Annotated in this window: 51 protein-coding genes (1 of these 51 running past the window's edge); 29 read left to right on the top strand and 22 right to left on the bottom strand. The window is 43.4% G+C overall.

Annotated elements, in window-relative coordinates; translation table 11 throughout:
• The 4 genes from IEX80_RS22635 to IEX80_RS22620 all read left to right on the top strand — a co-directional run.
• Positions 1 to 315: the 3' portion of a YciI family protein gene (locus IEX80_RS22635; RefSeq protein WP_090531052.1), read on the top strand. It extends 30 nt beyond the left edge of the window; 315 of the gene's 345 nt are visible here — the last part of the coding sequence; its start codon lies beyond the left edge, outside the window; it ends in the stop codon at positions 313 to 315.
• 46 nt (positions 316 to 361) lie between these two features.
• On the top strand, positions 362 to 1,603 hold the full coding sequence (locus tag IEX80_RS22630; protein ID WP_188834238.1) for an RNA polymerase sigma factor: 1,242 nt from the start codon (positions 362 to 364) through the stop codon (positions 1,601 to 1,603).
• A 210-nt stretch (positions 1,604 to 1,813) separates the two neighbouring features.
• The gene (locus IEX80_RS22625; RefSeq protein WP_090531057.1) at positions 1,814 to 2,005 is read left to right on the top strand and encodes a hypothetical protein; all 192 of its coding nucleotides are present in this window, start codon (positions 1,814 to 1,816) and stop codon (positions 2,003 to 2,005) included.
• Positions 2,006 to 2,113: 108 nt separating this feature from the next.
• Entirely contained in the window at positions 2,114 to 3,823 is a 1,710-nt protein-coding gene (locus IEX80_RS22620; RefSeq protein ID WP_188834237.1) for a sodium:solute symporter family protein, read from the top strand.
• Positions 3,824 to 3,923: 100 nt separating this feature from the next.
• On the opposite strand, the gene IEX80_RS22615 is transcribed toward IEX80_RS22620, so the two are convergent.
• Positions 3,924 to 4,778 (bottom strand): DUF2911 domain-containing protein, encoded by an 855-nt coding sequence (locus tag IEX80_RS22615; protein ID WP_188834236.1) that lies wholly within the window; start codon positions 4,776 to 4,778, stop codon positions 3,924 to 3,926.
• 165 nt (positions 4,779 to 4,943) lie between these two features.
• On the opposite strand from IEX80_RS22615, the gene IEX80_RS22610 reads away from it, so the two are divergent.
• From IEX80_RS22610 to IEX80_RS22570, 9 genes are all read left to right on the top strand, one after another.
• Positions 4,944 to 6,131 carry a class I SAM-dependent rRNA methyltransferase gene (locus IEX80_RS22610; protein ID WP_176625590.1) on the top strand — a complete coding sequence of 396 codons (1,188 nt, stop codon included), beginning with the start codon at positions 4,944 to 4,946 and terminating at the stop codon, positions 6,129 to 6,131.
• Between the two features lie 73 nt (positions 6,132 to 6,204).
• Positions 6,205 to 6,354 carry a hypothetical protein gene (locus tag IEX80_RS22605; RefSeq protein ID WP_176625592.1) on the top strand — a complete coding sequence of 50 codons (150 nt, stop codon included), beginning with the start codon at positions 6,205 to 6,207 and terminating at the stop codon, positions 6,352 to 6,354.
• Between the two features lie 215 nt (positions 6,355 to 6,569).
• Positions 6,570 to 9,743 (top strand): SusC/RagA family TonB-linked outer membrane protein, encoded by a 3,174-nt coding sequence (locus IEX80_RS22600; RefSeq protein ID WP_188834235.1) that lies wholly within the window; start codon positions 6,570 to 6,572, stop codon positions 9,741 to 9,743.
• 14 nt (positions 9,744 to 9,757) lie between these two features.
• Positions 9,758 to 11,668, top strand: coding sequence for a RagB/SusD family nutrient uptake outer membrane protein (locus tag IEX80_RS22595; RefSeq protein ID WP_188834234.1), 1,911 nt, complete (start codon positions 9,758 to 9,760; stop codon positions 11,666 to 11,668).
• Between the two features lie 13 nt (positions 11,669 to 11,681).
• Positions 11,682 to 12,431 (top strand): DUF3823 domain-containing protein, encoded by a 750-nt coding sequence (locus tag IEX80_RS22590; RefSeq protein WP_188834233.1) that lies wholly within the window; start codon positions 11,682 to 11,684, stop codon positions 12,429 to 12,431.
• A gap of 73 nt (positions 12,432 to 12,504) precedes the next feature.
• Entirely contained in the window at positions 12,505 to 14,691 is a 2,187-nt protein-coding gene (locus tag IEX80_RS22585) for a type 1 glutamine amidotransferase family protein (protein WP_176625600.1), read from the top strand.
• A 336-nt stretch (positions 14,692 to 15,027) separates the two neighbouring features.
• Positions 15,028 to 17,304, top strand: coding sequence for a GH92 family glycosyl hydrolase (locus IEX80_RS22580; RefSeq protein ID WP_090531085.1), 2,277 nt, complete (start codon positions 15,028 to 15,030; stop codon positions 17,302 to 17,304).
• Between the two features lie 291 nt (positions 17,305 to 17,595).
• Positions 17,596 to 18,231: a hypothetical protein gene (locus IEX80_RS22575; protein ID WP_090531088.1), complete on the top strand. Its 636-nt coding sequence runs from the start codon at positions 17,596 to 17,598 to the stop codon at positions 18,229 to 18,231.
• An 84-nt stretch (positions 18,232 to 18,315) separates the two neighbouring features.
• On the top strand, positions 18,316 to 18,873 hold the full coding sequence (locus tag IEX80_RS22570) for a hypothetical protein (protein WP_188834232.1): 558 nt from the start codon (positions 18,316 to 18,318) through the stop codon (positions 18,871 to 18,873).
• A 41-nt stretch (positions 18,874 to 18,914) separates the two neighbouring features.
• Here IEX80_RS22570 and IEX80_RS22565 read toward each other — a convergent pair whose 3' ends face one another.
• From IEX80_RS22565 to IEX80_RS22555, 3 genes are all read right to left on the bottom strand, one after another.
• Positions 18,915 to 19,823: a prohibitin family protein gene (locus tag IEX80_RS22565; RefSeq protein ID WP_188834231.1), complete on the bottom strand. Its 909-nt coding sequence runs from the start codon at positions 19,821 to 19,823 to the stop codon at positions 18,915 to 18,917.
• Positions 19,824 to 20,068: 245 nt separating this feature from the next.
• On the bottom strand, positions 20,069 to 20,284 hold the full coding sequence (locus IEX80_RS22560) for a DUF6358 family protein (RefSeq protein ID WP_090531097.1): 216 nt from the start codon (positions 20,282 to 20,284) through the stop codon (positions 20,069 to 20,071).
• Between the two features lie 2 nt (positions 20,285 to 20,286).
• Positions 20,287 to 20,601 (bottom strand): rhodanese-like domain-containing protein, encoded by a 315-nt coding sequence (locus IEX80_RS22555; protein ID WP_090531100.1) that lies wholly within the window; start codon positions 20,599 to 20,601, stop codon positions 20,287 to 20,289.
• Between the two features lie 116 nt (positions 20,602 to 20,717).
• Between IEX80_RS22555 and IEX80_RS22550 the strand changes: the two genes are divergently transcribed.
• Positions 20,718 to 21,836: a DUF4407 domain-containing protein gene (locus IEX80_RS22550; protein ID WP_090531102.1), complete on the top strand. Its 1,119-nt coding sequence runs from the start codon at positions 20,718 to 20,720 to the stop codon at positions 21,834 to 21,836.
• A 145-nt stretch (positions 21,837 to 21,981) separates the two neighbouring features.
• Positions 21,982 to 22,644 (top strand): DNA-3-methyladenine glycosylase family protein, encoded by a 663-nt coding sequence (locus IEX80_RS22545; protein WP_188834230.1) that lies wholly within the window; start codon positions 21,982 to 21,984, stop codon positions 22,642 to 22,644.
• 270 nt (positions 22,645 to 22,914) lie between these two features.
• On the opposite strand, the gene cphA is transcribed toward IEX80_RS22545, so the two are convergent.
• Positions 22,915 to 25,542 carry a cyanophycin synthetase gene (cphA, locus tag IEX80_RS22540; RefSeq protein ID WP_188834229.1) on the bottom strand — a complete coding sequence of 876 codons (2,628 nt, stop codon included), beginning with the start codon at positions 25,540 to 25,542 and terminating at the stop codon, positions 22,915 to 22,917.
• A gap of 172 nt (positions 25,543 to 25,714) precedes the next feature.
• On the opposite strand from cphA, the gene IEX80_RS22535 reads away from it, so the two are divergent.
• The 5 genes from IEX80_RS22535 (at position 25,715) to IEX80_RS22515 (ending at position 31,892) form a co-directional block, all read left to right on the top strand.
• On the top strand, positions 25,715 to 26,635 hold the full coding sequence (locus tag IEX80_RS22535; protein ID WP_090531111.1) for a cyanophycinase: 921 nt from the start codon (positions 25,715 to 25,717) through the stop codon (positions 26,633 to 26,635).
• A gap of 72 nt (positions 26,636 to 26,707) precedes the next feature.
• Positions 26,708 to 27,550 (top strand): isoaspartyl peptidase/L-asparaginase, encoded by an 843-nt coding sequence (locus IEX80_RS22530; protein WP_091172868.1) that lies wholly within the window; start codon positions 26,708 to 26,710, stop codon positions 27,548 to 27,550.
• A 180-nt stretch (positions 27,551 to 27,730) separates the two neighbouring features.
• Entirely contained in the window at positions 27,731 to 28,360 is a 630-nt protein-coding gene (locus tag IEX80_RS22525) for a tetratricopeptide repeat protein (protein ID WP_090531117.1), read from the top strand.
• 189 nt (positions 28,361 to 28,549) lie between these two features.
• A complete protein-coding gene (locus tag IEX80_RS22520; protein ID WP_188834228.1) occupies positions 28,550 to 30,691 on the top strand; it encodes a carboxy terminal-processing peptidase in 2,142 nt (713 codons plus the stop codon).
• A 271-nt stretch (positions 30,692 to 30,962) separates the two neighbouring features.
• Entirely contained in the window at positions 30,963 to 31,892 is a 930-nt protein-coding gene (locus tag IEX80_RS22515; RefSeq protein ID WP_090531120.1) for an NAD(P)-dependent oxidoreductase, read from the top strand.
• Positions 31,893 to 32,076: 184 nt separating this feature from the next.
• On the opposite strand, the gene IEX80_RS22510 is transcribed toward IEX80_RS22515, so the two are convergent.
• The 5 genes from IEX80_RS22510 to IEX80_RS22490 form a co-directional block, all read right to left on the bottom strand.
• Positions 32,077 to 32,355 (bottom strand): Atu4866 domain-containing protein, encoded by a 279-nt coding sequence (locus tag IEX80_RS22510; RefSeq protein ID WP_090531122.1) that lies wholly within the window; start codon positions 32,353 to 32,355, stop codon positions 32,077 to 32,079.
• Positions 32,316 to 33,161: an oxidoreductase gene (locus IEX80_RS22505; protein ID WP_188834227.1), complete on the bottom strand. Its 846-nt coding sequence runs from the start codon at positions 33,159 to 33,161 to the stop codon at positions 32,316 to 32,318. Before IEX80_RS22505 ends, IEX80_RS22510 begins: the two co-directional genes overlap by 40 nt.
• Positions 33,162 to 33,293: 132 nt before the next feature.
• Positions 33,294 to 34,025, bottom strand: a complete 732-nt coding sequence (locus tag IEX80_RS22500; protein WP_090531128.1) for an SDR family oxidoreductase — start codon at positions 34,023 to 34,025, stop codon at positions 33,294 to 33,296.
• 40 nt (positions 34,026 to 34,065) lie between these two features.
• Entirely contained in the window at positions 34,066 to 34,899 is an 834-nt protein-coding gene (locus IEX80_RS22495; RefSeq protein WP_188834226.1) for an oxidoreductase, read from the bottom strand.
• A gap of 93 nt (positions 34,900 to 34,992) precedes the next feature.
• Positions 34,993 to 35,895 carry a helix-turn-helix domain-containing protein gene (locus tag IEX80_RS22490; protein WP_090531134.1) on the bottom strand — a complete coding sequence of 301 codons (903 nt, stop codon included), beginning with the start codon at positions 35,893 to 35,895 and terminating at the stop codon, positions 34,993 to 34,995.
• A gap of 701 nt (positions 35,896 to 36,596) precedes the next feature.
• On the opposite strand from IEX80_RS22490, the gene IEX80_RS22485 reads away from it, so the two are divergent.
• Both IEX80_RS22485 and IEX80_RS22480 read left to right on the top strand, forming a co-directional pair.
• Positions 36,597 to 37,574, top strand: a complete 978-nt coding sequence (locus IEX80_RS22485; RefSeq protein WP_188834225.1) for an AAA family ATPase — start codon at positions 36,597 to 36,599, stop codon at positions 37,572 to 37,574.
• Positions 37,574 to 40,117, top strand: a complete 2,544-nt coding sequence (locus IEX80_RS22480) for a S8 family peptidase (RefSeq protein WP_229701726.1) — start codon at positions 37,574 to 37,576, stop codon at positions 40,115 to 40,117. The genes IEX80_RS22485 and IEX80_RS22480 overlap by 1 nt, the downstream gene beginning before the upstream one ends.
• Positions 40,118 to 40,596: 479 nt before the next feature.
• On the opposite strand, the gene IEX80_RS22475 is transcribed toward IEX80_RS22480, so the two are convergent.
• From IEX80_RS22475 to IEX80_RS22425, 11 genes are all read right to left on the bottom strand, one after another.
• On the bottom strand, positions 40,597 to 42,072 hold the full coding sequence (locus IEX80_RS22475; RefSeq protein ID WP_188834224.1) for a hypothetical protein: 1,476 nt from the start codon (positions 42,070 to 42,072) through the stop codon (positions 40,597 to 40,599).
• Positions 42,073 to 42,087: 15 nt separating this feature from the next.
• Positions 42,088 to 43,113: a nucleoid-associated protein gene (locus tag IEX80_RS22470; protein WP_188834223.1), complete on the bottom strand. Its 1,026-nt coding sequence runs from the start codon at positions 43,111 to 43,113 to the stop codon at positions 42,088 to 42,090.
• Between the two features lie 563 nt (positions 43,114 to 43,676).
• Entirely contained in the window at positions 43,677 to 45,047 is a 1,371-nt protein-coding gene (locus IEX80_RS22465) for a DUF4236 domain-containing protein (protein ID WP_188834222.1), read from the bottom strand.
• 34 nt (positions 45,048 to 45,081) lie between these two features.
• Positions 45,082 to 46,080, bottom strand: coding sequence for a DUF4407 domain-containing protein (locus IEX80_RS22460; RefSeq protein ID WP_188834221.1), 999 nt, complete (start codon positions 46,078 to 46,080; stop codon positions 45,082 to 45,084).
• 1 nt (position 46,081) lies between these two features.
• On the bottom strand, positions 46,082 to 46,666 hold the full coding sequence (locus IEX80_RS22455; protein WP_188834220.1) for a hypothetical protein: 585 nt from the start codon (positions 46,664 to 46,666) through the stop codon (positions 46,082 to 46,084).
• Positions 46,667 to 46,671: 5 nt separating this feature from the next.
• Entirely contained in the window at positions 46,672 to 47,052 is a 381-nt protein-coding gene (locus IEX80_RS22450; RefSeq protein ID WP_229701725.1) for an HNH endonuclease, read from the bottom strand.
• 440 nt (positions 47,053 to 47,492) lie between these two features.
• Positions 47,493 to 47,732 (bottom strand): protein L, encoded by a 240-nt coding sequence (locus IEX80_RS22445; RefSeq protein WP_188834219.1) that lies wholly within the window; start codon positions 47,730 to 47,732, stop codon positions 47,493 to 47,495.
• Positions 47,733 to 47,755: 23 nt separating this feature from the next.
• The gene (locus IEX80_RS22440; protein ID WP_188834218.1) at positions 47,756 to 47,896 is read right to left on the bottom strand and encodes a hypothetical protein; all 141 of its coding nucleotides are present in this window, start codon (positions 47,894 to 47,896) and stop codon (positions 47,756 to 47,758) included.
• Between the two features lie 77 nt (positions 47,897 to 47,973).
• Complete coding sequence (locus IEX80_RS22435) at positions 47,974 to 48,639, bottom strand: response regulator transcription factor (protein ID WP_188834217.1); 666 nt, start codon at positions 48,637 to 48,639, stop codon at positions 47,974 to 47,976.
• Positions 48,640 to 48,649: 10 nt separating this feature from the next.
• Complete coding sequence (locus IEX80_RS22430) at positions 48,650 to 50,314, bottom strand: tetratricopeptide repeat-containing sensor histidine kinase (RefSeq protein ID WP_188834216.1); 1,665 nt, start codon at positions 50,312 to 50,314, stop codon at positions 48,650 to 48,652.
• A gap of 95 nt (positions 50,315 to 50,409) precedes the next feature.
• Positions 50,410 to 50,565: a hypothetical protein gene (locus IEX80_RS22425; protein ID WP_188834215.1), complete on the bottom strand. Its 156-nt coding sequence runs from the start codon at positions 50,563 to 50,565 to the stop codon at positions 50,410 to 50,412.
• 327 nt (positions 50,566 to 50,892) lie between these two features.
• Between IEX80_RS22425 and IEX80_RS22420 the strand changes: the two genes are divergently transcribed.
• On the top strand, positions 50,893 to 51,795 hold the full coding sequence (locus IEX80_RS22420) for a hypothetical protein (RefSeq protein ID WP_188834214.1): 903 nt from the start codon (positions 50,893 to 50,895) through the stop codon (positions 51,793 to 51,795).
• A gap of 359 nt (positions 51,796 to 52,154) precedes the next feature.
• Here IEX80_RS22420 and IEX80_RS22415 read toward each other — a convergent pair whose 3' ends face one another.
• A complete protein-coding gene (locus tag IEX80_RS22415) occupies positions 52,155 to 53,267 on the bottom strand; it encodes a S1/P1 nuclease (RefSeq protein WP_188834213.1) in 1,113 nt (370 codons plus the stop codon).
• A gap of 403 nt (positions 53,268 to 53,670) precedes the next feature.
• On the opposite strand from IEX80_RS22415, the gene IEX80_RS22410 reads away from it, so the two are divergent.
• The 6 genes from IEX80_RS22410 (at position 53,671) to IEX80_RS28035 (ending at position 57,522) form a co-directional block, all read left to right on the top strand.
• Positions 53,671 to 53,859, top strand: coding sequence for a hypothetical protein (locus IEX80_RS22410; protein WP_188834212.1), 189 nt, complete (start codon positions 53,671 to 53,673; stop codon positions 53,857 to 53,859).
• Between the two features lie 33 nt (positions 53,860 to 53,892).
• Positions 53,893 to 54,078, top strand: coding sequence for a hypothetical protein (locus IEX80_RS22405; protein WP_188834211.1), 186 nt, complete (start codon positions 53,893 to 53,895; stop codon positions 54,076 to 54,078).
• On the top strand, positions 54,066 to 54,989 hold the full coding sequence (locus IEX80_RS22400; protein WP_188834210.1) for an IS3 family transposase: 924 nt from the start codon (positions 54,066 to 54,068) through the stop codon (positions 54,987 to 54,989). The genes IEX80_RS22405 and IEX80_RS22400 overlap by 13 nt, the downstream gene beginning before the upstream one ends.
• 478 nt (positions 54,990 to 55,467) lie before the next feature.
• Positions 55,468 to 56,025 (top strand): BfmA/BtgA family mobilization protein, encoded by a 558-nt coding sequence (locus IEX80_RS22395; RefSeq protein ID WP_188834209.1) that lies wholly within the window; start codon positions 55,468 to 55,470, stop codon positions 56,023 to 56,025.
• 42 nt (positions 56,026 to 56,067) lie between these two features.
• Entirely contained in the window at positions 56,068 to 57,042 is a 975-nt protein-coding gene (locus IEX80_RS22390; RefSeq protein ID WP_188834208.1) for a DUF5712 family protein, read from the top strand.
• A gap of 339 nt (positions 57,043 to 57,381) precedes the next feature.
• Positions 57,382 to 57,522 (top strand): JAB domain-containing protein, encoded by a 141-nt coding sequence (locus tag IEX80_RS28035; protein WP_188834207.1) that lies wholly within the window; start codon positions 57,382 to 57,384, stop codon positions 57,520 to 57,522.
• The last annotated feature ends 149 nt before the right edge of the window (positions 57,523 to 57,671 follow it).

Raw genomic sequence — 57,671 nt, 5'->3', positions numbered from 1 at the left:
GATCTGAAAAGTAAAGATGCCAGTCCCTCGCCCGAACAAATGCAGGCAGCTATAAAACCTTTCCAGGATTGGATAGGCGGCATCGCGGCCCAAAACAAACTGGTTGGTGCTCCCAAACGCTGGGATGGCGATGGCCGTACAATTAAGCAAAATACCGTGATCAATGGTCCTTATGCCGAAATTAAGGAATCGATAGGCGGGTTGTTTATAATCAGGGCCGAAGATTACGATGAGGCCGTTGAAATTGCCAAAGGCTGCCCGATATTGCAATGGGGGGCCACCGTTGAAGTACGAATGGCTGTGCCTGCCGTATAAAATAAAATGCCTTTGTACTTTTGCAAAGGCATTTTTATTTTAACCTATGCAACCCCAAGAACTTTTACCTCACCTGTTCCGCACCGAGTACCGGAAAATTGCAGCAGTGCTTTGCCGCCTTTTTGGTATTGAACATATTGAAATTGCCGAAGATATTGTGAGCGACACCTTCCTTTCAGCCACTGAAAATTGGAGCCTGAAAGGTTTACCTGATAATCCGACGGCATGGCTTTATACCGTTGCAAAAAATAAAACCAAAAATTACCTGAAACGGGATACGATTTTTAAGCAAAAGCTTTTGCCCGAAATAAAATATACTACCGACAGCACAGGCGAAATAGAGATCGACCTGTCTGCCAAAAACATAGCTGATAGCCAGTTGGCCATGATCTTTACGGTTTGCAACCCGGTTATTTCGGCCGAGTCGCAGGTGGCGCTTGCCCTTAACCTGCTTTGTGGTTTTGGTATACAGGAAATTACCGATGCTTTTTTAGCAAACAAGGAGGTGATATACAAACGGATAAACCGCGCAAAGGAAAAACTGAAAGAGTCGGAGATCCGGATTCAGCAGCCAAGCCTGAGCGAGATCGGCAACCGGCTGGAAACTGTTTTAACAACCATTTACCTGCTGTTTTCTGAGGGATATTACTCAACCTCCCAAAACGTCACCCTTCGCCGTGATCTTTGTACTGAAGCTATGCGGCTTAATTACCTGCTTATTGAAAATCCGGCCACCAATATTCCTGCCGTAAATGCACTTTTTGCGCTGATGTGTTTCCACGCGTCGCGGTTTGAGGCCCGCGCCAATGATCATGGTGAAATGATCCTCTATGAGGATCAGGATGAATTACTTTGGGACAGGGACCTGATTAATAAAGGCATTTACTACCTGAACCAGGCCTCAACCGGAACTTCAATAACTAAATATCACCTTGAGGCCGGCATAGCTTACTGGCATACCATTAAGGAGGATGCTGCCGAAAAATGGGAAAATATATTACAACTGTACAATAGCCTCCTCATCTTGGAGTATTCGCCCATCGCCGCGCTGAACCGGACATTTGCCCTTGCCAAAGCCAATGGAAAACCGGCTGCAATAGCCGAAGCCGAAAAACTGAACCTGAGCAGTAACCACTTTTATTATTCGCTGCTGGGCAACCTGTATACCGGCATAGATAATCAAAAAGCCTTAGGGCATTACGAAACAGCTATGAACCTGGCTACTTCTGCAAATGATAAGGCAACTATGGCGGGAAATGTTGAGCGGTTAAAAAACTTGCAGGAATAGCCTCCTTACAATAGTTGAAAAGGTATTGGTTCATGCATACCGCAAAGCTGCTGGCATATTTACAACGATAGTGCATTTAAAACCAACCGGACACCGACTGAATAATTGGTGTCATTTATGAGCTTTTAAACCGCACAATCCTTTTACAAAACAAACTTTGGTAAAATTCAATTAATCACCTATTTTTGCTGCAATCATATACATAACATCATGGGACACCATAAAGAAGAAAAAGAAAACTTTGATTACATATACTATTTGGTAGGATTAATCTCTGGCTTATTTGTAGGCGGTATTATTGAAAAAGGCTTTACCTGGATTTTTGTAGGTGGTGTTTTAGGCTTGTTAACTGCTGCTGCATATATCGCCGTGTTAGTTCGTGGCCGTAATGAAGAGGCCTGATCCTGACCTCCCTTCATTTATAAAAAATTGGAACCAGTTTTACGGCATTGTTGCCGCATGGCTGGTTTTTTTAGTTTTAGTATTCTGGCTCATTACCAAATTCTTTGAATGAGTTTAACCGACTGGATTGTTTTAGGCCTTACCATATTTTCTATAGTGCTTTATGGCATATGGAAAAGCGGCAATAATAAAAATATCGACCAGTTTTTGATGGGCAGCCGTTCATTACCCTGGTACCATGTGGGCTTATCGGTAATGGCTACCCAGGCAAGTGCCATTACCTTTCTTTCGGCGCCGGGCCAGGCTTACTCAGACGGAATGCGTTTTGTGCAGTTCTACTTCGGGCTGCCCCTGGCCATGATCGTACTTTGTATCACCTTTGTCCCCATTTTCCATCGCCTTAAGGTTTATACTGCTTACGAATTTCTGGAACAGCGTTTTGACCTGAAAACCCGGGCGCTTACATCGTTCCTCTTCCTGGTTCAGCGCGGCCTTTCAACCGGCATTACCATTTATGCTCCGTCTATCATCCTCTCAACCATATTAAATATTAATACGGTTTACACTACACTGTTTATAGGCGGGCTGGTAATTGTTTATACTGTTTATGGCGGCAGTAAGGCTGTGTCATATACCCAGCTATTGCAAATGAGCATTATTTTTACGGGGATGTTTTTGGCAGGAGTACTGGTTGTTTACCTGTTGCCCGGCAATGTAAGTTTCATGAGCTCGCTCAAAATGGCCGGTAAAATGGGCCGTATGAACGTGATAGACTGGAAATTCGACCCCAATAACCGTTATACCGTTTGGAGCGGATTGATCGGGGGCTTCTTTTTACAGCTTTCCTATTTTGGTACAGATCAAAGCCAGGTTGGCCGTTATTTAACCGGCAGCTCGGTAGGGCAAAGCCGCCTCGGGCTAATCATGAATGGCCTGATCAAGATCCCGATGCAATTCCTGATCCTGCTGATAGGGGTGCTGGTTTTTGCGTTTTACCAGTTTAACCGCCCGCCCATGTTTTTTAACCAGTATGAGGTTAAACAAATTCAAAAAAGCGTTTACGCTACGGAATATGACCATCTCAATCAGCAATATGGCCAGGCTTTTGAGCAAAAAAAGATCAAGGCTAATGAGTTGATAAAAGCCATCGACAGTAAAAATGAAGATCGGATCAGTCATGCCAAAGATCAATTAAAGGTGGCCGACACTAAGGCCCGCCTCATCAGGCAAAACGCCATTGAACTGATGAAAAAGAACAACCCTAAGGCCGATGATAACGATACCAACTATGTATTCCTTACCTTTGTTACCCAGTATCTGCCCAAAGGCTTGATAGGATTACTGATAGCCATTATTTTTCTGGCCTCAATGGGCTCAACCGCAAGTGCTTTAAATTCATTAGCATCAACCAGTGTGGTTGATATTTACAAACGCATTGTTAATCCCAACGCTACAGATCAGAATTATTTAAATGCATCGCGCCTGGCAACCGTGTTCTGGGGCCTGGTTTGCATTGGGATGGCCCTTTACGCCAGCCGCATAGGTAATCTGTTAGAAGCCGTAAATCAATTGGGCTCTTATATTTACGGAACCATCCTTGGAGTGTTCATAGTGGCCTTCTATCTTAAAAAAATAGAAGGGACTGCGGTATTTATAGCGGCAGTTATAACGGAAGCAATTATTTGTATCCTGGGCTATTTTGATGTAATCGCTTATTTGTGGCTCAATGCTATCGGTGCTGTTTTATTGATTGTGATTGCGTGGTTAATTAGTGCAGGAGCCCCCTCTAAATCTCCCACGGTTGGGGAGACTTTCTGAATATTATCAATTCATAAAAGAAAATCGCCATTTCGTATAAAAAACAGCGATTTTCTTTTTAAAGCCCTCCCTTCCGGGGAGGGTTGGGTGGAGCTTAGGGCTATCGCTTAGCCTGATCCAGGGCTTCCTGGTTTAAGCGGGCGTATTCTTCATCTTTGTCGGCGTTGGCTAAAGCGATACCGGCTTCGGCAGCGGCAATTGCGCCAGCTTTATCGCCTTTACGCAGTAACAAACGCGATTCCCAAAGCTTATACCATGGGCCTTTAGGCTCAATTTTTTCAGCCTCATAAACCCAGCCAAGGGCTTTATCAACGTCTTTATGGTTTTCGTAGTAGTATTGTATGGCGTTGAAATAGTATGGTTTGCGGTCGCCTTTCATCAGCTCATCAATATTGGCTGTGATTTTGGCATCGTCATCAGTTTCCATGTGGATATAGGCCGCGGTTTTGTCCCAAACCAAAACAAGGTCGGTTGCTTTGGTAGTTGTATTAACAAAAGCCATAGTAAACGTTTCGCGTTTTTCGCTCACGCGGATTGGCTTGATATTAAAACGCAGAAAATCCTGGTCTTGCTTGTAACTATAAGCGCCCCATTGTTTTACCACTTTATTGAGGATGATGGTCCACTCGCCTTTATTAGGGATACTGAACAGGGAATAAGTACCCGCAGGCACGGGGTTACCTTCAATAACAACTTTTTCGGTAAAAGTGATGGTTGTTGCCGCGTTGGCGCCGGTACGCCAAACTTCGCCGTAAGGGATAATGCCCCCGAATATTTTGCGGTCTTTAACATTTGGACGGGAATAAGTGATGGTTATTTTCCCTAATCCGAAATCCTGGATAATGGTTTGAGTTGAGCTGGCCTCAGGTATGCGGGGAATCTGGGCGTATGACTTTGAGCTAAAACAACAGCACGCTATCAGCATACTGAACAGGAGTACGTAGGTTTTTTTCATGATTATAGTTTTCGAATCTAAGATACCAAATGTTTTAATGCGGATATTATTGTGTATGACCTAAAAATATTTTCAAGGTTTAGAAGCCTTAATACAAATACGTAATAAATGAAGGCCGCGTTGCTGTAAAGCTAAAATTGCCAGCGCTTTATTACCTTTGCACACATGATTGACGTTATATTAAAGAAAGGCAAAGAAAAAGCCGTTTTGCAAAGGCACCCCTGGGTGTTTTCAGGAGCGATTGAAAAAGTAAAAGGCAAGCCTGCCAATGGCGATGTAATAAAACTGCTGAATGCGCAAGGCGAATTCATGGCCTATGGCTTTTATAACGATCAGTCGAGAGTTACTTTACGTTTGCTGGAGTGGAACAAGGATGTACAGGTAAACGAAGCGTGGTTTCGTGAAAAAGTAGCAACCGCGGTTAAAAGCCGTGCTAACATATTGGCTAACGGTACCAATACCTGTCGTTTAATTTTTAGTGAATCGGATTATCTGCCGGGGCTAATTGTTGATAAATATGCCGGCCATTTGGCAGTGCAGGTACTTACCTCGGGTATTCAAAATGTAATGCCTGTTATTATTGATGAACTAAAAAAATTGCTCGATCCCGAAAGTATCTCGGATAAAAGCGATAATGCTTCACGTGCCCACGAAGGGCTGGCCGAAGCTGAGAATAAAGTACTTGCTGGCAGTCCGCCGCCTGAGCTGGTTGAGGTATTAGAAAACAACGTTATTTACGGTATCAATATCACCGAAGGCCAAAAATCCGGCTTTTATTGCGATCAGCGCGATAATCGTCATGTGTTGGCTGTACATACTAAAGATAAAAAGGTACTGGACTGCTTTTGTTATACCGGCGGCTTTACGCTGAACAGCCTTAAAGAAGGTGCCGCATCAGTAACCAGTGTAGACAGCTCGGCGTTAGCTATTGAAACGCTGGCCGAAAATATCAGGCTGAATAAACTGGATGCAACCAAACACACGGCTATTAAATCTGACGTGAATGTGCAGTTACGCAAATTCAGGGATGAGGGCGAGAAGTTCGATGTAATCGTACTCGATCCGCCTAAATATGCGCCATCACGCTCGGCGCTCACCCGTGCATCACGTGCTTATAAAGATTTGAACCGTTTGGGTATGCTGCTGCTTAATGAGGGCGGCTTGCTGGCAACCTATTCCTGCTCGGGTGCTATGGATATGGAAACCTTTAAACAGGTAATTGCCTGGGCCGCGCTTGATGCGGGTAAACAGGTTCAGTTTATCTACCAGTTCCATCAACCCGAAGACCATCCGGTACGTGCTTCCTTCCCCGAAGGCGAGTATCTGAAAGGTTTGCTTTGCCGGGTGTTTTAGTCGCCCTACCCCCCTAAAGGGGGAACTTTTGTGGAAGGCCTGTTTTGCTAAGCAAAGCAGGCCTTCGGCATTTATGCAATCTACAATCTACCTCGGGTTTTCAACCCGTGGTTACCATGATTTCAGCTTTCAGCTGAACCGCATTCCACGTAAGCTGGAAGCTTACCCGATAGAGCCCACAGGTTACGCTACCGCTAAACCTGCGGTAGTTTTCTTTAATTAACCCTTCTCCGCTTAAAAAAGCGGTTAATTTTTGAGCGGTTAATAAAATTTTAGTCCAATTAACCCCTTTTTTAACCCCCGTTTTAATACCACCCGCTATATCATTGCTGTGCCAAATGGAAAACATGATATGTATTAAGCGGGTTTAACCATCCCTGTTTAATGGTTTTTGCTTCCCTTTTTGGCAAGAGTTATAAACCCATTAACCAATTATTTATGTACGAAAATTTTACCAATTATGATGGATGCCATCGCATCCGTTATCGTGCTAAAATTAAAGGGATGCTTCAATGCTGCATAACCGCCCTTTTATTTTTAGCCATGTGTACTTCGGCTTTTGCTCAGGGCAGCAAAATAACCGGTGTAGTAAATGACGAGCATGGGCAGCCCCTGCCTGGCGTTAGCGTTAAGCTTAAAGGTACGCCCAATGGAACTACTACTAATATAGATGGTCAGTTCAGCATCAATGCCGAACCAAGCCAAACTTTAGTGTTTAGCTTTTTGGGTTATATACAGCAAGAAGTTGCTGTGGGTTCTCAAAAAAGTGTAACTGTTAAATTATTGCCAAATGCCACCAACATCAACGAGGTGGTTGTAGTAGGTTACGGTACGCAGAAAAAAGCATCGGTGACAGGTTCGGTGGCTTCGGTTACCAACTCTGAGATTGTGACCACCAAAAACGAGAACGCGCTCAATATGCTTGCCGGTAAAATAGCCGGTGTGCGAATCACTCAAAATACTTCTGAGCCGGGTTCATTCAGCAACTCATTTGATATCCGTGGTTTCGGTAACCCATTAGTGATTATCGACGGTGTTCCTCGCGATAATATTTCAAGGCTCGATCCTAACGATATCGAAAGTGTTTCGGTATTGAAAGACGCTTCGGCTGCTGTTTACGGGATTCGTGCTGCTAACGGTGTTGTATTGGTTACCACAAAAAAAGGTAAAAAAGGTGCTATCGATCTCAATTATTCGGGTTCGTATGGGTGGCAGGTTCCGGCTTATATGCCAAAACCGGTTGGTGCTATTGATTACATGACATTGGTAAACGAGCAATTATTGCACAATGTTAATGGAGGACAGGTAAAATACACAGACGCCGATTTTGAAGCTTTCAGAAATGGTTCAAGAAAAAGCACCGATTGGTATTCGCAGGTTTTTGCCAACAGTTCGCCGCAACAGCAGCATAACCTGAACGCGTCGGGAGGCAGTGAAAACACTAACTACTTTTTGAGTTTGGGTACTACCGATCAGAACGGCTTTTTCAAAAGCAATGATTTGAACTACAAAAAATACAATGTACGCTCAAACATCAGTTCTAAAGTAACCAAAGACCTTACTGTTGATCTGAACCTGGCTGCAACTATCGAGCAAACAAATCAGCTTTATAATGATGCATGGTGGATTATCCGTTCATTTTGGCGCCAGGTACCAACCCAAACTGTTTATACCAATAATAACCCGTCGTATTTAAATAATGGCGAGGTTGATGGTTCAAACCCTGTCGCTTTATCAGATGCAGGCATCAGCGGTTATAAAAAGATTGCGAATAAATGGTTTCAATCATCAATGTCGGCAACCTATACCGTGCCTTTTGTGCCGGGCTTAAGTGTAAAAGGCTTGTATAATTATGATTATTACATGTCAAACAACAAGCTGTATCAGCGTTCATACAACCAGTACACTTATGATGCAAATAAAGACACCTATTCTCCTATAGCCAATCAAACCCCAGGCTCAATTACCAGGCAGTTTTATGAAAAGCCTAATAGCTTAATGCAGTTGTCGCTAAATTATAACAAGGCATTAAAAGGTGGACACACTTTAACGGGCTTATTCCTGTATGAAGAAAGGTCACAGGGGGTTGATAACTTTAACGCTATGAAAGAGTTGTCATTACCGGTTGATCAGCTTGGGGCCGGAAACTCACTTAACCAAAAGGCATCTATCGATGACGGCTTGCCATCTGAGTTTATTTCAAAATCATATGTTGGCAGATTAAATTATGATTATAACGGCAAATACCTGGCCGAATTTAGTTTTAGGAATGATGCCAACTCAAAAAACTCGCCATTAAAAAGATGGGGCTTTTTCCCTGGAGCATCATTAGGCTGGAGAGTATCGCAGGAAAAATTCTGGAAAAACTCCTCAGCTCTTTCATTTGTTGATGATCTGAAGATCAGGTTATCATATGCCAAATTGGGTGATGACTCAAATCTTGATAATTTCAATTATCTGGCTGGTTACAATTATCCTGCTTCCGGCGACAATAATAGACTGCCACCGGGATCGGTGTTTGATGGCACGTTCATTAACGCTGCACAAAGCAGGGGTATTAATAACCCTTACATATTTTGGCTGGTTGCCAAAACTTATAACGCCGGTGTTGATTTACAGGCCTGGAATGGTTTATTGGGATTAACCGTAGATGTTTTCAGACGCGACAGGAGCGGTTTGCTTGATACCCGGATTGAGGCGTTGCCAGGCGTTGTAGGTGCTGGCCTGCCGCAGGAAAATTTAAATAGTGATCAAACTCAGGGTTTTGATATCGAATTAAACCACCGTAATCATATAGGCAATGTAAATTATATGGTTAAAGGTACATTCGGTTATACACGCAGCAAATGGGTAAGCAAAATTCATGGAGCTTATGGTAACTCACAGCTAAACTGGCATAACAATAATGACAACCGCTACAACAATATTTTTTGGGGTTATGGTGCGGATGGACAGTTCCAAAACTATCAGCAGATCTTGAATAGCCCTCAATTTGTATCCCGTAACGCCGTGGTTGGTGATTACATTTTGCAGGATTGGAACGGTGATGGTGTAATTAACGATCAGGACGTACACCCTATAGCTCAAAACGTGAGCAATAACAACTACAGTACGCCGGCTACAACTTTTGGCTTAACGTTGGGCGCATCATACAAAGGCTTTGATGTTAACGCGGTACTACAAGGCGCTGCTGGTATTAACGTATCATACATTGAGCAGTTAAATATCCCGTTATGGGGTGGCGGAAGTGCATTGGCCATGTTTATGGACAGGTACCACCCAACTGATCCTAAAGCCGACCCATATAACCCTAATACGGTATGGACACCAGGCACATTCGCTCTTACAGGTACAACTGCCAATACAAACTCGCTATCAAACATCCACAGTGCTGCTTATGTAAGGCTTAAATCAGCCGAGATAGGTTATACAATCCCGCAAAGTGCAGCAAAAGTGCTCGGAATAAAGGGTGCAAGGATTTTTGCCAACGGTTACAACATCCTTACCGTTACCGGCCTCAAATATCTCGATCCCGAACACCCATCCGCAAATTACGGTTACCTGTATCCGTTGGATAAAATATTCTCACTTGGCTTAAATGTTAAATTTTAATTAAGCATCAGATCATGAAAAAGTTCCCATATATCATACTCACTTTTTTACTTTGCTGGACAACAGCCTGTAAAAAGCTTGACACCCTGCCTCCAAGTATCATTAGCGATCAGGATGTATTTTCAAGCGCGGCCGGGGTAACTGCCTATATGGCCCGCATGTACAGCGAGCTCCCTATCGAGGATTTTAGATATTCACCTGAACGTGGCTTAAACATGTTTTGGATTATCAGCCCAACAAGCGCTACCACTGGCGAAGCACTTAGCCGCGACCAGAATGGTTCAATGCAGGAAAATACCGGGTTGTCAACCTGGAGCGATTGTTACCGCACCATTCGCGATGCTAACTATTTTTCCGAGAACATTGGCAAATACGCCGGCAACTTCACCAACGATCAGGTAAACAACTGGTTAGGTGAAGCCCGCTTTATTCGTGCTGCTACCTATTTTGCTTTAGTTAAACGCTACGGCGGCGTTCCGTTGGTTGATAAGGTGCTTAAATACCCGGAGCAAAGCATCGAGGAGTTAAAAATACCACGTAATTCTGAAGAAAAGATCTATGATTTTATTGGCACCGACCTGGATTATGCTTACGCTAATCTTCCTGAAACTAATCAGGTTGGCCGGGCCAATAAGTATGTGGCTGCCGGTTTCAAATCAAGGGCAATGCTTTACGCCGGTACAGTAGCTAAATATAACCAGATTTCATTGGTTGATGGCAGCGGCAACAGGCTTTGTGGTATCCCGGTTGCAAAGGCGGTTACTTATTTTAAAGCAGCTTATGATGCCGCGGCACTGCTTGACGGCAAATACAGCTTGTACAAAAAAGCATGGGCTGCGGGCGATAAAAACGCGCAGTACCTAAACTACGTGAATATGTTTTTTGATGCATCAAGCCCTGAAAACATATTTGTACGCCAGTATCACTACCCTGAATCGGTACATGGATATGATGCTTATAATGTGCCACGCCAGTTAATGGGCGCTAACGGTTACTCATCAGAAGTTAACCCGACATTGGATTTTGTGGAGCTGTTTGACGGTTTTCCTAAAAATGCAGATGGTACTATCAAAACTACAACCGGTGGCAAATACGATCTGTACACCAACACCATGGATATATTTGCCAATGCCGAACCAAGGCTAAGGGCAACCGTAGTTTTGCCGGGGGATGTGATGAAAGGTGTAAGCATCGAGATCCGCAGGGGCATTTATACCGGTTCTTCAGTTGGTGGAATCAATCCGCTGTTGCCTGCAGGTTCAACTGCTCATTATCCTACTGATAATATTGTGCAATCGGCCAACGCCAGCCAAACTCCATACAAATTGCCAAATGGTACAACTATGAACCCTGCCGGTTTAAGCGGTTATTTCACAGGCGATGGTACCAATTCTGTTTCGGGGTTCTCTATCCGTAAATATATCGTACCGGATAAACCTACATCTGAAGTATTGGAAAACCGTTCTGATCAAACCTGGATAGAATTGCGTTATGCTGAGGTATTACTTAACCGTGCCGAGGCTGCTGTAGAGTTAAACTCGTTAGGCCAGTCGGATAAAAGCTATTTACAGGATGCCTTTACCCAGATTAACGCTATCCGTGAACGTGGTGGTGCCGACCTGTTAACCGGTACAGCCAATTTAACTATCGACGTAGTTCGTAAAGAGCGTAAAAAAGAGCTTGGTTTTGAAAACAAACAGTACTGGGATATGCGCCGCTGGAGAGTTGCCGATAAAGAGCAAAACAGCACAATCTATCGTACGTTGATGCCTTTCTATTCGGCCAATGATGGTAAGTATTTCTTTGATGCCCGTTTAGACGAGCGTAATTCAAGATACACTTTTGATGTGCGCTGGTACTACGAGCAGATCCCGCAGGACGAGATCCAGAAAAGCCAGAATTTAATTCAAAATCCGGGTTATTAATTTTAAGAGAGAGATGAAAAAACTATTTTATAGCATAGCATTAAGTGTATTGGTTGCCGCAGGCAGCTCATGCAAAAAAGTTGATAATTATGCCGCTCCCAATGTTACCTTAAAAGGCACCGTAACGGATGCAGGTACAGGCAAAAGCCTGCAAACAGAACAAGGTTCAGGCACCCGCATCAAATTATTGGAGATAAGCTGGAGCTCAAACCCTACTCCGTTTTATGTATCCTCATTCCAGGATGGTACTTACCAAAACACCAAACTGTTTGCAGGCAAAAACGTAATTTCGGCAGAGGGCGCTTTTGTACCATTGGTACAGGTTGACGATGCCGGCAAAACCATTGTTGATAAAAGTCAGACAGTTGACGTAAAAGACGTAACTACCGTAAATTTTTCGGTTGAGCCATTTTTACGGATAGAGTGGGTTGGTGATCCGGTTTTGAATGCTGATGGCACCATAACTACCAGCTTTAAAGTTACCCGGGGTACTGCCGATCCTAATTTTCAGCAAAACGTGAGCGATGTGGCTGTATTTGTTAATTCAAACAACTACGTAGGCAATAATAACTACGATAACCGCTACACACCTAAGCTGAGCGGTAATGATGCAAATAACTCGGTTGGTAAAACTCTTAGTCTTACCACGCTTGGTGGCGCATTGCCGGGTAAAAGGAGCTATTTTATCCGCGTAGGTGCAAGGGTTTCCTATGGCCTTAATTATTATAATTATACCGACGTTAAAGAGGTAAAGGTTCCGTAAAAACAAATAATACCTGTGTGAGGGAGGGGCCGTAGGAGTGGTTCCTTCCAACACAGTTTTATAAAATATAACTATGAAGAATACGCTGCTTTTTTGTTGCGGACTTGCCCTCGCTGCCGGCGCCTATGCGCAGGATGCTAACCCCAAACCGGCTTCCCTGAAAGAGAAAACGGCTTTCCAAACCAGCAGTCCCTGGAGGCCCGAAATTGATGTGCGATCAGATATTGCCATTGTTTACGGCACTAATGATCATCCTAATATGACCTTTGAGCAACGCGTTAAATCATGGCGCGACCGTGGCTATGACGTAAATTTCATGACCGGTATTGCCTGGGGCGACTACAAAGATTACTTTTTGGGTAAATGGGATGGTAAAAACCACCTTGGCGTAGGGCAGGTAACCCAAAGAGGCGATACAATTTTCCACGGGAAGGATATGCCTTATGTTGTGCCCGATGATTCGTTTATCGAATACATGAAAACTGCCGTCGTCAAACGGGTAATAGACGTAGGGATCACCAACATTTTTTTAGAAGAACCTGAGTTTTGGGCCCGCGCAGGTTATAGCGCCGGCTTTAAAAACCAATGGCAAAAATATTACGGCTTCCCATGGAAACCACAGGATGCATCTCCTGAAAATACTTACTTATCCAACAAGCTAAAATATAACCTGTACTATGAAACCATCAAACAGGTATCATCATACGCCAAGGAGTATGGCAAAAGCAAAGGGATGAACATTAAGGTGTTTATTGCTACACACTCCTTGGTAAATTATTCGTCATGGCAAATCGTTAGTCCGGAGGCAAGTCTGGCATCACTACCGGGTATTGATGGTTACATCGCCCAGGTTTGGACGGGTACCTCACGCGAGCCTACTTACTTTAATGGCTTAGAAAAGGAGCGTGTATTTGAGAACGCGTTTTTGGAATATGGTTCGGTAGTATCCATGACAGCGCCGACAGGTCGTAAGGTGTTTTTCCTGACCGACCCGATTGAAGACCGTGTGCATGACTGGAGCGATTACAAACGCAACTACCAGGCTACTTTTACCGCCAAGCTGTTGTACCCGATGGTTGCCGATTACGAGGTAATGCCATGGCCAGAACGTATCTACACGCATCCATACCCGGTATTGGGCACTAATGAAAAAACGCTGATCCCGCAATTTTACTCCACCCAGATGCAGATCATGGTGAATGCGCTGAATGATATGCCTGTTTCAACCAACAAAGTATCTGGTGTTAATGGAATCGGCGTGCTGATGAGCAACACACTAATGTTCCAGCGTTTCCCAACACATAACGGCTTTGAAGATCCGCAGTTCTCTAACTTCTATGGTCAAACGCTGCCACTGGTAAAGCGCGGCGTTCCGGTACAAACCGTACACATGGAAAACCTGGGTTATGCGGCATCGCTTAAGGATATCAAAGTTTTGGTGATGAGCTACTCCAACATGAAACCGGTATCAGCAGAAGTTCATGAGCATTTGGCCGAATGGATTAAAAATGGCGGTGTACTGATCTACACCGGTCGCGATGATGATCCCTATCAATCGGTAATGGAATGGTGGGATACCAAAGGCAATAATTTTAAAGCGCCATCACAGCACCTGTTTAAACTGCTGGGTATAAACCCAACCGGGAATGATCAGCGTTTTGCTGTTGGCAAAGGTACGGTTTATGTGTTGAGGCAAAACCCCAAAGAGTATGTAATGCAGGCTAATAATGATGATAATTTCATCAAAACTGTAAAACATGCTTATGAAAAAGATGCCGATGGTGGTAAGCTAAAATTTAAAAATAGCATGTACCTGGAGCGCGGCCCGTATGATATTATTTCGGTAATGGACGAAAACACTGACAGCAAATCATACACTGTTAAAGGCCCCGTTATCGACCTTTTTGATCCGCAGTTACCTGTGTTGGATAAAAAAATCATTAATCCTAATGAGCAGGCCTTGTTATACGTAGTTAAACGTGTTGAAGATAAAAAGCAACCAAAAGTATTGGCTTCGGCCTCAAGGGTTTATAATGAAGTTATAACAGAAAACAGCTACAGTTTTGTAGCCAAAAGCCCGATTAATACATTAAACAGCGCCCGGATCTTATTGCCGGCGCAACCGAAAGAAACAGTAGTTACCGATAATACAGGAAAAACCATTGCTGATGTAAAATCCTCGTGGGATAAATCATCAAAAACCCTGTACCTGGGCTTTGCCAACAGTCCCGATGGTATTAAGGTGAGCATTAAATGGTAAAAAGAGTCTTTTTTGAGAGAGAGTTGATTTATGCTTCCGTACGCGAAATTTCACGTGCGGAAGTTTTTTTGAAAAGAGATTCCGTAATTCGCTCAAAAAATTTGTCCTTGTATTGATAACGGCTATTCGGAAGATTTTTTAATTCCCTCACTTGGGAGGGGTGCGGTGGAAAGTGTTGTGGCGGGGAGGGGTTTGTAGGCTTTGCTAATGAATATGCATGGTGATTAACCCCTCCCTACACCCTCCAGAGGGAGGGAATCGCGCAATCCCCGTTTTAAATTTCTTTGAGTACCGATAATACTGTATTGATTTGAAAATAAAGTCCCCCAATAATAAATGAAAAAATTACTTCTCCTGGCGTTTGCCTTTTTACCGGCAGCACTTTCGGCACAAGAAAAGGTGCCGTCACCTGTCGATCTCATCAACCCGCTTATGGGTACACAATCAAAGCCGTCGTTATCCAACGGTAATACTTACCCGGCAGTAGCCCTGCCATGGGGTATGAACTTCTGGACTCCGCAAACCGGTAAAATGGGCGATGGGTGGCAGTACACTTATGATGCCGATAAGATCCTCGGTTTTAAACAAACCCATCAGCCATCGCCCTGGATGAATGATTATGGTATGTTTTCTGTGTTCCCCGAAACAGGTAAGTTAAAACTGGATGAAAAAGATCGCGCCAGCTGGTTCTCGCATAAAGCTGAAACAGCGAAACCATACTATTACAGCGTTTACCTGGCCGACTATGACGTAACAACTGAAATAACGCCAACCGAACGCGCTGCCAGCTTCCAATTCACTTTCCCTAAAAGTGACAACTCTCATATCGTGATCGACGCTTTTGACAAAGGCTCATACGTAAAGATCATGCCCGGCGAGCAAAAGATTATTGGCTACAGCACTAAAAATAGCGGCGCTGTACCTGCCAACTTCAAAAACTATTTTGTTATTTATGTAGATAAACCATTCGCGCTGGCCTCTGCATGGCACGATTGGAAACAGGATGCCGGGCAACTGGAATACACCGGCGATCATGCTGGTGCGGTGATCACACTGAAAACCGCTAAAGGTGAAAAAGTTCATCTTAAAGTAGCCTCATCATTCATCAGCATTGAGCAGGCCGAACTTAACCTGAAACGCGAGTTGGGCAACGATGATTTTGCTGCTACCTGCCAAAAAGCAAAAGATACCTGGAACAAAACGTTAAGTCGTTTAAATGTTGAAGGTGGTACTATTGACCAAACCCGTACTTTTTACAGCAGCCTTTACCGTATGCTGTTTTTCCCAAACAAGATGTATGAGGTTGATGCCAATGGGCAAAATGTACATTACAGCCCTTTCAACGGTAAAGTTGCACCGGGATACCTTTTTGCCGGTACAGGTTTCTGGGATACCTTCAGGGCATTGTATCCTTTCCTGAATTTGGTTTACCCATCTATCAACAAAGAAATGCAGGAAGGCCTCATCAATGATTACAAAGAAGGTGGCTGGCTGCCAGAGTGGTCGAGCCCGGGCTACGCTGATTGTATGATCGGTAATAACTCTGCGTCGGTAGTTTCTGAAGCTTATCTGAAAGGTTTGCGTGGTTATGATATCGAAACTTTGTATCAAGCTCTTAAACACGGTGCTAATAATGAAGGCCCGAATGCTACCGGTCGCCGGGGTGTGCAGTATTATAACACTTTAGGCTATGTGCCATACAACGTAAAGATCAACGAAAACGCAGCACGTACGTTAGAGTATGCTTATGACGATTTTGCTATTTACCAGTTGGGTAAGGCTTTGGGCAAACCTAAAAAGGAAATAGAGATCTACAAAAAACGCAGCCAGAACTACCGTAATATTTTTGATCCGCAAACTAAACTGATGCGCGGTAAAAATCAGGATGGCACTTTTGAAACACCATTCAATCCGTTTAAATGGGGCGATGCCTTTACCGAAGGTAACAGCTGGCACTATAGCTGGGGCGTGTTCCATGATATTCAGGGTTTAATAAACCTGATGGGCGGCAAGCAGCAATTTGCAGCCAAACTGGATTCCGTATTTGAAATGCCGCCGGTATTTGATGACAGCTACTATGGTGGTGTGATCCACGAGATCCGCGAAATGCAGATTGCAGGTATGGGCCAATACGCGCACGGTAACCAGCCTATCCAGCACATGATCTATCTTTACAATCACGCAAATCAACCATGGAAAACCCAGTACTGGGTTCGTGAAGCAATGAACAGGCTTTACCGGGCAACTCCTGATGGTTACTGCGGCGACGAGGATAACGGTCAAACTTCTGCATGGTATATCTTCTCAGCAATGGGCTTTTACCCGGTAACCCCGGCCAGCGACCAGTATGTTTTAGGTGCCCCGCTGTTTAAAAAAGTAACTGTTAATTTAGAGAATGGCAAAACCATCACCATCAACGCGCCAAAAAACAGCGCAGATAACAAGTATGTAAACACACTTACAGTTGATGGCAAACCATACACTAATAACTGGTTAAGCCATAAAGGTTTACTAAATGGTGCAGTACTTGATTTTGATATGCAGGCCACTCCGAATAAAGACCGCGGTACCAAAGATGCCGATGTGCCTTATTCAATGAGTAACGAGAAATAAACACCCCTCCTTAAAAATTCCCTCTTGAGAGGGGCGCGGCGGGAATGAGCGAGAGCAGGGGTGTGTTTGTGCGATTTGATTATCAAAGCAGAAACACACCCCTCCGCCCCTCTCAAGAGGGGAATCGCACATTCCCGTCCTTTTTTTATTTTTTGCAGAGACGCATCACATGCCGTCTCCCGCTATGCAGATCAAACATGCATGATGGGAGATGCGGGTTATGCGTTTTTTGTTTTAGATATGCCATCTAAAAGTTTTGTTTTACCTACATTTAGCAATCAACGCTAAACCATGAAATATCTTTTACTTTTCGTACTTATCACAACTACCTGTATTGTTAAAGCGCAGGATTTTGCGGCTTTAAAGGCGGGACAATCAAAGGCCGAACAGATCATATTGAATGATGAAGACGGGAAGGTGATGATGGCATTTTATGATCCCAGCGCCAACAAAACTCAAAATAAACTTATTGCCTCTGTGCAGGCCAACGCCAATAAACATATCCCTCCGGTATTATTTACTATGGCTATAGTTTTATTTGGGCAGGAAAAATATAGCGATGCCTGTTTTTGGTTTTATGTAGCGCAATTAAGATCAAGATACGATGTAAACCGCAGTGTAGATAAAACGGTATCGGCAGCCAACTGGAACGGCCCAATCGGGATGTCGATAAACCAATATGCCTTTGAGCATCTGGATACCTTAGAAAAGGTTGTTCCCCAGGTTGTAGCTTATGTAACTGCAAATGACGAGTTATATGATCAGCGATGGATCAACGTTTTAACAGCACATGATAAGGTAAAAGACGAAGACATAGATAAGTTAAGCGTTGATAAAAGCCTTTGGCCAGGTATCAAAAAAGAAACAATAGATTCTTATTATGCCGATTTTAAAGAGGTTGTGAATAAAGCCAGGCAAAAGCAATAAGAATATGGTTTTTAAGCAGATATTCGGGGTTGTTTACGTTTAATTGGTAATTTACTTTTATCTTTTTTGTAACTTGCCTTATCAATGAAAAGCCAAAAAACAAACGTTTCGGTCTTACTCGTATGTCTTTTGGCGCTGCCTGCGATATTAGCTTTTTCCTTACACCCCTCCGGCAAATACAACCTCGATTTTTTCACTACCCATAACCAATTTTACCTCTGCGATTCGGCCTTTACCGGTACCACCGGTGATACTACCTTTTGGAACACCGACGCCCAAAATGCGCGCTTAGGGACTACCGAAGATATCATCGGCATAAAAATAGCCAGCTATGGCCACGTACGGGCCGAACTTAATGTGCTCAACACAGCCGACGCAGAAAAAGATTTCAGCAAATACGACCATGTTGTTGAGGGCAGCGTAAAACTAAGTTCGGGCATTATGGAGGTCCTGAATTTTCCGGATACTAAAATTATCTTAAAAGCCATTGTTACCCCGGCAAGATATCGCATACGCATTTATTCGTATGCTGTAAAAAACGTAAATCCCGATGAGGACGAAGGTACCGATCACTATAAGATTACCCTTTGGCCCGGGGAAGGCAGGGAAAGGAAAGTATTGAAAGCCTACAGGGCGGACTAATCCATTTATGCCCGCCCGAAACAAGGTACATTAATCACGCACTATTTATCGCTGATCATTATCGGGTTGCCTCCCTTTCCGCCGCCAATAATAATCACCTTGGCATTGGGCGAAAGCGCTATTTCCTTTTGTGCTTTTATGGCTTCGTATTGCAGTTGCTTATCCGATAACCCGGTTGAAAGGATACGCTGATAATCGGCAATACCCTGCGCTTCCACCCGCTTACGTTCGGCTTCCTGGCGCTCTTTTTGCAATATGAACTGCATTTTCTGGGCGTCCTGCTCGGCATTGATCTTTGATTCGATACTGGCGCGTACCGAGGCTGGCAGGGTAATGTTGCGCACAAGGATTTGTTGTAGTTCCAGTCCGCGTTTTTCAAAACTGGCGGTAATGTAACGGTTTATTTTATCCTGAAACTCCTGTCGTTTGGTCGAATACAGGTCGACAGCAGCATAGGCAACCGCGTTATCGCGGATGGCCGTGCGCGAAACCGGGCGAACGATCTTATCCACATAGTTTTCGCCTATGTTCTGCATAATGTAAGGGGCTTTGTCGGGCTTCACCTTATAAAGTACTGACAGGTCAATAGTAACCTCAAGCCCATCTGATGACAGCACCCGGATAGCATCATCGCCTTCCTTTTGGCCTTCATTATTAACCGCGCTCATAGTATAGGTTTGGGTCTGCACATCAAAAGTGGTGATCTCTACAACAGGGTTTATAATGTGTAAGCCACTTTCAAGCACCTGGTCCTGCACCTTGCCAAAAAGGGTTTGAACCCCTACCTTGCCCGGCTCAATAACTTTAAATATATTGAGTAATAAGCCAAGTACCACCATGGCTATACCTACCGCGGTTACCACGCCGTTAAAGCGGCCGGCCGGTTCGGGCGAACGTTTGAGCACTATACCCACAATGAGTACAATAACTCCTAATACTGCTATAAACATGCAATGAAGTTAAGCTTTTTTTGCATGCTGCAAGCTTATTATAAAAGAATGTTTTTTAGAGGATTAAGGCTGTTATTGCCGGGAATTAGATGGATGCGAAAGGGGCGTATTTTTTTTGCCGACTTAGCATAACGGCACAAGTTAGCCGGCGCTTGTTCCTTTACACAAAACTTGCGCTATTAGAAGTAGAGAAGACTTACGAAGTTTTAGAAACTTCGTAAGTCTTTAGACTAATTAATATCGGGTTACTTAGCCCCTTTGCCTTTTTTATTTTGCGGGGCTTGCTGGGTCTCTTTAACCTGTTTCAAAAGCCTCAGCTTCATGAAAATCACAACTACGCCAACAACCATGGCACCGGCCATGATCAGGTAGTTTTTTTCGGTAAACATTTTATAAGCTACAATAAAGCACAAAGCTACGCCCATGGTGTAAAGCACATTGAGCACCAGTTTAAAGCCCATTATTAGTATACGTTTAATTCAGGGTCAATTTCGGCCTGCCATGCAAGGATCCCTCCTCTTAGGTTTGACAGGTTGGTAAAACCCTGCTGCTCCAGTTGCATAATAGCAGCCGCGCTGCGTTTACCGCTGCGGCACATTACTACTACCGGCTTGTCTTTACTTATCTTTTCCGATTCTATCAGCACGCCGCCAAGCGGTATAAGCTGCCCGCCAAGGTTTGAAGTTTCGTATTCAAAATCTTCCCTAACATCAATCAGTTGAAAATCTTCGCCTTTGTCAATTTTCTCTTTTAGTTCCTGTACGGTTATCTCGTTCATGTTAAATGTAATTATAATCCAAAGGTAGTTTTTTTCTTAATCAAATATTTAGGCTTGTTATTTGTAACAATCAAAGTGTATGAGCGTTTCATATATGTTTACACAATAATTACTTAATGAAAAAAGTTACACGCTTTTTCTGGTTCTGTTCAGGAGCACATATCGATACCTTAAAAAAGTACCCAATTGAGCATAATAAGTATGTTGGTATTGGGGCAACTATATTTTTCACTGCACTGTTTGCCGCGTTATCCGGCGGTTATGCCATGTACTTTGTTTTTAATGGCGATGCCTTTGCTGTAGGCTTTGCTATACTATTCGGTTTACTATGGGGAACGGCCATTTTTAACATGGACCGCTACATTGTATCCAGTATCAACAAAGAAGGCACAACCAACCAGCAGATCCTGCAGGCATCGCCCCGTATTTTGCTGGCCATTATGATAGGTATTGTGATATCACGCCCGCTTGAACTCAAGATCTTCGATAAAGAAATTCGCCAGAAACTAAAAACTGCCTATTTAAAAGGGCAACGCAGTAAAATTGATACCCTCGAAAAAACCTACATGCAGAAGTATGCCATGGAACTGGGTAAAAACACCGATTTGAAAAAGGAAAAAGATTCATTGGAGCGGGATATTAACCGCTCACGTTATCAGCTTAACCAGGAAGTTTTCGGTGATAAAACCAACCAAACATCGGGCATTACCGGTTATGGCACTTATGCCAAGCAAAAGCAGGCCATACTGGAAGAAAAGGAAGCCCGGCTTAAATCCGTTACTGATAATTTAGGGCAGATGGACCAATACCTGAGTGCCCGTAAAGATTATGAGGGACTGAACAGCACCCGTTTGTTTACAGAGCATCAACTGGACAGCTTGGCCAGCATAGCCGGCTTCTCGGACCGTAACTGGGCATTAGGCCAGCTCACCTACACTGAAAATGGTAAGCGCGACCTCGATACCTATCTCGCTATTTCGTTTATCGGCTACCTATTCATTTTGTTTGAATGTTTGCCGGTATTTGTAAAGCTGATGTCGCCCAAAGGGCCTTATGATACGGCTATCGCCAAAACAGCCGAAGCCAATATCCACCTTGCCGAACGTGATAAAGAACGTGATATAGCGGTTACCGATAATATTTACGATCACAACCTGGATACGGATATCGAGCGGCGAAAAAAGATCATTACCTCGCAATCTGATTATGATTTTGAGCGGCATAGTTACGAGTAAATTTTCAACGTAGAGATGCATCACACGCGTCTTTCACATGCGTGTAAAGCCTGTTTAACAAAGACGCATGTGATGCGTCTCTACAAAAACCTCAATTTGCGATTTCCAACCTAATCCCTCATCTTGCGAAACAGATCATCAACCTATGTTTGAGCAATTTTCCCATTCAAACTTCCATACTATTTGCGATAAGCTCGCCGTGAGCGATCCGGATCTGGCCCTGATCATCCAAAATCATGGTTATCCGCCTTTATGGTCACGCCCAAATAGCTTTGAAACGCTGGTTCATATTATACTGGAACAGCAGGTATCGCTGGCTTCAGCATTATCTGCCTTAAATAAACTCCGGGAGCGGGTACAGCAGATTGCCCCGGCAGGGGTTTTACTGCTTACCGATGAAGAATTCAGGGCATGTTATGTAAGCCGCCAAAAAACCATCTATATAAAATACCTTGCAGAAGCCATTGTAAGCGGGCAGATCAACCTCGCCGAAATGGAACAAATGCCGGATGATGTTATCCGTACCAAACTAACCGCCCTCAAAGGCATTGGCAACTGGACAGTTGATGTTTACCTGATGTTTGTATTACAGCACACCGATGTTTTCCCTATCGGGGATCTGGCCGCAGTGAATGCCCTTAAACAGGTAAAAAATCTGCCAAAAGATATTACCAAAGAAGAGTTGTTAGCGGTGACCGAACAATGGGAACCATACCGTACGGTAGCTGCGATGATTTTGTGGCATTATTATCTGAGCCAAAGAGTACCGGCACTACCCAAACCCTCCAGGCAAGGCGTTAAAAAATAAAGATCTTCGGAGGCTCAAGTGATAACACCGAATACAAGCCGAATATTTTTATCAGATCCTTCGCGCAACCTCTCAATTTTATTAAAAAATTGATATTCAGATTATTACACTTGAAACATTCGAAATTGTGTTAACCCTGTTAACCCCCTGTTGGTGCTGTCCATGGTCGGTGTTATTACGCTTTAACCTGCAAAAGTATATAAACAAAAAATGCGCTGGCTTCGCCAACGCATTCAAAATATGCTCATCAAAAGCCCCACTTTAGGGCTGTCAAACATTAAATAGGCCATTCCTTTCCTGCTCCTGGTAATCCTGTACGGTTTCAATGGCATTATCAACCACATCACTCAGGGCCGTAATAAATGTTCCGGGGCGGGCCAGGCTCATGGCGTGTTTAATAGCGTCAACTTCCTTAGGCACTACTTCAACCTGCTTGTTAGGATCAACTGATTCAATTCCCTCCCTGAGTAAACCAATAATATTTTCGGCGGTGCGGCCGCGCAGGTGTTTTTCCTGGCGCAGGATGATATAATCAAACATTTCGGCCGATATTTTACCCAGTTCGCGGATATCGTCATCCCTCCTGTCTCCCGTGCCGGCTATGATGCCAATTTTAAGCGGCGAATCGATATGTCTTAAAAACTCCTTGATGCCAGTGTATCCATCCGGATTGTGGGCAAAATCAATCATGAAACGGAAATCCTTAAACTCAAAAATATTCATGCGGCCAGGCGTTTGTGAGGCCGATGGAATAAAAGTTTCGAGCGAGATTTTGATGTCTTCTGTTTTAAATCCCCATAAAAACGTAGCCAGTGTTGCGGCAAGCACATTCTCGATCATAAAGGGCACAGTACCGCCAAACGTAAGCGGGATCAGGATGGTACGCTGTACGCGGATCTTCCAGTCGCCTTTTAAAATGGTGATAAATCCATTTTCGCAAATAGCGGCGATGCCCCCTTTTTTGCAATGTGATTTAATGATGGGGTTATTTTCATTACGACTAAAGTAGGCGATGTTACATTCGGCCTTTTTGCCAATGCGTACGCAATACTCGTTATCGGCATTTAAAACGCCCCAGCCATCCTTCTTAACCGAGTTAAGCACTACGCTTTTCACGCGCGAAAGGTCTTCCAATGAATGAATGTCCGACAAACCCAGGTGATCTTCCTGGATATTAGTAACTACCCCTATATCGCAAAAGCCAAAACCGAGGCCCGAGCGCAGGATACCCCCGCGGGCTGTTTCCAATACCGCGAAATCAACTGTTGGGTCTTTCAGTATAAACTCCGAGCTTACCGGGCCGGTTGTATCGCCCTTCAGCATCATATTGTTTTGTACGTAAATCCCATCCGAGGTGGTGAAACCTACCCGGTGACCGTTATTTTTAACAATGTGTGCTATCAAACGGGTGGTAGTGGTTTTACCGTTAGTCCCGGTAATAGCTATGATAGGGATGCGGGCCGATTTACCGGCCGGGTAAAGCATATCAATCACATGTCCGGCTACGTTGCGGGGCAGGCCTTCGCTCGGCGCAATATGCATCCTGAAGCCCGGTGCGGCATTAACTTCCAGTATCACTCCACCTGTATCGGTAAGCGGCTCGGTAAGGTTTTGCGCCATGATGTCGATGCCGCAAATATCCAGGCCGATGATTTTAGAAATGCGCTCACAAATAAAAATATTTTGCGGGTGCACATGGTCGGTAACATCAACAGAGGTGCCGCCGGTGCTTAGGTTAGCAGTTGATTTTACATAAACCACCTCATCTTTTTCGGGCACGGTTTCAAGCGTGTAGTCTTTTTTTGCCAATAGATCGAGGGTATCACGGTCGACCGTTATCTCGGTAAGCACATTCTCATGCCCGTAGCCGCGGCGCGGATCGGCGTTTTCCAGGTCTATCAATTCCTGGATATTTAGCTTGCCATCGCCTGTAACATGGGCCGGTTTACGAAGGGCGGCAGCAACCATTTTATTATCAATCACCAACACCCTGAAATCAAAGCCTGTAACATAACGCTCTACAATTACCCGGCGCGATATTTTGGCGGCGTGCTCATAAGCTTCAATCGCCTCTTCTTCAGTTTTTATGTTGATAGAAATGCCGCGGCCGTGGTTGCCATCAAGCGGTTTAAACACCAGCGGGAAGCCCACTTTGCGGATGGCATCGGGCACAGCCGATGCCGATGAAATAGTTACGCCTTTAGCAACGGGGATGGCCTGCTCCTGTAAAAGTCGTTTGGTTTCTTCCTTGTTGCTGGCAATATCAACGGCAATGCTGCTGGTTTTTTCGGTCATGGTAGCGCGGAAACGTACCTGGTTTTTGCCGTAACCCAACTGCACCAATGATTGGTTGTTAAGCCTGATCCATGGGATATCCCTTGCGATCGCTTCTTCTACAATTGACCCGGTACTTGGCCCCAGGCGGGTATTTTCCCTGATCTCGCGCATTTGCTGAATATCAGCATCCAGGTTGTAATCCTCACCTTTTATCAGCGCTTCGGTTATGCGCACGGCCGATTCGGCTGCAAAAACGCCAACTTTTTCTTCCAGGTAGGCAAATACTACATTGTATACGCCTTTTGTTTTGGTTTCGCGGGTGCGGCCAAAGCCGGTATCCATACCTGCAAGGGTCTGGATCTCTAAGGCAATGTGCTCAACAACGTGTCCCATCCAGGTGCCGGCAATCACCCGCTGAAAAAAACCGCCGGGTACACCGGGCGAGCAGCGGTGGCTGTATAACGATGGCAGCAGCTTTTCAAGCCGTTCATAAAAGCCATCTATTTCGTTGGAGGGGCGGTGCTCCATCTCCTGCAGATCAAGCCGCATTTGTATTAATTTTTTGCGCCTGATGCTCCAAATGTTGGGTCCGCGTAGTACCTGGATATTCTCGATCTTCATTATGTAGAATGCTATTTTTTTGTCAGTCTGATTTTCCCCTTAAAACTATAAAACATAACACGGGAATAAAATTTTTGATGGCAAAAAGCCATTATTTATTATTAGTTCCTGTGTTTGTGCATGTTTTTATCGTAATTTGTATATAGTTGTATTAAGATAGTGTGAAATAATCATGATTGTCCCGAAAGGTAAGCTAATAATTATAGGCGGCGCGGTTGATATGGGGAGCAATGTTACCCTCCAGGAGCATATTTTGCAGCCCGATTATATCAAATTTTTTGAACAAGGCATATTAAGGCGCATAATTAACGAATCTGCTAAGCACGAAGGCTCACAAATTGAAGTGATCACCACCGCCTCTCAAATCCCCGAGCTTGTCGGCGCCGAGTATATCAAGGCGTTTGGCCAGCTCAACGTTACCAATGTTAACGTACTGCACATCAAAAGCCGCGAAGATGCGGGGAACAAGGCATACTTAGACAGGATCCGTAAAGCCGATGTAGTGATGTTCAGCGGCGGCGACCAGCTCAGGCTAACAGCCATTTTTGGCGGCACCGAATTTTTACAGATCCTTAAACAGCGTTACCAAAAAGAGAATTTCGTTATTGCCGGAACATCGGCAGGCGCTGCAGCGGCTTCAACACACATGATCTACCGCGGGCAAAGTAACGAAGCCCTGGTTAAAGGCGAAGTGCAGATAACCGCCGGCCTTGGCTTTATCGATTCGGTGATTGTTGATACTCACTTTGTACAGCGTGGCCGCATAGGCCGGTTAATGTATGCCGTGGCAACTAATCCTGGTATTTTAGGGATAGGTTTAGGCGAGGATACAGGTTTACTTATTACCGAAGGTTATATGATGGAAGCTATCGGCTCGGGCCTGATTATTTTGGTTGACGGACGCAACATCGTATCAACTAATATATACGATGTGGAGCTTGGTTCGCCAATATCTATCGAAAACCTGAGGGTACACGTCATGTCGATATTTGATAAGTACGATCTGGTGCAGCACCGTTTAATCATAAAAAAGAGCGTAAAAGTTGAAGAAGGTGTTTTTATAAATGCACCAGGCAGCAAACTTCTACAATAATTTAAACTGCATAAAGTTCTTATAAATAGCCTGGCCTTATTTATGCAGGGACATCTACTTTAATTTATAATTATGAAAATAATTATTCACGGCGGTTTTTTTAGCGAATCGCATACCAACCAGGAAGTAAAGCTGGCCAAACAGGAAGCCCTGAACGGCATAGTGCAGTTAGGATACAAACACCTGCAACATCACACTGCTGCCGAAACGGCCGTTTATACCGTAAGGCTGCTTGAAGATTGCGAACTTTTTAATGCCGGAACGGGATCACAGATCCAGAGCGATGGCAAGATCCGCCTCAGTGCCTCTTTGATGGATGGCAAAACCCAACGCTTTTCGGGCGTCATCAACATTGAAGATGTTAAAAACCCTATCTGTGTAGCCGAAAAACTTCAAGCCTATGATGATCGTGTATTGAGCGGCAAAGGAGCATGCGATTTTGCTATAGAAAACGGTCATAAATATTATAACCCCGAAATCCCGCAGCGACGTCACGAATACGAACAAAAACTAAGCGATTCTATAAGGCTTGGCACCGTGGGCTGCGTTGCATTGGATGTGCATGGAAACCTGGCAGCCGCAACGAGTACCGGGGGCAAAGGTTTTGAAATTCCCGGCCGTGTTAGTGATTCGGCCACTACTGCAGGAAATTATGCCAATGAGTTTGCCGGCGTTTCATGTACCGGCGTAGGTGAAGATATTGTAAGTGGCTCGGTAGCTGTTAAAATTGTTACGCGAGTAACCGATGGCATGCCCCTTATGGCCGCTACCGAAAAAACCCTCGATGAAATGAAACCTTACGATGGCTTTGCCGGTGTGATAGGCATTACTACTGATGGGCAGATTTATCACTCAGACACCCACCCTTACATGGTATGGGCCCTGCATGACGGAGATATTGAAGTTTTTAACTAAAACCTAAATTTATTTTTCCCGTAGAAAGGGTATAAGTTAAGCACCTGTAAAATAACGGTGGCATTTAGGCGTTTACGTATTTACTGCTTTTTACAGGTATTGTTTTCCCGTTAACAAATAATTACATTTGTTAAGCTGATTAATTTAAAATAAACAGTTTAAACCCAGGAAAAAGATTAAATGAGATATTTCCTACTTATTATTTTATGCGCTGTTGGGTTCGATGCATCAGCGCAATGGTATTACAAGCCGTTCAATAAGCGTACCCGGTCTCCGCAAATGGCTTATGCACAAAGCCACTCTATTAAAAGGCTGCCCGCTCCTGCATTGGCTAAAGTAAAGATCCGCCCGTTTACTATTGAACATACCCCATATGTGCTGGCCATGATCGAGGAATCGGTTATGAAAACCGCGCAGCACAACATGCGTTTTCACGTATATAATGCCGCCAGCTACAACTTTAGCGACCTGGCCCAGATGTATATGAAGCAAAACCGCCTGGCCGAGGCCAAATGGTTCCTGCTGCAAAGTATTTCTATATCGCGCCAGCAAAACGACGACAGGCATACCATAGCCAACCTGCTTGACCTGGCAACTGTAAAAGCCGATTACGGCGATTACGCACAAGCTAAACAAGATCTGGCCGAAGCCCGCCAACTGGCTGTTACCCGCGGTTTGACTTTTGACCTGGCTACTGTAGAGAAAAAAACGCGCTATTTACAGGACAATAAATTTAATACGCTGCACACCGAAACCCACTTTGCCGAAACCGCCGATGCAGGTACAATTACCAAACCGGTTAACAAATAGTATTTTTTTGTAACAAAAACGTAAAATGGTGCTGCCTGCATACTATTAGTAAAACATAATCGTATTATTGTTATTAGTAATTAAGAGACAGCATATTGACTGTCTCTTTTTTATTTTACATTAGCAAATTAATAATAGGCACAAGTATTGATGTTTTACACCAACCCCGATTTAACTACAGTAAAAGATATGTTTAAGAAAGTATATTTGTTATTGGTGCTGGGCGCAGCCCTCGCCTGTAAAGCATCACCATCCAAACCTGTTAAAGTAGCAGGTTCAAATGATTTACAGCCCGATGAACAGCAAAGCCTTGTTTGTAAGCAGGTAGCATCATTAATCTCTAACTACAACTATAAAAAAGTTCCGCTGAACGATTCAGTATCCGCCATCATTTACGACCGGTATATCAAATCGCTCGACGAGAACCACAGCTATTTTTTAGCATCAGATATCAAGGATTTTGAAAAATATAAAACTGTACTTGATGATGATATTAAAGCCGGCAACCTGGCCGATGCTTTTTATATCTTCAACGTTTTTCAAAAAAGGTATATCGAACACGTAAAATATTCAATTGAGCAGATCAATAAAAACTTCGATTTCAATAAAACCGAAACCTTTGTTTATGATCGTGATAAATTGCCATGGATTGCTTCGCAAAACGATATGGATGCCATGTGGACCAAGCGCGTAAAATACGATTTGCTAAACCTGAAACTGGCCAATGCAGATATGGCCAAAAACAAGGAAACACTTAAGAAACGTTACGAAAACCTGTTAACACAAACCAACAAGCTATCAAACCAGGACGTTTTTCAATACTTTATGGACGCCTTTACAGAGGCTATCGATCCGCATACTAATTACTTTAACCCGTCAAACGCAGCTAATTTCAATATCGAAATGTCGCGCCAGGTTGAGGGGATCGGTGCTTCACTACAGGTGGAAAACGAGTATGTAACCATTAAAACCATTGTACCGGGCGGCCCTGCAGATAAAAGCCACCAGATAAGCGTCGATGACCGTATTGTTGCAGTAGCACAGGGTAAAACCGGCGAATTCCAGAACGTGGTGGGATGGCGTGTTGATAATGCCATCGCTATCATCCGCGGTACTAAAGGCACAACGGTAAGGCTTGAAATATTGCCTGCCGGTGCAAATGCATCAAGCAAGCCCAAAGTGGTTGAAATGGTACGTGAGAAGATCATCCTGAAAGACCAATCGGCCAAAAAAGAGATCCGCACTTACAACAGCAATGGTAAAACGGTTAGGATAGGTGTAATATCTATCCCTGCCTTCTACATTGACTTTAACGACTATAAAGCAGGTAATCCTAACTATAAAAGTACCACCCACGATGTTAAGGCAATCCTTGACTCGTTAAAGAAAGAAAATGTAGATGGCCTGGTGATCGACCTGCGTGAAAACGGTGGTGGTTCATTGATGGAAGCTATTGAGCTTACCGGTCTGTTCATTAAAACCGGCCCTGTAGTACAGGTGCGTGACACTAAAGACCAGGTGGAAATTGATAAAGACGAAGATGCGGACATCACCTATAGCGGCCCTATGGCGGTACTGGTTGACCGTTTCAGCGCTTCGGCCTCTGAAATCTTCTCAGGCGCTATCCAGGATTACGGTCGCGGGTTAATATTGGGAACCCAAACTTATGGTAAAGGCTCGGTACAAAGCGCTATCGATCTTGACAGGGTGATTGGTTCTTCACTTCGTGAAAAAATTGCAGGCGTTGTTGGCGGCGGTAAAAAAACAACCTCAACGGGCAGCCAAAGCACTTACGGACAACTTAATCTTACCATAGCTAAATTCTATCGTATCAGCGGTAATTCAACCCAGCACAAAGGGGTAACACCTGATATTTCATTCCCATCGGTTATTCCATTGGATAAATATGGCGAAGATACCGAACCATCAGCAATGCCTTTTGACATCATTGCCAAAACAGATTATACCAAAACAGGCGATTTTACCGGCGTACTGCCACAGCTAAAAAAACTGCACGACCAACGCATGGCCGGCAGCGACAGCTATAAATACCTGCTTGAAGATATTGCTGATTTCAAAAAACATGATGCCGATGACAGCGTATCGTTAAAAGAATCTGATTTGAAGAAACAACGTGACGATGATGAAGCGAAATCATTTGAGCGTAACAACCTGCGTCGGATAGCATTAGGTTTGCCAGCCCTTAAAAAGGGTCAAACCAAACCTAAAAACGAAGACCTTGACTTTGTAAAACGCGAAGCCGGCCAAATCATGACCGATTATATCAGCCTTGATAATAAGTATACAAGCGTATCGCAACCGGCTAACTAAGCAAATTATTAATAATATTGAGCGCCCGGCATTGAAAGATGCCGGACGTTTTTATTTATACACAAATGCATTACTGGTTAAGAAGGATTTTATCGAATTTCACGAATTGATATACTTAGATGCCTTACATCAAAAAATAAAATTCGTGTAATTCGATTTAATTCGGGGAATTAGTGTCATATTCTTAAAAATCACCTCCCTGTTATAAAACCCTGCCGGCTAATACCCCGGCATTTTGTAAATTTGGCCTCTTATAAAAATCGATACAACGTTGAAAAATAATATTCTTATTGTTGATGATGTGCATGCCATTTTCATGGAGATGGCCGAGGCCAAGGGTTACACCTGCGATTACCGTCCGCTGATTAAGCCTGACGAAGCCATGCAAATCATAGGCGACTATGCAGGGTTGGTGATCCGCTCAAAATTCAGGGTGGATAAAGCCGTGCTTGATGCAGCTACCAACCTACAATTCATAGCCCGCGCCGGCGCTGGTATGGATAATATTGATGAAGATTATGCTACTCAAAAAGGTATAAAACTCATCAACGCACCCGAAGGCAACTCAGATGCCGTAGGCGAACATGCCATAGGTTTACTGCTGTCATTAATGAACAACCTAAACCGCGGCGACGCCGAAATTCGCGGGGGGAAGTGGCTGCGCGAGGCTAACCGGGGTTACGAGCTAAAAGGTAAAACAGTAGGTATTATCGGCTACGGCCATATGGGCAGCAGCTTTGCCAGGAAACTTTCGGGCTTCCAGGTAAATGTTATTGCTTACGATAAATACAAAACCGGCTTCAGTGATAAATATGCGCGCGAGGTAAGCATGGAAGAAATTGTAAAGCACAGCGATGTACTGAGCCTGCATATCCCCCTAACTGCAGAAACCGACGGGCTGGTGGATGATGAATACCTGTTCCATTTTAAAAAGCCTATCTTTTTCTTAAACACCTCACGCGGCAAAACTGCTAAAGTAAGTGCCGTGCTAAACGCCATACGCGAAGGCAAAATTTTAGGGGCAGGGTTGGATGTATTGGAGGTTGAAAAATTCCCGGCCCTTGCCGAGCAACAATGGTTTGAGGAATTAAAACGAAGCGGCAAAGTGCTGTTAAGCCCTCACGTTGCCGGCTGGACATTTGATTCATACCGGAAGATCAGCGAGGTAATGGCCGAAAAGCTGGCCGATTTGAAAGGATAGGCAGATTATCGGAACCACACATATCATTAATAATTGCGACAGTGTAAGGAATGCCCCTTGTAAGTCACATGAAAGAGAAATCTCCTGCACCATGCATACTTTATAAGGCATGGTGCAGGAGATTTCTGTTTAGATACATTTCCGGGCCGGGTTGGCAGAAATGATAACTGATTTAATATATTCGTTATGCCGTTTCCTTGTACAATACCATGCCGGCATGGTAAAACACCCCGTCCCTGAAATCGCCTTCGGCAGTAAAGCCGGTATCGTCAAGATATTCAACGTGGTTCCCTAATACACTGTAGTAACCTGTGTAGGCATTTTGTTTGTCGCCTCGGGCCTCAGTGTAGCGCCCGTTAGGCAAAAATTCGTGACGTATAAACCCATCGCGGGTAACCCATACACCTATATAATGATGAGCATTTATTGTTGTATTGCTGTTGAAAGCGTTAGTTCTTTCCATGTTGCTAATTCGTTTTGAACGAAGGCAAGCTTCTTTTCAACCAGACCGTAAGCATCCTCGCCCAAAAATAAATTTAGCGGTGGGTTAGCTTCGTTAGTTATGCTGATCATAGCCTCGGCTGCTTTTTCAGGGTCGCCGGCTTGTTGCTTGTCCATGTCGTTTTGGTGAAAATTTACTGTATCGCGAACGTTTTGATAGTCGGCTATCTGGTTTTGAGGGACCGCCAATGAACCGGCCGACAGGAAGTTGGTCCTGAAATAACCCGGCTGTACAATGGTAACCTTTATGCCAAACGGTGCAACTTCGGCTGATAATGTTTCGGAGAAACCATTAACGGCAAACTTGGTGGCGCAATAAATACCTCCGCCTGCAAACGCGCCGGTGAAACCACCTATCGACGATACATTTAAAATATGACCTGATTTTTGAGCACGCAAATAAGGCAACGCCTTACGGATCACATTCAATGATCCAAATACGTTAACCTCAAAGTTATCACGGGCCTCGCGGTCGGTAAGCTCTTCAATACCGCCTAATAAGCCGTAACCGGCGTTGTTGACAATAACGTCAATTTTTCCGAAAGTTTTTACAGTAAGCTCAACGGCTTCCTGCACACTGTCTTCGCTGGTCAAGTTAACGGAGAGGGGTAAAAACTGCTCGTTTTGCGTGTCAACTGCTTTGGTCAAATCGCTTAAATTGCGCGATGTAGCGGCTACTTTATAGCCTTCATTCAATAGTTTTTTTACTAAGGCAAGTCCCAGTCCTTTTGAGGCACCAGTTACAAACCATACTTTGTTGTTTTCCATATGTTGTATTTGATAGATTTTGATTTTACTTGTTACTATTTCAATGATTGTTTATGATTTTCACCTATTTTGCCTTTTGGGATTTCACCGATAGGCTATGACTCCACCGATTTATGATGAATTCAACCTGCTCTATCGTGTTTGTCCGAGCGGCCGTACCACCACCTCGTTAACGGAGATATTATCCGGCTGGCTTATAGCGTAAATCACCGCGTTGGCTATAGCCTCCTCATCAAGTTTTGGCATGTTGGCAAGGTTGCCGTACAAGCCCTTAATCTTAGGGCTGGTAATATCATGTCCTAATTCGGATTTAGTTGCGCCGGGGTAAATGGTGGTTACCTTAATGTTTTGGGCAACTTCCTCACGCAGGGTTTCCATAATAGCCTTAACCGCGAACTTGGTACCGCTGTAAACGCCAATGCCCGGCGACGTTTTTAAACCACCAACCGATGACGTGGAGAGGATATGCCCCTGGCCGCGTTCAAGCATGTGGGGCAGCACAGCATTAATCCCGTACAATACGCCCTTAATATTAATGTCGATCATTTTGTCCCATTCATCAACATGACCTTCTTCAAAAAAAGAGATGGGCATGATGCCGGCATTGTTCCACATTACGTCAACTCGGCCAAATTTGGCTATGGTCTGCAGAATGACGTTATCCAGATCAGTTCGCCTGGCAACATCGGTTACTACATAAATTGCATTTTCGCCAATTTCCTGTGCCAGGTTTTTCAATTGATCTTCCCGGCGGGCAGCCAAAACCACTTTAGCGCCAAGTTGTGCCAGTTTGCGGGCAGCAGATGCGCCGATGCCACTGCTGGCACCGGTTACTACAATCACTTTATCCTTGATACTTTCCATTTGGTGTTTATAGGTAGATATAGGGTAAACGGAATAAAATTTAGAAATCAGTTGAGCAGGTTACATCCTCCCACTGCCTGATTTCATTGTGTAAAGTATCAAGCTTTGCCAAAGCGCGATTGTATGCATCGCCACCTAATAAAAGGTACAATGGCGGGTTCTCTTCATAAACTGTGTTGATAATAGCAGTTGCAGCCTTTTCCGGGTCACCGGCTTGCTTGCCGTCCATTTTGAGGTATTTGTTATGAATGGCGCGCACTTCTGTATAATCATCAATTTGGTTGCCAGTAATTGAAAGCGATCCTGCAGTAAGAAAACTGGTGCGGAAAGCGCCGGGAGCGACCACGGTTACCTTAATGCCCAATTCCTTAACATCAGCAGCAAGCACTTCCGAAATACCGATCACCGCATATTTGGCCCCTGCATAAATTGCCCAGCCGGTATTAGCTGTAATACCTGCGATAGATGAAATATTGATGATATGGCCTGAGCGCTGTTTGCGCAGGTATGGCATTGCCGCACGGATCACGTTCAGCATACCAAATACGTTTACATCAAATGCCATACGGGTTTCGGCATCACTAAGTTCCTCAATAGCTCCACCAATGCCATAGCCGGCATTGTTGATCACTACATCGATACGGCCAAAAGCTTCATAGGTGTGTTGTAATGCAAGCGATACACTGCTATCGCTTACCAGATCGACTTGTAGGGGTAAAAAATTATTGCTTGTTGTATTAACCGCAGCGGTTAATTCCTGTAAATTTCTGGAAGTAGCGGCAACAAGCTGTCCTGCATCCAGTAGTTGTTTTACTAAGCTGAGGCCAAAACCTTTCGAAGCCCCGGTAATAAACCATACTTTGTTGTTGTCCATAAAAATTGTTTGCTTTGTTTATTTGAGATAAAACAAAGTTACAGCAGCAACAAAGGGGGCACATTACATTAATCAAACCAAAGGTTACAAAATTCAAACATTTCGGAACGAGCTTGGTGTTTGTTGGGTTTGTTTCTTGAAAAAGTTATTAAAATGTGTCGGCTCCTCAAAGCCCAGGCAATAACCAATTTCAGAAATGTTCCAGTCTGTATGCCTTAATAATGATTTGGCTTCGCTCAGCAGCCTGTCGGCAATATGATCGGTAGTGGTTTTGCCGGTAGTTTCGCGAATTGCCCTGTTCAGATGGTTTACATGCACCGAAAGCCGTTGTGCAAAATCATTGGCCGATCGCAATACAAACCGCTGTGAAGGGGTTTCAATAGGGAACTGCCTTTCAAGCAGCTCGGTAAATACTGATGTTATGCGCGATTTAGCGTCTACATGCTTATAAACATTTTCGGATGGTTCCGTTTTAAGCGCATAATAAATTACTTCCGTAACATAATTACGGAGCAGATCATATTTAAAAGCATACTCGGTATTAATCTCAGACAGCATTTTCTGAAAAAGAGCGGTTACATAAGCGTCCTGTTCATCATTTAAGGCATAAACCGGCTTGGCATTAAGCCCAAACATCGGAAACTCGCTTAAGCCTGTCCTGAATTTCTCCAGAAAAAACTCTTCGGTAAATATGCAGAAGAAACCAGTGCGGTCATCAGACATGTGCTCAAATGTATAAGGTACCATGGCACTGAAGAACATCAGCGTTGAACCCGAAAGCTTGATACTTTTATCGGCATAATGAATAATGTTATCGCCGCGCATCAGGCTGATCTTATAAAAAGTACGGCGGCTGTAGGTTACCTGCTTTGCATTAGGGCCAATACAATCCTCAATCCTGAACACATTAAAGTGACCGATGCTTTGCTGAAGGTTACCGGGCAGCCAGTTAACCTTTCTTTGATAAAAATCTTGAAGTGTTTCCGCTTTCGACATAAAGCAAAGTTACAAAAATCAAACCAAGGCATCAAAACAGGGATAATTTAATATTTTGAGGTAAACAAAAAGCCTTTAAATCGCATGATTTAAAGGCTTTTGAACATTTTTAAAATGCTTTTCTGCGGAATGGACGGGACATGAACTACGTTCACTACTCGCTCATTGTCAATATTTTACTAACTCTTATAAAAGCAACTCTCCTAAAACTCACTTTTATTTATAGGCTGTTTGATTTCAAATGATTAATGTAAAAGTAAGGAATGAGGAGGTTATTACAAAGAAACTACGTCACAATATTCTTCATATAAACATTATTTGTCAATCAACAGATAGATAATGTTCAGTTATTCTTTATTGATAGCGTGTATGGTTCGAGCATTCTTATAATCATCCACATTAGCATTAGCCGCAATGATCATTTCCTCAATTACGCCGGGTAAAACTGTCCCCATAGATTGATTTTTTGCCGGAGTTTTGAATCGCTTCCTTTGCCGTCATCCACGAAATTAGGCGAGCTCGGCCTGTTTTAGATCCTCTGAAATTCATTTTCGTAAATTTCGCTATGCACGTCCGCACGCGGGTACAACAAAATGGGGCGGAATTGCGTTCAACTAAATAAATTAGTAGGTTTAGGGCTTGTTATTGTATAAATTACGTATATTCCGGCAACAATCCTACTTTATCATTAACTTTGCGCGATGGCGGCTGCGGAACAAATAAAGAGTTTGATCAAATCATTCGGTGAGGGTGATGAGGATCGTTTTTTCTCTTCGGCTATACAAATAGCTGCCTCTGAAGCGCGCCAGGGCCACAATAACATCGCAGCCGAGCTAAGGGATCTCATTGATCTGGCCAAAAAGAAACGGTCACATCATGTACTGGACCGGAATAAAACCGTTCATCTTTCTCCGCAAAAACGCGAACTCGCGGAGCTCATCGATATTTTCCAACCGCAGGTCACGCTGAAGGACATGATCCTCGAGCCTGAGTTACGTACGACCCTTACCCGGGTGATCGATGAGCAGCGCAAGTCTGAAATATTAAGGAAACACAACCTTGCTCCACAGCGCAAACTGCTGTTGATGGGGCCTCCCGGATGCGGGAAGACCATGACCGCGGAAGCCATTGCGGGTGAACTGGGCATTCCTGTATTTATTGTAAGGCTGGATGGGATCATGTCGAAGTTCATGGGCGAATCCATTGTCAAGCTTCGAATGATTTTCGATTCCATGCCCTCACAACGTGCGGTGTACCTGTTCGATGAATTTGATTCTATCGGATCTCACCGTCACCTGAGCCAGGACGTTGGTGAAGTAAAACGAGTACTCAACAGCTTTTTGATCAACATTGAGAAGGATCAGAGCGAAAGCATCATTATTGCGGCGACCAATCTTCCGGATTCGCTGGATAAGGCTTTGTTCCGCCGTTTCGATGAAGTGATCAAATATCCGTTACCAACAATCGACGAAGCGGCACAGATCCTGCGCGACAAAACCGCATTCTTTGATTTTGACGAAACTCCCGACTTCGACCTTCTTGCTGAAGTCGCCAAAAACTTAAACTATTCTGATCTGGTTAAAGCCTGTGAAGAGGTCATTAAGTATATGATTTTGAACGATAGAAATTCGTTATCTTTATCTTTACTTAACCAGGCCCTTCACAAGAAACAGATCTGATGCCAATTATTCCGAATTTACCGCATATCAAACTCGAAGGATTTTCCTCCGACCAAGATTACCAATACCCACATACCGTTGTCGATCCCGCCAAAATTGCCAGTCAGAATCGCGCCATTCACGGTGGTCAAATTCTAAATCAGTTAAATCAGCTTCAGCAAGATTTTGAGCAACTTCAAAATGAAGTTTTGCCCTCCAATATCGTACAGGATGAATCCATTTACGTGGAGTTTGTTTCCGAATGGAATTTCCCGCTAAGTTTTTCAAGTCTTCATAGTGATACCGCGAAACCTAAATACCAGATTTTAAAGGTTACGAAAGAAGTCTCTGATGATGAAGTTCCTTCTGAGCGATTTAAAACGCTTGTTATGATGACCAAAGGTGGTATCAGCCACTTTATCAAGTATGTGGAGGATTATCTGGACCCCGCGAAAGATAACATCAAAACCAATAAAGACGGGCAATTAGTAAATAACGGACCTAAGAACAATAAGCTTTTTGCGAACCTTAGCCTGATCCAAATGGCAACCCTGCGTGAGTTTTGGAGTGACGAGTTCTTAATGCCGTTCCCTGATCCTGAGGAAAACCGATGGTGGGAAGTTTGGTTCAGGCGCACAGATAATGATGTGTTCAGAACAAGACGTGTTATGGATAACCTGCGCGAGATTGGCGCTCAGGTCGGTAGTTCAATATTGACTTTTCCGGAACACACGGTTAGGTTAGTCAAGGCTACGGCAAATCAGCTGTCATCCTCGTTATTGTTATTGGATAACCTGGCGGAATTACGCAATCCTCAGGAAACTGCTGATTGTTTCACCCGTGAGGGATACACCAGTAAGAAGGATTGGGTGAAGGATCTGGTTAACCGGACGAATGTCGAGCTCGACGACAATGCCGTATTGATTTGCTTACTTGATACCGGCGTTAATAATCTCCACCCATTAATTGAGCCTTTTTTACCCAATAACCGAATGTATTCCTATAATTCGGCCTGGGGAAATCATGACAGCTGGCATCAGGGAGGTCATGGTACAGGAATGGCCGGATTAGCGTTGTATGGCGACCTTACCGATGCCTTTACTACGCCATCAAGGATTACCATCAAATATGGATTGGAATCGTTTAAGGTCAAACAATTTGACGTTGTGAACGATCCAGAATTATATGGCGTAATCATGCAAAATGCCGTAAACCTACCCGCTAGTGTTGAACCGGACAACAGGCGCATTTTCTGCCTTAGTATCTGTGATCCTGATACCGCACAGCGTGGCCGTCCATCTTCCTGGTCGGCTATGATCGATAAATTGGCTTTCGGCAACGCTGAGAATTTCGAACAGGAACAATTGTTTATTATCAGCAGTGGCAATGTTTTTACGAACAACCACGACGACTACACCGATTTGAATGATACTTCGAGTATCCACGATCCCGGACAATCTTATAATGCCCTAACGGTAGGCACTTACACTATGAAAGATCGACTCGATCCGGACGAAGATCCCGGGTTCACTTTGCTCGCGCCGAGAGGAGGAATGTCGCCTTCCAATTCGACTTCGCTGATTTGGGACAACCAATGGCCAATCAAACCTGATATCGTCATGGAGGGCGGCAACCTGACTACCAATAAGAAAAATGTCTCAAATTCGGATTCTCTCCAGTTGATTAGTACCAGCAAAAGGCTTGACCAGGGATTTCAACTGTTCGGGGACACTAGTGGTGCTGCCGCCCTGGCGTCAAAAATGGCGGCAGAGATAGCGACTCAATATCCAGAATTGTGGCCGGAAACGATTCGTGCACTTATGGTTCATTCCGCGGATTACTCACCGCGAATGCTGGGAAACAAAAGGACCTTTCCTGCTTCGACCAACGAAAAGCGCTTGTTGTTAAGGAGATTTGGTTATGGGGTTCCAAATTTGGAAAGAGCGCTTTACTCTGCATCAAATAGTCTTAATCTTGTAATGGAAAGATCGATCAAGCCATTCGAACAGGAAGGAACCAAAGATCCTAAATACAACGATTATCATCTTTATCAGTTACCCTGGCCTGCGGAAATTCTGATGAACGAACTGGCAGCAGCAAATGTCCGACTGAAAATTACGCTCTCTTATTTTATCGAACCCAATCCGGGAGACCGCCGATGGGCGAATAATTTTCAATATCATTCGCATGGGCTTGACTTTATGTTGATAAAGGCTACTGAAGATTTGGATACCTTTAAAAAACGAGTTTCCAAAGCATCAGAAGAAGAATCTGAGGAAGCTGAGGCTGTTGACCGAAAAGGCGAGCAGTGGTCGCTTAAAACTTCAAGAAATCGGGGCAGCTTGAAAAAGGATTTCGTTACCACCTCCGGCGCGGACTTGGCGCTACAAAACGTCATCGCAGTTTATCCCAAAAATGGCTGGTATAAAACAAGGAAGTCTTTAAAGAGAGCAAATGATACGGTGCGATACAGCTTGATCGTGTCCATTGATACCGATGAGACAAACGTGAACATCTACAACAGTGTGCTCAATCAGATCACAGTACCGGTTCCTAGCAGTTAATGAACTAAGTCTTGCTGAGGAAAAAAAAGCAAGCTCTATTATATGCGACCGCTATGAGTTATGTGCGTCGGATGAGCTGAATAAATCACCTTTTTTGAAGCGCGGATCATCGGGACACGAAGATGTTTTAGAACGGGAATCGAACTTCGCTTGTAAGTCCTTAAATTATAATGTGTTATAAAATTTTAAAAGATCATTCAACGATTCCGTACAACCGTGATCGTTCCGTCCAACTGGCCAAAAAGGGGGTATTCAAAAAGTACATCCCATTTTTATTTTGGAAAAACCTTTTATTCTGCGGAGGAAGGATACTGACAACATTAGTCGCGAGAGATAATTACAACCAAGTAGCAAAGATTGCTGTCGCCCCTCATCCGTGTTCTGCGCTTTATTTGCTTTGCAGGATGCCGCTACTATCTCTGGCGGGAGGAAATCAAAAACGCCAATCTCTTCAATTTATTCGATTGCACAAGATTTGGCTATTTCTGGCTGAGGTAATAACTAGCGACAAATGCAGATAGTGCAACTAATACCACTACCCAAAGAATGGTGTAGATACTAATCTTTTTATTGATGAAAGCTTTATCCGCTTTGAACTCTTTATCACCGATCAAAATTCGGTCTATATCATCCGCATTCAAAAGATCGCTATAACGTAGTTTGAAGTTTTTGTAACTCTTTTTATAACGTTTTTTCTGTCCTATAGTATCGTTTCTGGAAATCATCATATAAACGAAAGATATAACTAGTATCAGAATGGCGAACCATGTGCTGTACATTGTAAACTTTGGTGAGATCGCTGAAGTACTCAGTATTTTTACAGCTACCATCGATGAGAATAAAGTTAAGACAGAGAGGGCGCTTTTTTGAAAAGTGCTCGCAAACCCCTCTACTATAGCATTTGCCCGCTTGTTGTAGTCAAGTAGTTGGTCCGACATCTTGTTTCGTATTTCTATGTATTGTTTGATATTCTGTTTTTCGTAAACCTTATAAGCGGACAAGATTGAACTGAACATGTTACCGCTAAAAGATAGATCATGTTGCGAATTTAAATGAAGGGAAACGATGTTTCTCGCGAGGCCAAGTTTGTCCGTAAGATTTCCGGACTCGTGGATCCAATTGTATATTTTTCGGTACTCCTCTACATAATTTTCAAACGGAAACGCCTCCAGGTTAACTGTCCCGTCGATGCTTTTATATCCATTTAACCGGAATGTAAGTTCGCTTTCCTTAATACTGCTGTTGTCGAAAATGGCTACAATCAACAGAGCGAACTCGATCTTACACAAAACATTCTTGATGATGCCTCTCGGCTCCGTATTGAATTGAAAATCCTCAGGGATGATTTGCTTATCCGATAAAGCGATTGCGTGTGTCGTAGACTGAATGTTTCGTAAGCGTTTTTGCCTCGTGGCGTCACCAAGAAAACCTATCTGTTCACAATTAGCAGATTCTGGCTGAAAAGCTATGGATGCAGAATTGAAGGAGCTTTTGATATCATTCGAAACAAGGACGATTGTCTCATGTGTCTTAATTAAGTCTGCAAAGAAGAGTACCGCCCCAGCAACATCAAAATCATTCAGATATATTTTTATATTATCTAAGGAATATAAAAACAGTCTTTTGTCAACGATAGCTTTTTCTATCACTACCTTGATAATGATCGATGAATCCTCATCAATACCTCCGATACCTACTTGTAATTCACTCTTGAATTGCTCAAAATCTCCTTTTAATGAATGCGTAATGACATCCGTCGCCTCATCAATGTTGACGTAAATTATGCACTTATCCGATCCGTAAACTTTCTTTAATTGTCCTTCTAATATTACAGCATCGGGTATATTGATTGACTTCAATTGATAAACAACTTCAGCTCGCTCAAAATCCTCTCTTGTCGAGGTGATTTTGAATTCATTGCTAAATAGTTTTAAAATGTTATCTGTAAAAATCATCTTATACCAATCCTCCTATTTCTTGAAGGCGTCATAACCCGCGTCACTTCGAATCTTTATATACTTTCTGTTGTTGTGTAGTTCCGGTGTTATCGTACTTTCAATATTAATCTCATCCTTAATGACCAAATCTATATTTTCTGTTAGATTAATCGAATATTTTATTTTTGCTGTTATTTCCGAAGGCTTTAAATTGAACCGCTCATCGAACGAATGTTTTTCCGGGAGCTTTCTAATTGACTCCTTTATTTTATCTATATCGACTTTTGTCGCATTCACAGCTTCGTAATTATCAAAACAGGCTTCAATGAGCTTCTCAATAGTAAATTCTTGGTTCGTACGAAAAAATCTGATGGTGGCATTTCTTAAATAGGTATGGTCGGCTGGCGACTCCTTTTTCAATTTTGAAAGCACTTTCGAGTCAATAATATTAAACGCTGTTTTGGTATTATAAATATCGTCCCAGAATTGATCTATTTCCAGAAAATCATCCCACCAGTAAGTCGCGCCCTTACTGTTTAAATCATGTACGACAATGTTTTCAACGAGGTCCACTTGGCTTAAATGAAACTGCGCCGATCTGAAGATTTTTCTTCTGATAGGATACCCACTATTTAGCTTCAAATCAACTTTATCGATATATTGAATGTCTTCTACTTTGCACAGCACAATTTTTTTAACGCCACGATCCTCAATCACGGAAATGATCAGTAAGCCTTCGTGAACTTCTATACCCATTCTGGCGACCCTATCCTGAACGGCGATCTCCTCCCTCAATAGGCGATTTGGAATAGTTTGTCCGAACGAAGTGCCGACTGGATTGATCGCGATCGGGAGCATGGTACTAACTACCTCTGTATTGGTACTGCGGAGCTTGAACTTTCGACCTCCCGGTGCCAACGAAACTTCATTGATTGAGCTTCTGATATATTTATAAAAATCTGTGTCTTCTGCTGTCAATGCTGTTTCGGAAACTGTGTTTCCCTTTAAATCTATCTTAAATATAGATGTATTGAGCAGTATAAGTTGTCTTTCTTCCATTTTAAGTCTAATTAATGCCGGTGCGCGACATTATCGATTATTGTTTATGTATGATTAAGGATTTAACTAAGATATACTTATTTTGATTAGGTGACTGACTATGATTATATAATAGATGGTTGAAGGAATCTTGATTGACAACCAAATTTCCTTCACTTAGATATCCCATTTTGCTTGACCATGCCGTTCCGCGCCCATTTCACCGGTGAGTTGTGTTTATGAGATCAAATTTTAAACGTCTGGTTCAGGTAGATATCGTGGTCAAAGTGTAATAGAACTCGATGTACACTTTTTCGGAACGTCTCGATCCACGACTACGGAATTTCCAAATTATCATTTTTCTCAGCAGTGGCTTGATATATTTACGCCCATATGGCGGAGAAAAAGCGTAATCAAAAGGAAAAAGATAAACTTGTACTATCGCTACTTCATCTACGTACTGACAAATCGATAGATCTCTCCAATGAGTTGCTTCGAAAAATACTTGATGAAGCACTGTTAATTGTCAATACCTGGAACCGCGTGGCCTCTTGCATTATAGGGTTAACGAATCACATTAAAACTTAACTAATGGCCATTCTGGCCTGTAAATCCCCGATCTGTCTGAGAAAGTCACTGAATGTATCCATCGCGCCTTTTTTTGAGGTCGTAATCACTTCATAGATCCCGGTGTCAGATCTCAGGGTATATTCTGAATAGGCACAGATGGGGATTTGGCGGTTGTTGTTGAAGCGACGGTCGGGGCCGCCGCTTCTGTTGACAAAGCGCCAGGTTCGATCGACGATCTGCGCGTCAGCCGGAACCATTTCGTCTTCAATAAAACGGGTGGTATAACCTGTAATATACAGGTTTTTGTAGAAAACTGCTGCAAAGGTGCCCCCTTGCTTTATAAGCATTCTTTCAGGTAAAAAATATAGTTCAAGGTTGCTGAGTTTGAGGTGTGGGATGGCAACATTGGTGATAAAGTACGGTAAAGGTAAACGGTTGCCGTAAATACCTCGGACCGGGGATCTTTTGATCAGTTTACCTGCACCACCGGTCCTTTTATAATCATTGGTCGGACTCGCGTTAAGGTACTGCCATATCCTTGCTGATCTTGAGAATGTACCGAAATGATTATTAAATTGCTGATAGATTTGCTTGAACTGTTCATCCATGTCGTAATGTAGTTCCATCTCAAATCTTTTTTTGTCCGATTTTTTTAATTTGATGATCAGCGGGATAAAGATCAGCAGTCCGGCACTAAGCTCATAAGCGGCATAGGGATTGGCGAGGAAAGTCTGTTCGGCGGATTCTTCGTCATGATGCACGTGTTCAGAATCCGCAAAACGGCGATTGATATAACCTATAGAATCGTTAAAGCCTACCTTTAACCATTTGGGATCCGAGGAATCCAATAAATTGAAAGTTTGCCTGTAAGAGGCGGCTTTTAAGACCGCCGACCGGGCGTCAGCTGTCGCCCGGATATTTACGCCTTCAAAGTTGGTTACTCTAACGAGTGTACTGTCCGTAGCTGGATGGGTAACCTGCGTCCTGCTCCCAAAAGATGTAAACAGGATGACTGAAAGGAAAGCGATCAGCGGGAAAATGCCAAACCAGTTCAGGTAAGATATTTGGCCTGCTTTTTTGGTCAGCTCAGCAATAAAGTCCCTGGAATCGGTGTCTGTTAGCTGCCCGATGGAGGCTGAAGCGATGTTATGTGTTTCTGCTGTGAAAGCGGGTGTAAGCTGCGGTTGAACCTGGGGGATAGAGGCTTGCGGGCCCGATATTTTACGACGATAGCTGATGCCATGAGAACTCAGGCTGACATAGGTTCCTTTGGGGCCAAAGTTAACGCGGGCACCTTTGACACCTACGGAATAACTGACGCCACTTTTTGAGAAATTGACCCTGAAGGGACCGGAACCGAATGATTTACGAAATGATAAGCCCATTATTGTGGTAAGGTTTAGGTGTATGTGTACTATCTTAAACTTCAGGAACCTGCATGGCCAAGAGTTTAAGTTTCCTTTTTTGCAGTTCCATATGGTGATGAATACAGACATCGTAATCTGTTTCGAGGTGTGATAGTTTGTTGACCATAATAAAGATCTCGATGCCAAGTAACAGAAGAAACCAAAGTGCCCAAACGAACAATGCCGGCCCGGAGTCGTGAAGGATACGGTACATCAATTGTAATTCGTATAGAAAGCCTTTGTCAGCTTTAACATCTTGTTCTACTTCATTCCTTAGCTTGATCAATCTGTTCTCTTGGTCGGTTTTGATTGTTCGCAGTTCTTTGATCTGCTGGTCTAACGACGGTACTATTGACATTTTAGGATTAGGTACAGAAGTCACAGTGACAGCTCTTGTTTTGACCAATACCGTATTTGTCTTGGATAATTTATTGGAATCAATAGTAGTCGAAGTTATCGGCACATTGTTTTTTTCCTTTGTCACCATTTGAATGGTCGGATGCTTTGATAGCTCGTCCAGTAACACTGCTCGTTCTGCCTCTTTTTTTGATATGCTTGAGTCAATTTCAGTAGTTTGCCTACGTAATTCCGCTTGTTTAGCTGGCAGCACTACATCCACTTCTGTATTCAGTTCGAGTTTTTGCTTGTGCGCAATATCTTGCTGAAAAATGATTTGGTCTATCACGATAGAGCCGATAATTGCCATAATAACCGCGATCAATCCTCTGATCCAATACTTGGCCTTGCCCTTTGCGTCCGCGAGAATGATCTGACGCTCGACCTGCAGAATAATCAATATGAACAGAATGGCACCGAAGATACTGATATACCATTCGCCTTTAAGGTATTTGCTTACGAAACAATAGCCAATAAAAGCCCATAACACACATATAATCAACAAGGCTGAAGTGTAGCGTTTCACGGCCCGCTGCGCAATTTCGCTGCAACCTGCTAAGATCTCATATTTGTAACCGGTCAAAAAACAACCGGATTTAATCCACCAGTTTTTCATTTCAAAACCTCCTTGTTAAAATATGATGATGTGAAATAGCTGCCAGCCCATTTTTAAACCCGCGTGTGTAGCTAATCAAAATGCCTTTACAATCACCATTTTCCTGCATCAAACTATCTTCAACGGCTTTTACTTTTTCAATATGACCCAATGCGATATTCTTTTTCATTTCAAGTTCTTCTACCATGTCGACCATACCGCTTCGTCCCCTGCTTGTGATATGATATTCCGTTTCCCTTATAAAATCCTCATAAAAGGTTTTTACTTTATTTATTGTCCGGCTAAGCTCATTTTTAAGTGCATCCAAGTTTTGATTCAAATGGCTGCTATCCGGGTTAAGTAAAGCGTCATCATATCCTTTTGCTTCGTGGTTACGGTCTAAAAATGAAAATAGTAATGCGATATTGTGGTCCACGGGCGATTGGCGGCTTTCAGTAAAATTGCTTGTCGCGGGGGCGGGTGATGCCGGTAACGTTTCAATAAATACCTTCTCGTCGATTTCCGGTAGGGGAACAGTCGCTGTCCCAGACCCGTTAAAGGAGGTGTGAGAACCGTTTTTTGCGGTGCTTTTGAAAAAGTTGAACATGATCTTTAAATAAATAAGGTTGGTACTTTGAATTTACTGTGGCCCCGCTGATGGCAATTTTGGCAGAGGGTGATGAGGAGATGCCCGGGATAATCCCAGGGCATTTTAAATGCCTGCTCCGCTTTAACAAAATGGTACTGGCGATGATGGACGAGCAGTTCATCTGCGCTCTTGCAAATGACACAACGAGCTTGGTCCCGGTTTATAATTTCCGCACGTTTGGATTTCCATTTTGGATCAAACAAGAGTGCCCCGTAGCTTCCGTGTCCAGGGGCTTTCTCTTGGGAGTTATCCATGCTTGCGGGATTCGTTAGCTGATCGTCGAATTCGTTACTAATGCGCTTGTTGCCGGACCTGGTAACGTCTGTGTAGCGGGGAGTTTGCATGTGCTTATTGATGCTTGGTACTTATTTGATTAATATGTCGAAAGACAAGAAAAAGAAATAAAGTGCTTTTCAGGTATTGGTTTTAGCTGTTGTGACAAGCAGGCGAACAAGTCTTGCAGCCGTCCGCTGTTGGATAAGTTTGTTTTGCCTTGGCGACAGCGGGGTAACAAGAGGAGAACTCACCTAGGTAAGATCTGCTTTGTATACTTGATAGATAAGGGCAGCTTTCGCTGTGAACTTCGTGGTCGCCGTTGTTTTGAGGGCGATTGTTTACATAATACTTTTTCATTGTTGTCAAACTAATAATGATGTTGTATCAAATGTAGGGAGGCTGAGGAGTGGATTTTTACGGGAAACCGTAAATGGTGATTCTTATAAAAAAGGGCACGTTTAATTTCGTGCCCTTTAAAGGATTTTACATGATATCCTTTTTTACTCTGTTATTTCGGATCATGATCCGCGTAGACGATCATCCTCCATCTGATTTTTCCTTGTGCTGGGCTGTGTTCGTGATGGTTCTGAGGAGGAAATTGACGACTTTCTTCTGCAACGATCTCCTTGCCGCAGCCCATGCATCGGTATATTCCCGAATGTGGCGGTTTTGCTCCCGGATTATGCTCTACTGTAAAAGCTTTGTCTGTGTTATGAGCTAAAAATTTGCTATCATTATAAAGAGCCATGATTCTTTATTTAATTTCGATTATCAATCTTTGGGTTTGTGGATGTGGGGTTTTAGATCCGGGTGCTTCGGTTTGGTAACCGGGTCGACCCTTCTTCTCCTGTCGTCAGAGCCGTCCTGTTTCTTTGGCTTTGGGCCCGGTTTGATTGCCTGAATTTTTTCCATAATGTGATATTTAATTTCTGTTGAACAAATATGACATTCTGTATATACTAATTTTTACGGTTTCCCGTACACCGGATTTAAATGATCTTGTTATCCTTACAATAGGCAATAAGTTGCTCGTTTTTGGTGAAGCCCAGTGCTTCCTTAATCTGGTTTAGCCGTTTTTCCACGCTGCTCAAGCTGGAAGCTTTCGCGCCGTTCTGCTGGAGGTAAGCGGGGATATCTTTCTGCCGTGTTCCTTCTGCGAGCTGCGTAACGATCATCAGGTCATAGGCACTGAAGTCATGTGCGTTTTTGGTTCTCAGGGCCATGCGGAATTCAGGGGATAGGTATTTTTTACCGTTCTGCAGGGCTTCAATCGCTTCCTTTAGTTCGATGGTATCGCGGCGCCCTTTGTAAACATATGCATGTATATCGAGTTCCTGGAATAGTTTGCTGACAACTGCGGGGCTGGATTCCGCGGAGAATACGATTAATTTTAAATCGGGCTGTAGTTTTTTCGCTGCTTCAATAAGTGCCGCGCCGTCACTGATCTTTTGTTCCCGCCCGTCTTCTGCGAAAGAAAGGTCAGTAATAAGCAGTTCGAATGCGTCGTTTTCCTGGATCGCTTTTTTTAACCTGAGCAGGGCGTCATCGCAATAGTAAGCGTATTGTGTACCGGAAATATCCAGTTCTTTAAGGGTGTGTTCGACAGAGATCTTGACACTTTGATGGTCTTCAGCTATAATTACTTTATTAAACATAATGAATCGTTTAGGCGATGGGGAAGGTGATCTTGATTTCAAGGCCACTACCTGCACTGCTTTCAAAAGTAATAGTGCCCTTAATCGAATTTATACGGTTTCCCGTATTTATCAGCCCATTTTGCCGGGCATGCCCGTCTGACAGGCCAATGCCATTGTCAAAATAGGTAATGAGGCAGAGATCGCCACGTTCTTCGAATTTGATAACGACATTATTAGCCCGGCTGTGTTTTTCCATGTTAACCATCAGTTCTTGCAGGATGTATTTTAGCTCAAACTTGTAAACAGTATTGATCTTTTGCCAAATCTCGGCGCTGTTGCCAACGATAACCACCTTGGTGTTTTCTGATCCGAATGATTGTAAAAGGCCTGATATGGTTTTATGAAAATCGATATCTGAACCGGGGATCATTTCGTGTGAGATATCACGTGCGCGCTGGTAAACGTCATCTATATCATCAATGAGCCAGTCCTGGTTCAATTCGGGAACGTGCTGTACTTTTTTCATGATGCTGTATATGTCGTTAGCCAGGGTATCATGCACTTTCTTTGATGCTTTTCGCTGGGTTTCAAGAATAGCCTCCTTTTTTTCATGCTCCTGCCTGTGTTTTTTATTCCTGTACCAGCGAATGGCAACTATTCCCAGAATTATAAAAACTGAAATCGTAATGTAAAAGCGGATGGTTTGTCTCGCGATCTGATATTGTTTTTCTGAGTTATCTTTTTGCAATTTGAGGTTTTCAGCTTTATTTTTTTCCACGTTGTAGCGGATCAGCGCGAATTGATTTTTAGCCGAATTACGAGCCGTCTGTATGCTGTCATTTAGTGCACGGTAGCGCGCAAAATAGTTTTTTGTCTGGGCAACCGGACTATTCCTGATCAGCTTTTCGAGCGCCTGGACCTGATCATCGGGGCTATTTAGCTGTCTGGCGACGGCGTACATCGCACGGGCGTAAAATAAAGCGGAATCCGGGTGAGAACGGTCATAGTAATCGGACAGATGGGCATAACTGGAATTTTGCCCCCATTGATCGTTCTTCTCCAGCCGAATGCGTAATGCTTTCAGCAAATCAGTTTTTGCGTTGAATGCCGTAGATTGAAGCCATCGGGTGAAAGCAAGGTTGGTCAGTACACGGGCATAAGCGACGCTGTCGTTACCTGACTGCCTGATTATAGTTGTGTAAAGTGCTATAGCCCGGCGATAGTTTTTAGTTTCCTGAAACGCGATCGCCTGATTATTTAAGGCCAGCGCTATGAGGTTACTGTCATTCGTAAAATGAAGGGTCTTATTGTAATATCCGATAGCGGCTTCATAGTTTTTGAGATTAGAACTATTCATTCCCAGTTCATTATAGTCACTGGCGAGATAAGGGTAGTGCTTGGGGTTATTTTCATTTAAAAACTTCAGGGATTGGGTAAGGCTCTCCTGTGCCCCATAATAATCACCTGCATCTGACTGGATCATCGCCATATTATTGTAGGCGAGTGCTATAGGTAGGCTATCCTTAGAATTTGAGGTTACTTTGTTAAAGTAGTAAAACGCCGAGTCCGTTTGTTGACTTAATAAACTATAGGCTTTTTTATAAGTGCCCCAATCCTCTTTAGGTGCTGGCTTCAGCGCTTGGCGACAGGAAAAAAACGATAAAAGGTAAAGGAAAAAAAGTAACTTTTTCAACAGGTTATATTTAACCTAAAAATAGAAAAGCATTTGGAAAGCAACAAGTTCAGCTAACAAAAAAGGCGGACCTAAGCCCGCCTTTTAGGAATAGATTAACTCCCCGGTGGCGGAGGCGGAGGAGGAAAGTGTCCTTTGTCGCCGCCGGTATCGTTGGTTGCTGTTGCGTTTACAGCAGTGGTATTGTGGTTCTGGTTGTTATGCTTAGGGCATGCGAATGCCATAAATATTGCAAGGAATAAATTAAACATTTCTCAAAAAATTAAATGGTTGAAGATTTCTGCAGGGCCACACGGGACTATCCCGTGAGCTTTCGCAGGTTAATTTTTGGGAAGTGAGCGTTTGGAAAACGGGAGCTTTTAGCTGCCTCCCAAGCCAGTTTATGGCCCCGCTTTCCTTTCGCTGTTTAAATCAGTTTCGTGCACTGTCCCGACCGGCCGACCGGGGTTGTTTTGATTTATGAAGCAAAGGTATAGTGGCTAATTCGCTTGACATCAGGTTGTTCCGTTAATTCCTTTTGTTCCGGAATTCTTCCGTTAATTCCTTGATATTTCCGGAAATAGCTTATTTTTAGAGGGATGTATACTGATAGATTTGCTGCTTATAAGAAGGAAGTTGTAGATGCTTTTCACCAGCGGCAATTGTTAGCCGATGAAGACTGGCTGATCAGGCCGACAAGGGGCAGGATCAGGCAACGGCTTTTAAAGCTGATGGAGGATGGGATTGGACGGCGTGACGTGCCTATGTTGGTTCGTTATCTCGAGATGAATGCCGGTGATAATGATTATTTAGCTGCAATAAAAGATACAGATGCGGATGATTTTCGAGGGTTTGAGAAATTCCTGTTAAATACTTCGATAAGTACCGCTGAAAAAAATGTGGAATTGCTGGCGTGGCTTATTGATTTCCCGGCCCGGCCGTTCCAGGAATATATCAAAAGTGGGGGAGTTGATCCTGACGTAATTGAAGAAAATGTCTCAAGTAGTCCAATAGAAGAGGTGCTTGATAACGTCATTGATAATAATGATGCGACAGGCAGTAAAACGGAAGGGAATGAGACGAATACAGAAATTATTGGGCAAGAAGAAATAATAAGTCAAAAGAAATCGGTTAGTAAAGACTGGCGCCTATATATAGGAATAGCAATGGTCATTTTACTGGTTGGGCTAATTTGGATGCTCGCCCCTGGCAATAAAGAATGTATGTATTGGAACGATGATCATTATGTGGCTACTTCCTGCAATATCCCTAAACCAGATACTTCGTTCATCCTTCTTGACGAGGCCCGCTTGAAAAGTTTTCGGAGGATCAAACGGGTGGATACGCTTACTGCCTATGCGGTAGGCAGATTTTGGTATGTCCGGGTCGCTGATAGCATTGAGGTATTTTCGGCAGGAGGGATCCATCCCTTATACCCTGATAAAAAGCTCAAGAAAGTGACCGATTACGTGGTGAATGTTTGCCGTAGCCATCATCATTAGTGAGTGGTAATAATGGATTACGGGAAACCTTAAAGAAAATGGGTTTGATCATTTAATTTTGAATAAAAAATAACCGGACCGATCATGAGACCTCTTTTTTTATTGTTTGCTTTATTACTGCATGTCCAGAAAACTCACAAGTCAGTGGTATATATCTGCGACAGCCCTAAGGCCAAAAAGTACCACCTTAGAAATGACTGCCGCGGGCTGAGCAACTGCACGCATAAGATCATAGAAATATCGCTTGAGGAAGCGAAGAAAAGAAAGCTTGAGCTTTGTAAACTCGATTGAATACGTTAATAAAAAAACCGGGCCTGCTGTTGGCAAGCCCGGTTTTACCTGTATTTGAGCACCTCCGTTTATTTATTGATGCTGACAGCGCTTGGCTCATTAACTACAATTTCCGGTTTTCCTTTAAAGTCAATCACTGTTCCTTTTACGGTAATGGTTTTGTCGCTTAACCGGGTGGCCAATTGTTTAGCCTCCCCTTTGAGCGCGATGGTCAGTAGTTGATGGGGGTAAGCGGCCCCCAAATTTACCAGTACCATGCTTCCGATGTCTTTACTGCTGTATACTTTGCCTGTGACGATGACCTCTTTTCCGACGCTGGCTGCGCTGTTTTCCAGTTTGACCTTTTGAGGTTGAACTGTATTGGCGGTTGCTGGCGGCGTCACTGCTTCTGGTTTGGGTAGGTTGACTTTGGTGTCATTAAATAATTTATTCAATTCACCGGCAAGCCTGATGCCCGCCTGGTCGATCCTTAAATGAATGGTCTGGATGTACTTTTTATAATATGCTTCATCTATATTCTGGCCGGGTTTCACATCCGCGTATAGTTCGCTGCTGATCTCGTAGCTTTCCCAAAGCCATTCTATCGGGCCTGAGGCCTGCCATTTTTTGATCTGGGTCTCGTTCGCCCAGTCGTATTGTTTCGCTATTTCTTCTTCGCTCAATCCTTCATGGTCGATTAGTTTGCTGTCCCAAAGGCTGTGCAGATTCGTTCCTTTGTTATCGAAGCGCAGCTGGATAGTATTTCCGCCTTTGTCTTCAGCACGGCTGATGTGCATGGGTTGATGGGCATCGCCAATAAGGTGTATAAGATACTTTAACGCGAGGGTTCTTTGTTCAGATGTTGATCCGTTGTCTTTCAGGATGGCCTCTTCTTTTAGGATGGCGCCATAAACGTTATCGTTGCTTTGATGGTTAACGAAGTCCACAAATTGCTGGTGGTTCAAACCTAACGGAAGATTCAGGAAATGCCATTTACCGGTGGTCGGGTTCCTGTGTTCGTCAGCCCAGGTGCTGACGTCGGCCATGCCTTCACCATTAAGATAGGCAGATACAGCATAAGCTGTATTGGCGGTGAGGTGTTTTTGCGCAATGGTAGCTACGGCCCTGTGTCCCTTATAGCCCCATGATATGAGAGCAATCGATATAGTTATTAACGCGGTGCTCAATACTGTTTTTCTCATGGGGCAAATGTAAACAAGTACATGAATAAATGCTAAAATTTTTAGTTTTTAGTAAGGCAATGAACAAATGCTCATATTCTCTTACTTCAACTTTCATTGTATTTTTTTATTTACCACAATGATACAGATACTTCGATATTCTCCGTTTTCGAAATGCGAATTTTATTTAAATTGTTAACTTTAGGTTAAAGTCTAACCTATGCGAGAACAATACTTTAAACACCGGGCACCTTTTGATTTTAACAAAAGCTCTAATGATATAGGCCGCCCATTGTTTTGGAATAAGAAGGTAGAGGACAATCACTTTCTTAACCTGCTTTATCGCAAGAGTGAACAAGAATTTGATCAACTATATAAATACTGTCTTGTCCTGAAATAGGTTTACACCTAACAAGGACAAAACATGGAAGAAAAAAGATTCAAATCGAAACAGCGACCCAGTAAGTTTTTCAGTGTAAAACAGAAGCATGAGATCATCAAAGCCTATTTGGAAGGCGGCAAATCAAAGCAGCAGGTATGGCAGGAGTTTACCGGTGACGAAGAAGAGAAAGGGCAGATCATAAAGTATATGAGGCAATTGGGCTACCTTTAAGCTACGGTTAAAAAGAAGCCGGCCACATTTTACATGAAAGATAAAACAGCCAGTAAGCCGGTGCCATTGCCACCAAAAAATGAAAAAGACGTTGAGATCGATAAGCTCAAAAATGAGTTACAGGATTGCCACATACGTGAACAATACTATTTGACCATGATAGAGATAGCAGAGAATGAACTTAAAATCAGCATTAGAAAAAAGTCATGTACCAAGTAATCTATAAAATGAAAGAAAGCAACAAGGATTTAAGCCTGGCCAGGATCTGCCGGTTGCTTGGTATCACCAGGCAAGCCTATTACCAGCACTGGCAGCACAATGAAATAGTGAACATCGAGCAGGAACTGGTGATCAAACAAGTCATACAACTTAGGAAAGATCATCGCCATATGGGCACCAGGAAGCTATATGAGCTGCTTCAGCCCTTTCTGTTGGAGCACCAGATCAAAATAGGCAGAGATGCTTTGTTTGATCTCTTAGCCTCCCACAAGCTACTGGTGAAAAGATATAAACGGCGTGTATCGACCACCGACTCTTTTCATATGTACCGAAAGTTCCCAAACCAGATAAAAGGTTTTGTGCCGCGCAGGCCAAACCAGCTTTGGGTGAGCGATATAACCTACTGGAGGATCAATGGCGGCTTCCTTTACATCAGCTTCATTACAGATGCTTATTCAAGGAAGATCGTTGGCTACAACCTGGCGGAGAACTTGTTAGCGGTACAAACGGTCAATGCGCTCAAAATGGCCCTGACAACGATAGATGATGCATCCTTTTTAACGCGCCATTCTGACCGGGGGCTGCAATATTGCTGTAAGGAATACCTGCAGATCCTGGAAGAGAACAATATCAGGATCAGTATGACCGAGAGCAGCGACCCCAGGGACAACGCGATTGCCGAACGGGTCAATGGTATCATTAAGAACGAGTATCTCAGCAGTTATAACGTACACAACATAGAGGAAGGTAAACAGGTGCTGGATTTCGTGATCGGCCTTTATAACGACGAGCGGCCTCATATGAGCTTGGGCAACCTGACGCCGAATACCATTCATGAAGAAAAAGCAAAGCCAGAGCAACTATGGAAGAATTACTATAACCGAAGCCAGGCCCATGATTTATCAACATAAAAAGGAGGTTTTGTAAAAAGAAAAAAAGAAGCAAAAAAAGAAAAACGCATTGATATGTGGACAACGCTACGCGTTCCCCACATATCAACACGACAAACAAACAACAATTAATCATTTAATAATGAGAAAAGAAAATCCCGAGGCAGTCTCATTGAGATGTCCTGAAAAAAACGGTACACTTGTAAATCCATTTCAGGATTACCGTACTGCTGTCAATCTATTGCAGGACGAATAAGAAAAAACTGTCAACGTATTTCAGGACGAGTCAAGGGAGCAAGGGAGCAAGGGAGCAAGCGGAAGTTGGGCAGAGCCCTACTTTGCTTGCCCTACGCTTCGCTACGGGGGATTTACGTATCCTCCAGGGATACTTTAGGGCGTTTACGCCAAAGAAATAAAAGAAAAGAGGATACTTCGGAGTATCCTGCATATAGAGGTAAAGGTATTGCTGCATAGACAGCCATTTAGTCGGTTTGAAAATATGAGTGTAGAAGATATCAATGTAAGATCAGTGAGGTATCCGGTCGCGGTAGACCAGAAGTTTGAAAAGATCGCCCTTAAACTGGGAAGGACGAAGCGGCAGGTTTTTATCCAGATGGTAGACTATTTTTATAAAAGCAAGAAAGATCCGCTGGACCTGAATGATGAATTATTAAAGAATGCTTTAATGAAGAATCATCAGCAATATATCGGTTTTATCAGAAACCAGGAGAATATGCTGCTCATTCCGATCAAAACGGAAATGGACAGGATATTTGTGTCGCAAGGCAAGATCATAGAAAGTTTCAATGCCCAAGTTCTCAAGGCAAATACGGATTTGTTGAATAATCAGCATGCTTTGGCGCAAAGGCTAACCGGCATAGATGCCCTGATGAATACGATCTCGAAAAGCCAAAAAAGTAAGGAACATTTAAAAAAGCAATTCCTGTTTATTCTTGACAGTTACATCAGATCCAGGGACGCTTTCGGTATGATGACCTCAGGCCGGGAAAAGGATGAGCTGATCGCGCTTACCAGATCACAGGTCAGTTTGCTTTAATCATCATTAATCTTAATTATTTTTTAGGGTATAAGGAGACTTATGTTTATCAATATCACAGACAACAAGGAAGCGGCAAACAAAGGTAGCAGCGCAGGGCTGGTAAATTATCTGGAAAAAGAAAATAGGATTGACCATAAACAGGAACCTGAATGCTGGTTCAATGGTCAGCGGATCAGGATCGAACCTTATGAGGTCATGCGCAGCATCGATGGTAATGTTGCCAAGCTGGGCAAAGACGACGCTAAGTTTTTCCTGGTCAATATCAGCCCGAGTCAGAAAGAGATAAGGTTCTTAAAAGAACAATTTGGCGACCAGGGTTCTATAGAACAGATGAAGGGATTTGCAGTCAGGGTGATGGATGCTTATGCCAGGAACTTTAACCGGAATGGTGTCAATGGTAACGAAGACCTGTTATGGTTCGCCAAGCTGGAAAACTATCGGTATTACAGCCATAATGATCCGGAAGTAAAACAGGGTTTGAAACAGCGGGGGGAACGTAAGGAGGGCGAGCAGATGCATGTGCAGGTTATCGTCAGCCGTAAGGACATAACCAATAAGATCAAGCTTAGCCCAATGAACACTTCGAGGGGCAAGAACGAAGCGCATTCCAAAAAGATGGGCCAATTTGATCGGGTAGCATTTAAACAAATCGGGGAGTCTCTTTTTGATAGTCTGTTTGGATTTGACAGGCAGCTTAAAGATACGATGGCATACGCCAATATACAGAAGAACGGCGAGATATCACAGCGGGAACAGCTGGGCGTATTGGTTGAAGGTGCTTCGCAGAATTATGAAAGCAGGTCGGTGGCGAATGAACTTGCGCAGGGGGTAGCTGATGGTTTGTTTACGACAACGGGCGAGATGCTGTCCGCAGCGGGGAATACAGCTGCAGGCTTCCTGGAAGTGATGCTGGAACCAATGTATATGGGAGGTGCTAACATCGTTGCAGAAAGTGAGATTGAGGAAAAGAGAAAACGAAAGAGAAAATCCAGGGGCAGGAACATTTCACGTTGAATTAGGAAGTTACTACAAACAAATATTTCATTTTGAAAGACGAAAATGGCCATGCGGCTGCGGCAGGAGGGTATTCGTTCCTCATACACACCTGCCTTTCCCACTCGCGGGTTTTCGATTAGTCAACAGCACCGCTGTCACAAAGATAGCTCCGCAGGCAAACCGTCAAGGGCATGTGAACCGGCTATCGCCGCCCATTGACAGTTTGCCTGCTAACAGCTCAGGTTGTTTAAGCGGTGATATGACAGGTGTGTAAATACTGGCAACAGCGATACTACACATTTCGACATAAAGTTTACCTTTCCTTTGCATTAAGCAGCATGGCAACAAATATCATAATTGTACAATAATCCATCTGTAGAGCTTCGCCCATCATTGGCACATTATCAAGCGACAGATCGATTAAAAAAGGTAGCGAAGCTTTTAGATATACGCCTCTTAGATCATTTAATAATAAAAAAAAAGGTTATTATTCATTAATGGATAACAAAAAGCCCCTTTCGTTTGTGGCCGTTGCGCAACTAAACTGAGGTTTTCAAATAACCCAGTCGAATAAAGTTCGATTGGGTTATTTTTTTTATAAACATTTGACAATCAGGTATTTGTTTTGTATATTAAGGACATGCAAG

It is taken from the genome of Mucilaginibacter rubeus, assembly GCF_014643835.1.
In the GTDB taxonomy this organism is placed as follows: domain Bacteria; phylum Bacteroidota; class Bacteroidia; order Sphingobacteriales; family Sphingobacteriaceae; genus Mucilaginibacter; species Mucilaginibacter rubeus.
Note: the sequence above shows the minus strand (reverse complement) of the source record. Positions and strands in the feature narration are given on the sequence as shown.

Coding starts and splice junctions, on each gene's coding strand:
- IEX80_RS22600 (WP_188834235.1), top strand. CDS start 6,570: ATGTACGAAAATTTTACCAATTATGATGGATGCCATCGCATCCGTTAT.
- IEX80_RS22630 (WP_188834238.1), top strand. CDS start 362: ATGCAACCCCAAGAACTTTTACCTCACCTGTTCCGCACCGAGTACCGG.
- IEX80_RS22595 (WP_188834234.1), top strand. CDS start 9,758: ATGAAAAAGTTCCCATATATCATACTCACTTTTTTACTTTGCTGGACA.
- IEX80_RS22565 (WP_188834231.1), bottom strand. CDS start 19,823: ATGTTTATAGCAGTATTAGGAGTTATTGTACTCATTGTGGGTATAGTG.
- IEX80_RS22510 (WP_090531122.1), bottom strand. CDS start 32,355: ATGGAAAGAACTAACGCTTTCAACAGCAATACAACAATAAATGCTCAT.
- IEX80_RS22500 (WP_090531128.1), bottom strand. CDS start 34,025: ATGGAAAGTATCAAGGATAAAGTGATTGTAGTAACCGGTGCCAGCAGT.
- IEX80_RS22525 (WP_090531117.1), top strand. CDS start 27,731: ATGAGATATTTCCTACTTATTATTTTATGCGCTGTTGGGTTCGATGCA.
- IEX80_RS22410 (WP_188834212.1), top strand. CDS start 53,671: ATGGAAGAAAAAAGATTCAAATCGAAACAGCGACCCAGTAAGTTTTTC.
- IEX80_RS22520 (WP_188834228.1), top strand. CDS start 28,550: ATGTTTAAGAAAGTATATTTGTTATTGGTGCTGGGCGCAGCCCTCGCC.
- IEX80_RS22545 (WP_188834230.1), top strand. CDS start 21,982: ATGTTTGAGCAATTTTCCCATTCAAACTTCCATACTATTTGCGATAAG.
- IEX80_RS22535 (WP_090531111.1), top strand. CDS start 25,715: ATGATTGTCCCGAAAGGTAAGCTAATAATTATAGGCGGCGCGGTTGAT.
- IEX80_RS22585 (WP_176625600.1), top strand. CDS start 12,505: ATGAAGAATACGCTGCTTTTTTGTTGCGGACTTGCCCTCGCTGCCGGC.
- IEX80_RS22485 (WP_188834225.1), top strand. CDS start 36,597: ATGGCGGCTGCGGAACAAATAAAGAGTTTGATCAAATCATTCGGTGAG.
- IEX80_RS22580 (WP_090531085.1), top strand. CDS start 15,028: ATGAAAAAATTACTTCTCCTGGCGTTTGCCTTTTTACCGGCAGCACTT.
- IEX80_RS22615 (WP_188834236.1), bottom strand. CDS start 4,778: ATGAAAAAAACCTACGTACTCCTGTTCAGTATGCTGATAGCGTGCTGT.
- IEX80_RS22560 (WP_090531097.1), bottom strand. CDS start 20,284: ATGGGCTTTAAACTGGTGCTCAATGTGCTTTACACCATGGGCGTAGCT.
- IEX80_RS22480 (WP_229701726.1), top strand. CDS start 37,574: ATGCCAATTATTCCGAATTTACCGCATATCAAACTCGAAGGATTTTCC.
- cphA (WP_188834229.1), bottom strand. CDS start 25,542: ATGAAGATCGAGAATATCCAGGTACTACGCGGACCCAACATTTGGAGC.
- IEX80_RS22455 (WP_188834220.1), bottom strand. CDS start 46,666: ATGTTCAACTTTTTCAAAAGCACCGCAAAAAACGGTTCTCACACCTCC.
- IEX80_RS22490 (WP_090531134.1), bottom strand. CDS start 35,895: ATGTCGAAAGCGGAAACACTTCAAGATTTTTATCAAAGAAAGGTTAAC.
- IEX80_RS22495 (WP_188834226.1), bottom strand. CDS start 34,899: ATGGACAACAACAAAGTATGGTTTATTACCGGGGCTTCGAAAGGTTTT.
- IEX80_RS22415 (WP_188834213.1), bottom strand. CDS start 53,267: ATGAGAAAAACAGTATTGAGCACCGCGTTAATAACTATATCGATTGCT.
- IEX80_RS22450 (WP_229701725.1), bottom strand. CDS start 47,052: ATGCAAACTCCCCGCTACACAGACGTTACCAGGTCCGGCAACAAGCGC.
- IEX80_RS22625 (WP_090531057.1), top strand. CDS start 1,814: ATGGGACACCATAAAGAAGAAAAAGAAAACTTTGATTACATATACTAT.
- IEX80_RS22505 (WP_188834227.1), bottom strand. CDS start 33,161: ATGGAAAACAACAAAGTATGGTTTGTAACTGGTGCCTCAAAAGGACTG.
- IEX80_RS22460 (WP_188834221.1), bottom strand. CDS start 46,080: ATGAAAAACTGGTGGATTAAATCCGGTTGTTTTTTGACCGGTTACAAA.
- IEX80_RS22445 (WP_188834219.1), bottom strand. CDS start 47,732: ATGGCTCTTTATAATGATAGCAAATTTTTAGCTCATAACACAGACAAA.
- IEX80_RS22425 (WP_188834215.1), bottom strand. CDS start 50,565: ATGTTTAATTTATTCCTTGCAATATTTATGGCATTCGCATGCCCTAAG.
- IEX80_RS22575 (WP_090531088.1), top strand. CDS start 17,596: ATGAAATATCTTTTACTTTTCGTACTTATCACAACTACCTGTATTGTT.
- IEX80_RS22400 (WP_188834210.1), top strand. CDS start 54,066: ATGTACCAAGTAATCTATAAAATGAAAGAAAGCAACAAGGATTTAAGC.
- IEX80_RS22465 (WP_188834222.1), bottom strand. CDS start 45,047: ATGGGCTTATCATTTCGTAAATCATTCGGTTCCGGTCCCTTCAGGGTC.
- IEX80_RS22530 (WP_091172868.1), top strand. CDS start 26,708: ATGAAAATAATTATTCACGGCGGTTTTTTTAGCGAATCGCATACCAAC.
- IEX80_RS22550 (WP_090531102.1), top strand. CDS start 20,718: ATGAAAAAAGTTACACGCTTTTTCTGGTTCTGTTCAGGAGCACATATC.
- IEX80_RS22620 (WP_188834237.1), top strand. CDS start 2,114: ATGAGTTTAACCGACTGGATTGTTTTAGGCCTTACCATATTTTCTATA.
- IEX80_RS22420 (WP_188834214.1), top strand. CDS start 50,893: ATGTATACTGATAGATTTGCTGCTTATAAGAAGGAAGTTGTAGATGCT.
- IEX80_RS22555 (WP_090531100.1), bottom strand. CDS start 20,601: ATGAACGAGATAACCGTACAGGAACTAAAAGAGAAAATTGACAAAGGC.
- IEX80_RS22610 (WP_176625590.1), top strand. CDS start 4,944: ATGATTGACGTTATATTAAAGAAAGGCAAAGAAAAAGCCGTTTTGCAA.
- IEX80_RS22475 (WP_188834224.1), bottom strand. CDS start 42,072: ATGATTTTTACAGATAACATTTTAAAACTATTTAGCAATGAATTCAAA.
- IEX80_RS22435 (WP_188834217.1), bottom strand. CDS start 48,639: ATGTTTAATAAAGTAATTATAGCTGAAGACCATCAAAGTGTCAAGATC.
- IEX80_RS22390 (WP_188834208.1), top strand. CDS start 56,068: ATGTTTATCAATATCACAGACAACAAGGAAGCGGCAAACAAAGGTAGC.
- IEX80_RS22570 (WP_188834232.1), top strand. CDS start 18,316: ATGAAAAGCCAAAAAACAAACGTTTCGGTCTTACTCGTATGTCTTTTG.
- IEX80_RS22440 (WP_188834218.1), bottom strand. CDS start 47,896: ATGGAAAAAATTCAGGCAATCAAACCGGGCCCAAAGCCAAAGAAACAG.
- IEX80_RS22590 (WP_188834233.1), top strand. CDS start 11,682: ATGAAAAAACTATTTTATAGCATAGCATTAAGTGTATTGGTTGCCGCA.
- IEX80_RS22470 (WP_188834223.1), bottom strand. CDS start 43,113: ATGGAAGAAAGACAACTTATACTGCTCAATACATCTATATTTAAGATA.
- IEX80_RS22605 (WP_176625592.1), top strand. CDS start 6,205: ATGCAATCTACAATCTACCTCGGGTTTTCAACCCGTGGTTACCATGAT.
- IEX80_RS22395 (WP_188834209.1), top strand. CDS start 55,468: ATGAGTGTAGAAGATATCAATGTAAGATCAGTGAGGTATCCGGTCGCG.
- IEX80_RS22405 (WP_188834211.1), top strand. CDS start 53,893: ATGAAAGATAAAACAGCCAGTAAGCCGGTGCCATTGCCACCAAAAAAT.